Below are 57,671 nucleotides of genomic sequence, written 5' to 3'. Positions count from 1 at the left end.
TTCGCCAGAGGGTCAATTAATACCAGGAACCCTTTTAGGAAAAGGCATACCTAAGATTGATTTAGGCAACAACGCCAAGGTTGTCTGTCCGCTCTTTCTGCTGACTTGCACCTTTCAGTTTTAAGGAGTGATGTCGTGGTTAATAACTTAAAAAAATCAATATTTTGCTTGGAATTTGGCCAGCGTAAATCTATAGCCTATATAGCAAGTCTTTATTTTTATTCCGTTTTTTTAAATACTCTTAATAGTCAAGCCTAAAAATAAATTAAAACTATTTAAGCATTACGCAATAATGAATAGTTGACTAAAATACTCAACAAATATAACATGCGCAATATAAGCATGTTTAATGAATGCTAGTCCTAAATAGATTAAGTAGAGGTAGTTCTGATGAGTTCATCATTGACTAAGTTCACTAAAACTGATGATAAAACCAAAAATGTTACCCAATTTGTGCCGGACACGGATGATAGTACTGCAACGGATACCAAAAACACTGAGCAACCTGAACAGGTAAAAACGGTAGAAAAACCTAAATCCCCTGGTTTTTGTTGTGGTTCTTGTTCATAAACCACTTGCTTTAGAATTTTAATATCAACTTACATGTATAGCAGGGCACTAATTAAAAAATAGCTTATGGTGCTTTTTATTAGAAATAATACATGCTTATTAATAAGCAATGGAAATAAGCTAGCAATGCTTATCTCTCTTCAAACTCATCTAGGCTATTTTTTGTTGTTTATGGTTGATATAAAAATGACTAATAGTCAAGTTTTTCTCAGTCGATATGATTCTTCGAATACTTATGATTGGTTTTCGAATACATAGGCCAGAATTCATTCGACTTAATATGCCATGAATATTTTAGATCACGCCTAAATGATATTATTTGTCAGCTAATTTTAAAAGTATATTCAAACTTTTAAAAAAGATACTACGAAAACATAGAGGAAAATATGCGTTCATTATTTATTCGCATGAGGTTTATCCATTGGTTAGGTGCTATTGTACTTTTCATGAATGCAACCTTTTTCACAGATCTAATATTTTCACAGATCATTCAGTACATTATTACAATATTTTTGATTATTCATGATATTGATGAAAAAGTTTGGGGAGTTGACTCCTTAAAAAAAGTTACCGAATACATGAAACACTTTGAAAGAAAAGATCTTTCAGTTCCATGTACCATCAATAGCTTATATAACAGTGAAATGGAAAAAGTTCTTAGTGTTATCAATACATTTAGAGAAAATGTAAAAATTGCACTAATCGATATTCAGCAACAGGCCATAGCTTCTGATGAAATATCCGATCTTCTAAAAGTTAAAGCGCAAAAAATTTCATCGCGTATCAATGAGCAAGATAATCGGGTGAGTATTCTCACTTCACAAATAGAGGCCTTAGATCAAACCTCTCTAGCATTACAAGCTAAAGCAGAAAAAACACGTGAACAAGTAGAAAATACGCAAATAGGGCTTGTTCGATCAAACGAATATATGGGGGCTATGGTTAAAGATTTAAGCTCGTTTATTGCAAGTAATGATGAACTCCAAGAAAAATTTTATCAACTTTCTCAACAAACAAAAGCCATTGAGGGAGTGGTATCCGTTATTAATAACCTAGCCGATCAAACCAATCTATTGGCTTTAAATGCTGCCATTGAAGCCGCTAGGGCTGGAGAGCATGGACGAGGCTTTGCCGTTGTTGCCGATGAGGTCAGAAATCTAGCCAAATCAACCCAAAGTAGTTTAGATGAAATTAATCAAATTATATCAGGAATATCTAAAGCGGTTCTTGATGCTGGTCATCATATGAAATCACAAACATCTGCAATTGTTCTACTATCGGATTACACAACAACGAGCCAGTCAGAATTAGGCGTTGCATGTAAAAACATCAGTGAAATTTTAACTTTGATTGGGCAAGATAGAACAAATAATAATTTGGATATCCTCTATGTAAATAGATTAGTTGGTGATGTAAGTAAGGAAATTGAGGTGCTAAAACACCTCTCAAGCTCCAACTCAAATGATTGCATCGAATTAGAGCAGCAGGGCCATAGCTTAACTCAAGTTACTGAAAAAATTGTTCGCCAATTAGGGATGTTTAAAACTAAATAGTAGCATAACTTAAAGTGCCCAATTGGGTTGACCAGAACAACTTTCCTTGCATTAAAGGAAAATTCTAGAAGACTAAAAATAACTACTTCATTCCAAAAGCTACTCCTCTCAGCAGTATACGGCGCTGGTGAAATGGAACAACTGTAATGCATTTTTTAGTATATGAGTTCTGTTGGCCTCCCTGATATTTATAAAGTACGCATAAGCGTTAGCCTAAAGCCAGTGTAAAATGGCACTGTGTTGAATAGGCGTTGTTGCCTAAATGAATGAACCTTCCGTCTCAGATGCGATCAGATCCTGTGAATACCACGCAGGAACCGCTATCAGATGGGCAAATCTAAATCTCGCATTACCAATTGGCCGGAATATAACAAGGCGTTGACCAACCGAGGCTCACTGACTTTTTGGATAGACGAGCACGCGCTCAACCTCTGGATATTGACGGCCGTTTCACCAATGGTCAGGTCAAACTGAGTACCCTGCAGGGATGCGGCAACTGGCAGGCTCAGACTGGAACGCGCATTGAAACTCCATACGCCAAGACTTCCGGCTACGCCAGAGAGGGTTAACCCCTTCAGGAAAGTTCGTCGAGACGTTTTCAACAGCATGCGCATTCACTTATTTAAAGTATGGTTACTGACAGAATTCGAGAACCGATTTAAATTAAATTACTGGTTCATCCACTTACAATGAAATGAAGCTAGCACACCTTAAGAAACAAATTCATTACAATCGTGTAATGTACATAGCTGTATTACATTTACGTCATCTTCCCCACAGGTTGATTATTTTTATATATGATCATAAGGACATCTTTTATGTACCTCAGAAGGTAATTACACATGAATATATTAATCAACCTGAGATCGGTTTAACAAGCCATAACTGCAATAGCATTAAACTCTGCGTGAGTGATGTTCAGTTGTGGCTTATTGTCTTTCAATTGATAGGCGATAAGTCCCGCAATCATATTGAGCATAAAACCATGCACGCTGCGGTGTCTAGAGTGCTCTATTTGAGAGATATTTTTTAACTGGTCGTTGATGGTTTCTATGATGAAACGTCTCGACAGCATCGCTCTATCCCACAACGACATTGCCTTCGCTTTCATATTTTTACGCACGTTTGTCACCAGTGTGACGCCTTTTTCCAGTAATTCACTCGATAGCGCTTTACTGATATACCCTTTATCTGCATAGAGTTTATTCATATCACTGTGCACCATCTCTTTCACCGGTTTTGTGTCATGTTCATTCGCTGGTGTCACTTTGGCCGCCACGATTCCACCTTGATGATTCACAATCAAATGCAGCTTAAAGCCATAGAACCACCCCATGGTGCCTTTTCCTCTGCACGCCAGTCCCGCTAAGGTTTTATGGCGATGAATACGTAGGTTATGACACACTTTGATGCTGGTTGAATCAACAAATTCAATGCCAGTGGGAGCACTCTTGAGGCTGGCAAAGTAGCTGCAAAGCGGCACTAAAGCCGTGGGCATCACCTCAAGAAAGCGGGTATAGCTGAGTAAATTAGGAAAAGCAGATTTGTAGAAATGAGCCAGATAGCCGATGTAGAAGTTCTTGAAATCACGGTGGTGGGACATCTGAAAAAGTATGATGATGGTCATCACTTCGCTCATCGTCATACGGCCAGCGCGTTGACGCTTGCGTGTGCCATCGGTTAACAGCGTTTTTTCCCATTCAGGAATGAAAACAGCGCAAAAATCATCGACATCACAAAACACTTCCACTAATTTATGCATAGGCCCTCCGGTGTGATGAGGTTTCTCTTGGTCGAAAGATCCGATCACTTGGAGGGCTATTAGTTCAAATTTTTTTATCCCGAGTTCAGGTTAATCACGACCACTGCGTTTACAGCTTTATTTTGTGGGGCAGCTTTTGCTCAGTCCAGTGATATTGCCCATGAAGCACATCGATTTGTTAATAATGCCTCAGCCGTCAGTCATGTGAATTCCTCGACGCATGAAAATTTGCCGGACAGGATTAATAAAAACAGCACGCCCTCATTCTCTGAAATGAATGAACATGAAAGGGCCATTGTTGCTCATTCATTTATGAACAACAGCCCGTCCTATGCACATCAGAAAATGATTGAGGAACATAAAAAAAATGCTGTCCGAGAGTGGTGAAAATTCAAAGACCTTCTCTTCTTCTTTTAACGAACTGAATGCCGGAGAGAAAGCCGCCCTCGTGCATGAGCAGGTCAATAATGCCGGTGCGGAAGCTCATCAGACGCAGGCAAGAAAGCTTCGCGGCCTGTATTCGTCCAGGTAACTGCAGGCGGGTTAGTGCTTAGCGTCAGGTGCGCAGCAGGGCTTTACTGACGGGTTACGTAGCAGGACATGAGCCCCATATTGCTCTGCCGTAACCTGTTTCAGTCCCGTTAATCATCACCGTCGGGCTGGTCATACAGTTCCCAGAGCTTCAGGAGCAAACGGGAAACAAGATATGTTACAAAAATGACGACCATCAACGGTGCTCCCGATTAACTGACAGATGACACGCCTCCTGAAAACCCCTAGCATACGCCGCAGTGTTCATGCTAACGGCGAATTCCAGTAAATGTATTCTACCGATGTCGTAAAAGAAAATGCCTGCCTTTCAGCCACCCGCTCGGGGCTGGAATCGAACGAGATCGCTACTCTTCAGCGCTCCTTGCCTTCCCGGTTTAATCTGCGGCATTTGAAAAAAAATGAATCATTAAAACTCGTACTGCAAAAGAAAGCGGGAAAATCACATGTCGTGGCCTATAAATTTACGTCCGGTTCATTTAATTACACGGCGTATCGTATATCAGATAAAAAGTTCTATGACCTTTCCGATACTTCCGGGAAAGGCAGTCTCGATTATCCGTTACCGGCCACAGCAAGACTCAGTTCGCCTTTCAATCCTGCAAGACTTAACCCGGTATCCGGAAAAGTGAGTCCCCATAATGGCATTGATTATTCCATGCCCATGAACACGAAAATAGTCAGCGTCATCGACGGAAAAATCACCCGGGCCGAATACAACAGTACCATGGGATATTTTGTTGAAGTAACAGGAAAAGCCGGTGTTAAAACTTGCTATCTCCACCTCAATAAAATACTCGTTACTAAAGGGGCCAGGGTTACACGGGGAGGTGCTATTGCGTTATCCGGTAAAAGCGGACGTTCATCCGGTCCTCATCTGCATTACGAGCTGGTCATCAATAACAACCCTGTTAACTCTCTGGCGTTCCGGGCAGCGGCACCCGCTGATAACAAACTCGAACAGCATGCCTTTGCGCATGCCAGAGACTACGAACGATACCTGGACTGATAACGGGACCGCGACGCGGCCCCGTCTGCCGGATTAATTTTTTTTATCGTTTTCACTTCCGTGATGTTGATGATCTCCATGCCCTCCGTGGCCGTGGAAAAGATGCATTAGCGGGCAGACCAGCAATAACAGATATGGCCAGTAACCTGCCACATGTGACCAGTGTTCGCGCAGGAGGGCAAATGCCGCGATCGCGGCGACAGCAATAAGCGCATAGGTGGTACTTTTCATACTGGACTCCTTCTGTTCGTAACTGACCCTTCACTCAGTGTTATTTCCCGAGCCTGACACTTTTCAGACGCAACGCATTCACAATGACGCTGACGGAGGAAAGAGCCATGGCCGCCGCCGCAATAACTGGCGACAGCAGTATTCCATACACAGGATAAAGCAGACCTGCAGCCACAGGCACGCCAAGTGCGTTGTAGATAAATGCAAAAAACAGATTCTGTCGGATATTTTTCATGGTGATCTCTGACAGATGACGGGCCCTGTTCAGTATCATCAAGTCGCCTTTGAGAAGGGTGACTCCGGCACTTTCAATTGCCACATCTGTACCCGTTCCCATAGCTATGCCCACGTCAGCCGCTGCCAGCGCCGGGGCATCATTTACACCGTCCCCCGCCATCGCAACCACATGACCAGACGCTTTCAGTCGGGTTATCACTGCTTTTTTGCCGTCAGGCAGAACCCCGGCTTCAACCTCATCTATTCCCAGTTTCCGTGCGACTGCTTCAGCAGTAAGCTGGTTATCCCCGGTGAGCATAACAATGCGGATCCCCGCCTGACGCAAAGCTTTAAGCGCATCCGGCGTGGTTGCTTTCACGGGATCCGAGATAGCTATCAGGCCTGCAAGGTACCCATCTGTGGCCACATAGATAACGGTAGCGCCTTCCATCCGCAACGTATCCGCAACGGCCTTTTGATTATCAATAACGATACTGTTTTCCTGCATAGCCAGTTCATTACCAATAACAACCCGTTGACCTTCAACATCGCCTGAAACACCTTTCCCCGACGGAGCATTGAAATCACTGACTGCGGGTATCATGATCCCCCTGTGCTGGGCTGCCCGGACTACAGCCATACCCAGCGGATGCTGCGAGCCTTTTTCCACTGCGGCCGCTACACGTAAAAGAGATGCTTCCCCACCCGGATTGAGACTGATAATCCCTGTCACCGTAGGCGAACCTTCCGTGAGCGTGCCTGTTTTGTCGACAACCAGCGTGTCCACTTTTTCAAGACGCTCAAGGGCTTCGGCATTCCTGATTAACACCCCGGCCTGGGCTCCTTTGCCTACCCCCACCATTATCGACATCGGTGTGGCCAGCCCCAGTGCGCAGGGGCAGGCAATAATCAGGACCGACACAGCCGCAATCAGACCGTGCGCCATCCTGGGCTCGGGCCCCCAGACAGACCAGATCACGAAAGCAACAACCGCGATAAGTATCACCAGAGGAACAAACCAGCCTGAAACGCTGTCAGCCATTCTCTGGATGGGGGCACGCGAACGCTGTGCATCAGCGACCATCTGAACAATTCGTGAGAGCATCGTTTCATCACCGACTTTCTCTGCACGGATGATAAGACTACCTGTCTGATTAATCGTCCCCCCAATGACAGGGTCACCCTTCGTTTTGGTAACCGGCATAGACTCCCCGGTCACCATCGATTCATCAACGGTTGTTTTGCCTTCGATCACGATACCGTCGACCGGAATACTCTCTCCAGGTCTGATGCGGAGCTTATCGCCAGGCAGGACATCTTCCGCATTAATATCCGTTTCATGACCGTCATGATCCAGCCGTCTGGCGGTTTTGGGGGCAAGGTTCAGAAGCGCAGTAATGGCGCCTGAGGTTTGTTCCCGTGCCCGCAGCTCAAGAACCTGTCCCAGCAGAACAAGCACCGTAATAACTGCTGCGGCTTCAAAATAAACGGCCACCAGGCCATCCATGTTTCTGAACGATGCAGGAAACCAGGAGGGGAAGACGGTTGCAATGACGCTGTAAACCCAGGCTACGCCGGTCCCCATTGCAACAAGGGTAAACATATTCAGGGAGCGGTTACGTAACGACATTCCGGCCCGGGCGAAGAATGGCCAGCCACACCACAACACGACAGGGGAGGCCAGAAGCAGCTGCAGCCATGTGTTGTACTGTGGCGGTACTGTATTCCTCAAGTCGGGAAACAGATGAGATCCCATTTCGAGTACCAGAACCGGAAACGCCAGCAACAACCCCAGCCAGAAGCGTCTTGTCATGTCGTGAAGTTCATCACTCGGCCCCGTGGATGCCGTAGCTACGAGCGGCTCCAGTGCCATTCCACAGACAGGACAGCTTCCGGGACCATTGCGGCGTATCTCCGGGTGCATCGGACATGTCCACACACCTTCAGAATTCTCTTTTTCCGCCTGGTGGTGAGGCTGTTTTATCTGATCAGGGCTGACTTCGTGATGATCGTGGTGATGGTGATGGGAATGTTCACAGGCATCTTCGGTAAGATAACGATCGGGATGGGCTTTAAATTTACTCTCACAGCTGGCGGAGCAGAAATAAAGTTGATGGTCCTGGTATCGAATGCTGCTGTGCGCCCTGTCGGGCAGGATGGCCATCCCGCACACGGGATCTCTCACCTTATGCAATACGTGGCCCTCGTCCGGGGATAATGTCTGCTCAGAAGCAGTCTGGTTGTTGTGTTGCACTGCATTGTCATTTTTCACAGTAACTCTCCTTATGCATACCGAAGCATCTTCTGTCTTCAGGGTATGTCATGGATGCGATTACCACGAATATCGCCGGCACAGGAGTGCCTGCTACCAGCGTCCCGTTATCAGCCGTTCCGCTGACTATTCGATTCGCTGGAAGACTTTTTTACTTCCATCCGGTGAGAATGCGATAACATCGTAAGCCTCTTTTCGGGCTCCCATCTCCATTCCAGGACTTCCTGCTGGCATACCGGGGGTGGCGAGACCGTATATACCCGAACCAGACTGCATTGCCTTATGTATCGTTGTCGCAGGCACATGGCCTTCAATGATCAAATTACCGGCAACCGCGGTATGACAACTTCGTAGTCCTGCAGGAATAGCATGCTTTTCTTTCAGGGCTGACAGCGCCTGATCATTCATGACGTGAGTTCGTACTTCAAACCCGTCTTTTTCCATCGCTTTGCCCCACAGGGAACAACAGCCACAGTTTTCAGATTTGTACATATCAATCACTTTTTCACTCGCCATCGCGGGTAGTGAAAGGCCGAGAGCCAGCGCCATTAGAACCACTTTTTTCATACTCACCTCTGTATATTATCGATATAAACCCTGACGTCAGGGTGAATCAGTAAAGAAGGACACCCACAGGGGGTGCCCTTTCAGGTTCAGGACACGCTTTTTTTATGTCTGCGCAGCCAGATTAATTTGTAGGCGGCAGGAATAATGAACAGGGACAGCAGCGGAGCCGTGATCATCCCACCAATCATGGGTGCCGCGATACGGCTCATGACTTCTGAACCTGCACCGGTTCCCCAGAGTATTGGCAGCAGACCCGCAACGATCACCGCCACGGTCATGGCTTTCGGCCGGACACGCAGTACGGCACCATGATAGAGGGCTTCATCAAGGCCTTCCGGTGTGAACGTCTCTTTACGGGACAATTTCGGGTGCGCTTCAATGGCATGACGCAGATACATCAGCATGACCACGCCAAACTCTGCTGCCACCCCGGCCAGGGCGATAAACCCGGTTCCGGTCGCCACTGACATATGGAAGCCCTGCCAGTACAGGAACCATATCCCGCCAACCAGGGCAAACGGCAGGCTCATCAGGATCAACAGGGCTTCATCAACCCTGCGGAATGCCAGATATAACAGGATGAAGATGATCATCACCGTCATCGGTACCATCAGTTTTAATTTCTTATTGGCGTGCTCGAGTAATTCAAACTGTCCTGAGAATGCCACACTGGTCCCCGGTCTCAGTTTCACTTTCTCACTGATGGCCGTCTTAATATCGTTCACCACCGACACCATGTCCCTGCCGCGGGCATCAACATAAATCCAGCTGGCTGGCCGGGCATTTTCGGTTTTCAGCATGGTTGGTCCGGAAACGACCTTAATATCGGCAACATCGCCCAGCGTAATTTGCTGCTTCATTGGGGTCAGGATTGGCATCTCTCTCAACGCCTGCGGACTGTTACGGTAATCCTGCGGATAGCGAATGTTAATAGGGTACCGGGCCACGCCTTCAACCGTCTCACCCACCATAGCCCCACCGATTGCTGAAGAGACGAACAGCTGGACGTCGCCCACAGTCATCCCGTACCGGGAAGCTTTTTCCCGGTTAATGTCCACATCAATATAACGTCCACCTTCCAGTCGTTCAGCCAGTGCGGAAACCACACCAGGTACGGTTTTAGCGACTGCTTCGATACTCTGTGCTGTTACATCGATATCCGACAGAACAGTACCCGATACCTTAATACCTATCGGACTTTTAATGCCGGTTGAGAGCATATCAATACGGTTACGGATAGGCGGTACCCAGAGGTTGGCCAGACCCGGTAAACGGACGGTCCTGTCGAGTTCTTCAATAATCTTGTCAATCGTCATGCCTGGACGCCACTGATCCTCAGGTTTCAGTTGGATGGTGGTTTCCATCATTTCGAGCGGAGCAGAATCCGTGGCGGTCTCAGCCTTACCGGTCTTGCCAAAAACTGAGGCCACTTCAGGCACCGTTTTGATTAGTTTGTCCGTGGTCTGTAAGAGCGCAGCAGCTTCTCCAGGAGACACGCCAGGTAACGTTGACGGCATATACAACAGGTCACCTTCGTTAATCTTCGGTAAAAACTCGCCGCCCACCTGACTCAGTGGCCAGATAACAGTGAAAATGGATAAAGCCGCAACCAGCAGGGTTGTTTTTGGCCAGTGTAGTACCCTGAGCAGTAACGGGTGATACGCTTTAATCAGCAACCGGTTCAGTGGGTTACTGGTCTCAGCAGGAATTTTCCCGCGGATCCAGAACCCCATCAGAATAGGGATAACAATGATTGCCAGTATGGCTGCACCCGCCATGGAATACGTTTTTGTAAAGGCCAGCGGACCAAACAGACGCCCTTCCTGCCCTTCCAGGGTAAAAATAGGAATGAACGATAATGTGATAATCAGCAGGCTGATAAACAGCGCTGGACCCACTTCAACGGAGGCGTCAGTGATAACCTTCCAGCGGGTGGCATTATCAATCTGTTCCCCGGGATGCTGATGGTCCCACTCCTCAAGCCGTTTATGCGCGTTTTCGATCATGACGATGGCGGCATCCACCATCGCTCCGACGGCTATTGCAATCCCTCCCAGCGACATAATGTTGGCATTCAGCCCCTGGAAGTGCATGACGATAAAGGCGATACACAGGCCAAGTGGCAGAGAAATAATCGCCACCAGGGCAGAACGGACATGCCAGAGGAACAGTGCGCAAACGACAGCAACAACGATAAACTCTTCAAGAAGCTTGTAACTGAGGTTGTCAATCGCACGATCGATTAACTGGCTGCGATCGTATGTCGTTACGATCTCCACTCCTTCAGGCAGGCTTGCCTTCAGCGTGTCCAGTTTATCCCTCACCGCCGTAATGACTTCGCGTGCATTTTTGCCCGAACGCAGGATCACCACTCCGCCAGCGACTTCGCCCTGACCGTTAAGCTCAGCGATACCACGCCGCATTTCCGGTCCCAATTGTATGCGGGCAACATCACGCAGGTAAACAGGTACTCCATTTTCCCCCGTTTTCAGGACGATATTTTTGAAATCATCAATAGTCTGAAGATAACCGCTGGCCCGGACCATATACTCTGACTGAGCAATTTCAACAGATGAGCCACCGGCTTCCTGGTTAGATGAGCTAAGAGCTTGTTTTACTTCTGGCAGACCGATGCCGTACTGCGTCAGTTTTACCGGGTCAAGCTGGATCTGATACTGCTTAACCACGCCGCCTACGGATGCAACTTCAGCGACATTAGGAATGGTTTTCAGCTCAAACTTCAGGAACCAGTCCTGCAGAGAACGCAGTTCTGAAAGGTCGAGTTTTCCGCTGCGATCGACAAGGGCATATTCAAAAATCCAGCCCACACCCGTGGCATCCGGACCGATTTCAGAACTCACCCCGGCGGGCAGTTTTCCCTGAACCTGATTCAGATATTCCAGCACGCGGGAACGGGCCCAGTACAGATCGGTGCCGTCTTCAAAAATGACATATACATACGAATCACCGAACTGTGAAAAACCACGCACAGTTTTTGCGCCAGGTACGGAGAGCATGGTGGTGGTAAGTGGATAGGTGACCTGGTTTTCTACAATCTGCGGGGCCTGGCCGGGATAGCTGGTTTTAATAATGACCTGCACATCTGACAGGTCAGGCAAGGCATCGACTGGCGTGTTAATAATCGTCCATGTACCCCAGATGCTGAGAAACAGGGCCCCCATCATGACCAGGAAACGGTTGGCGACAGAGCGCCGGATAATCCATTCAATCATCGTCGTCTCCTCAGTGCCCTGAATGCCTATTTACAGGCTGGTCAGACATTGCTGGCATACTGCTTTCTGTTTTTTCAGGATGGCGCATACGTTCCAGCGCGCCCGTAATATTGGCTTCGGAGTCAATGAGGAACAGACCACTGACCACCACGGTATCGCCTTCATTCAGGCCGGAGCCGATGCCGGACTGTTGTTGTGATTCATGCAGAACGTGGATCTGTTTCGGCACAAACTTGCCTTCATCATCAACAGTAATCACGCGCTGTTCTTTGCCGGTATCGATAACGGCCTGGCTTGGTATCAGCAGCATCTCCTGGCTCTTGGTATTGAGTTTCAGATAGGCATTCATGCCCGGCTTGAGAAACTCATCCTTATTAGAAACCTGGAGACGGACCTGAAGCGTACGGGTTGTCTGATCCACGCTGGGAAGAATGTTCCATTTTTCGACATGGAATGTTTTATCCGGATAAGCCGGTACCGAAATTTCAAACTGCGACGTATCTTTCAGCAGATAGGCGATAGATTCCGGCACTGCAGCGCTGATCCAGACCGGGTCCATCCCCTGAATCTGAGCCACCACCTTATCTTTCGAAATATTCATGCCGGTGCGCAGGTCAAATGCAGTAATGACACCATCAATAGGTGCTTTAATGGTAAAACGGGTCTGGATTGTGCGGGTTGAACGCAGTCTTTGAATATCCTCTTCCGGCATACCAGCCAGACGAAGTCGCTCCAGAACCCCTTTTATCTGGGTTGGCGTACCGCCTGTACCGGATAGCAGCAGGAACTCACTTTGTGCCTCAACCCATTCAGGAATGGTGATATCGATAAGCGGAGTGCCTTTCTTCACATGATCGCCAGTAGTCAGGGGATACACTTTTTCGACGAAACCGTCAGAGCGCGCCTGCACAATGACAAACTGATATTCGTTGTAACTGACATTAGCCGGAATTGTCTGAGAATAATTCAGCATTCCTCGCGTGACTTTTTGCGTTTTTAATCCCAGATTCTGAACCTGGGTTGGATCGATACGGATCCCGCCATTACTTTTATCGCCACTTTCATCAGCATATTTTGGCACAAGGTCCATATCCATAAAGGGAGATTTTCCGGGTTTATCAAATTTGGTATCCGGTTTCATCGGGTCATACCAGAAAAGTACCTTTTTCTCCGGTGCCTTTTGTTCTGTTTGTACTGTTTTTTGTGATGAGTTTACATACTGCCAGGCAGTAACCGATATCAGCCCTCCTGCTAGGAGGCTGCTGATAATTATTGCAGCATATTTTATCTTTAAAGAAGCCATACAATTTCTCGCTGAAAAATCAAAACACCTGGCATATGCGCCCGATCATTCATTCACAGTAATCCCTTAATGAATGTTCAGGCGCACTGGATGTATTCGCTCCGGACAGTCAATCAGGATTGCGTAACGTTAATGCTTTTGAGTAAGGAGATATTGCCCTGCTGAATAAACGAGAAATCGACATGGTTGCCGATTTTCAGGGCATTGATAGCGTCGTCTGCATTAACAAAAGTGAAGCGCATGGTCATTGCAGGCCAGCCCACCGCAGGGATTGCTTCGTGCGAAATGGTGATCTTTTTACTATTCATATCAATGTCTTTAACGACACCGGTGCCCTTGATAACCTGCTGTACCGAAGCATCACTGGCAGCATTCATATCGCCATGCTGATGTGTTTCAGCATGAAGACCGGCAGAAAACATGACAGAGAAGGCACCAAATAAAACAGCTTTAAGTGAATTACGCATTTTTAATTTCCTGATTAATTAAATAAATTTATTCTACCCAACCGCCACCCAGCGCAGTAAACAGATTAATTTCGTTAACCTGTCGGGAATAGGTAAGATCGAGAATGGTTTGCTGCGTAGCGAAGAGGGAACGTTCTGCATCCAGCACTTCGATGTAACTGACAGCACCACTTGCATACAATCCTCTGGCTCGCTGGAGAGTTATCTGAAGTGAATCAAGATAACGCTGCTGTGACTCAAGTTGCTGGCTAAGGCTGTCGCGCAGCGCAAACGTGTCGGAAACATCCTTAAAGGCGGACTGAATTTTTTGTTCGTAATTAACCACCGACTGTTGCTGGCGAATTTCTGCCAGTTTGAGATTGGCTTTGTTCCTGCCGGCATTAAAAACAGGAATGTCAATTTTAGGGATAAAATTCCACATTCCGCTTCCTGGCGTGAAGAGACTGGACAGCTCCGTACTGCTTGCGGAAAGGCCACTGGTCAGGGTAATGGACGGGAAAAAGGCCGCCCGCGCTGCGCCAATATTCGCATCAGCAGCTTTCAGCTGGTATTCCGCCTCCATAATATCCGGTCGCTGCAGCAAAATTTGTGACGACAGGTTTGATGGCAGTTTAACTGGCGCGGTCTCACCGCCTTTCATCCCTTTTTCTGGCGGCAGTGCACGGTACGTTCCCAGCACCAGTTGCAGGGCATTGTTTGCCTGAGCCAGATCGCCTTCTCGTTTGGCTATCTCAGCGCGGGTACTTTCGATTTGTCCCCTGGCCTGTTCAAGCGCCAGCACATTCGTACTCCCGGTCACGAGCTGTTGCTCAACGAAAGCATAGGACTGTTCGTAATTTTTCAGCGTTTCCCGCGCGATACGGAGTTGTTCATACGCCAGTTGCTGGCTGAAATAGCTTTGTGAAACGCTGGAGACCAGCAGGATATGTACAGCCCGACGGGCTTCTTCGCTGGCAAAGTAGTTCTGGCGATCAGCGTCACTCAAGTTCTTGAGCTTGCCGAAAAAATCGAGCTCATAGCGGAGTTCCAGACCCGCGTCGTACTCCTGTGTGGTCGGCTTGTCGCCTTTCAGACCACCGCTGTAGGTGATCCCGGATGAGGCATTCAGCTGGGGATAACGATCTGCATCCGTGACGTTGAACTGGGCCCGGGCCTCTTCAACCTTCAGGGCAGCCATTCTCAAATTACGGTTATTAGCAAGGGCTTCCCCGATCAGCCGGGTAACCTGGGGATCGACAAAAAAGTTACGCCAGCCCGTATCCTGATAACCATTCACTGCTGGCGTCAGGCTGTTTCGGGACAGTGAAAACTGCTGGGGTACCGGTGCTGCCGGGCGCTGATATTCAGGTGCCAGAGAGACACAACCGGTCAGGATGAATATCGTGCTAATGCTGAGTAATTTTAATTTGAACATAACGCTTCTCATCCTGGCAGACCTGGTAAATGGTTCAAATGAAGTCCAGAGTATTGATAGGGGTACTTTACCGAACGCTCTCTGTTTGTCGGGTGACAGGATAATGACAATGTTGTCATTTTTGCTGTAATCCGTTGATAATGATCGTGGGCGCAATAGAATGACCTTAGCAGCCAGCCGGGGAGCAAGATGAAAATATTGATCGTCGAAGACGAAATTAAAACAGGTGAATATCTCAGCAAAGGGCTTAGAGAGGCAGGGTTCGTAGTGGATCACGCTGATAATGGTCTTACCGGATATCATCTCGCCATGACAGCCGAGTATGATTTAGTCATTCTGGACATCATGCTGCCTGATATGAACGGCTGGGATATCATCCGGATGCTGCGCACTGCCGGAAAGGGTATGCCGGTCTTACTGCTGACGGCCCTCGGCACGATCGAACACAGGGTCAAAGGACTGGAACTGGGTGCGGACGATTATCTGGTTAAACCCTTTGCGTTTGCCGAACTGCTAGCCCGGGTGAAAACCCTTCTGAGGCGGGGAAACACGATGATCACGGAAAGCCAGTTTAGGGTGGCTGGTCTCTCGATTGATCTCGTATCCAGAAAAGTCAGTCGCGCCGGAAACCGCATTGTGCTCACCAGTAAAGAGTTCAGCCTGCTGGAATTTTTCATTCGCCATCAGGGAGAGGTTCTTCCCCGTTCCCTGATTGCCTCTCAGGTCTGGGACATGAATTTTGACAGCGACACTAACGCGATTGATGTCGCCGTAAAGCGACTCCGCGCTAAAATAGACAACGATTACGAGACAAAGCTGATCCAGACAGTCCGGGGCGTGGGCTATATGCTGGAGGTCCCGGATGCATAGCAAACCTTCCAGGCACCCTTTTTCACTCTCCCTGCGGCTGACCTTTTTTATCAGCCTGTCCACGATACTGGCTTTTATCGCCTTCACCTGGTTTATGCTGCATTCTGTTGAAAATCATTTTGCCGAGCAGGATGTCAGCGATCTTCAACAAATCAGCACCACACTGAACCGTATACTCCAGTCCCCGGAAGATCCAGATGAAAAAAAAGTAAGCAAAATACAGGAATCGATTGCCAGCTACCGCAACGTTGCCCTTTTGCTCCTCAATCCCAGGGGTGAGGTGCTCTTTAGTTCAGCGCAGGGGGCAGCACTACGCCCGGCCGTGAATTCAGCAGATTTTAGCGAGCACAGCCACGCACGGGATGTCTTTCTCTGGACGGTGGAGGATCCTGCGAGACCGATGGATACCGAGTCTGAAATGAAGATGGAAACATACCGGATTATCGCCTCCTCTGGCCAGGCGATATTTCAGGGCAAACAGCAGAACTATGTCATGCTGACTGGCCTCTCCATTAATTTCCATCTCCATTACCTCGATGCGCTGAAAAAAAATCTGATTGCGATTGCCGTCGTGATAAGCCTGCTGATTGTTCTGATCATTCGCATCGCTGTCCGTCAGGGGCACCTGCCCCTTCGTAATGTCAGCAATGCCATTAAAAGCATCACCTCCGAGAATCTTGATGCGCGGCTGGAACCGACACGCGTTCCCATTGAGCTGGAACAGCTGGTTATCTCGTTCAATCATATGATTGGAAAGATTGAGGATGTCTTTACCCGCCAGGCCAATTTCTCTGCCGATATCGCGCACGAGATCAGAACGCCCATCACCAATCTGGTGACGCAGACTGAAATCGCACTGAGTCAGGATCGAACCCAGAAGGAACTTGAGGATGTCCTCTACTCCAGTCTTGAAGAGTATAACCGGATGACCAAAATGGTCAGCGACATGCTGTTCCTGGCGCAGGCGGACAATAATCAGCTTATACCTGACAGGGTCCGGTTTGACCTCAGAGCAGAAGTCATGAAAGTCTTCGAGTTTTTCGAAGCCTGGGCCGAAGAACGCAATATCACGCTCAAATTTAACGGGATGCCCTGCCTGGTTGAGGGAGATCCACAAATGTTCAGAAGAGCGATCAATAATCTGTTATCCAATGCCCTGCGTTATACCCCGGAGGGACAGGCAATCACCGTCTCAATAAGAGAGCAAGAGAGCTTTTTTGACCTGGTGATTGAAAATCCGGGGAAACCAATCCCTGAAGAGCATTTATCAAGGCTTTTTGACCGTTTTTATCGGGTGGATCCGTCCAGACAACGAAAAGGAGAAGGCAGCGGCATCGGCCTTGCAATTGTGAAGTCAATCGTGGAAGCACATCACGGAAGAGTGCAGGTGGAATCGGACGTACGCTCAACTCGTTTTATCTTATCCGTGCCCAGACTGGAGCAAAGGATTCCGGAGCCCCAACACTGAGAATAAAGATTTAAATGACAAAGATGTCATTAGCCTGTCATGCAGCAAACAGAAGCCATTCGATACTTATCAGGAAGGCTGGATTGCTTCATCAATACCCGGCGTCAGAGTACGCCAGGAAATGAATATCCAGCCAATTCCCGGAGAAATAAACACTGCCGAACTTGTTTCAGTTATGGAAATGAAAATATAGGTTGTGCTTCCCCCGGACAGGGACACCTTCGGTCAGAATTCCCTTTTCTTTAAACCAATTATGGTGCCCGACAGCATAATCGTGGATCTCAGACCAACCTTCGGCGCCAGCAATCACACCACACAGAGTGACGAACAATACATCATGCAACGGGTAAGTCACTTTGGCAGATTGTCGGCTGTCAGCAATCGAGTTGAAATGTGATGTGAAGGCTTCAAGGTACATGCTCTTATGCTCTCTATAAGAAAAAGAGAGCATAAGAGCATAATCGATGCCGTCCGTCTAATTTAGCTCAAAACGGTTAAAATATATTCACGATCTCGCCCTGCTTATGTTTGTAACCCCCCCAGGGCCGGATTATAAATTGTTAAATTGGTTAACAAACCTATCCAGTCGAACGAATTTCATTCGATTATGGATGATTTATATCAATCAATAATCCCGCATTAAGTCGACTTAAGAACAAAATAGCTAAATGTTAACAGAATTTACAAAGCATAATCTCACCCTGTGTAACCCCCTGGTTCTAAAATACATTCAAGATGAATTTTTTTGTAAACGTAGATATTGATAAATTATCAAATAACAAGTTTTTCAACTTTAATCATCTAGACGTATTTTCATATAAAATTGTAAACCCAAGCACACCCATTAACACGACCTGAATTTACAATTACAATATAATTATTAGGGAATTAACATTTGTCAAAAACATTTACAACCTTTAAAAGCTGTAAGTGAATTTCGTTCTTAAATCTGTAGCGTCTTTTTGATTGTTTTCATAATCCAATATTGAAAAATCAATTGATATACCGATATTTTCGAGTTTACCATCAAATTGATATGCAAGATTAACCGTCCATTCATTTAAATCTTTTCCCACTATGGGATTGTCAAAAGATGTATAAAATATTTTACCTTTAAGATTAGAGATAGCAGAACCTAACCCCAATTGATACGAATTTGTTCCAGATTCAAATGCCCCAACACCCGCAGTTTTAGTAGTGGCAGTAAACTGATAATAAGCTCCTTGACCAATGCCTCTAAAAACTCTATTATCTCCTTCATTTCCTCCAGCTAATGTATAACCAGCAAAAAAATCTACTCCTCCCTGACTGAAACCTACTTTAAAGCCCAAAAGATCATTATCGACTAGTTCATTTTTATCCCACTTAGTTTTGTAATATTGCATTGCAATATTACTGTTAAAGTTAGTTGGCAATGTATATTCGACATCCGCATAAAGTGCTTGGACTTCATTTATTACATTTGCGTACTGTGAGTTAACTTTGAATTTTTTAGCGATTCGCTTGTTAACTTGTACGAAAAAAACGCCATCATTACCTATTTTATAAAAATCGCCAGGAGAGCCAGAACCATTAAAATCAAAATCAACAAATTCATTATCAACATAAAACGATTTATCTGTTCGAGTCTGATATTTAGTCACATATCCAATCGAAATATCAGTACCATCAAAATGACTTGAAGACACCTGATACATTTCAAAAGATTCATTTATCAATCTTGAACCTGAGTTAGCGATAAGGGGTGATTAAAAGTGTTGTCTACCTCCAGAAAACACAGTATCACCAAACTGATACTTCAAAAAAGCTTCCGATAATACAAGACCTTGTGCGTTCATATCTCCCGCAGTTGTATCATCATCATTGATATTACTAACGTATGACCCCTGTACCTCTCCTCCCAATTTAAACCCATTAAACTCTGATGTATTAAAAGTAACATTACCACCATTCACCCAAATCGAGCTATTCTCTGTATTTGAATCGTCAAAATCTTGTTCGAAATAGTACGATCTCGCTGTACCTCCAACATTACCATTGTGTATCCATTCAGAAAAACTCTCAATATCATCATTAGAGAGTGCATTATTACTCATTGCTAATAACACCAAAAATATTTATTATATTTAAACATACAAACCTTATTAACGTTAAGTTACAAATAAGAAACTATATTAAGTAAAACTAAAATCAAAGATAAACAAATAAATTACAAACCCAATCGATAATACAAACTAGAGCATTTTTAACAGTGATCTATTTAACAAAAAAATATCAAACCGACATAAATATTAATTTAAAATAAACATAGGTTTAAAACCCAAGTTTAAAAACTTAGGTAGAAAAATTATATGAAGACGCAAGTTTAAAACCTGAGCTAAAAACCTAGGAGAATACAGCGTTAAAGCATATATTTAAAAAACAAAAAAACAAAAAAACAAACGACCAAAAACATCAGGCCAATATCAATAATGTGAATTAGATCAATATATATATAACCACAATCGTTACAATAAAAAAAGCGAGGCACGTTTAAATAAAAATATTTTATAAACTATATAGGAAAACTCAGACCATGATTAAAAAACACATTCTATTAGCACTTATAGTTGCATATTCAAGTCAATCATATGCCACAATAATAAATGCAGAAACGTTTAAAAATTTAGACTATAAGAGTGCTGTTACAACAGCACATACACTATACAAAAATAATGAAGGGATAATGATAAAAGTATTACCCGATAGAATAGTTGCAACTTTCTCAGATGGTAAAAGTAGTTCTGTAGCAATACCAAAAGATCAATTCTTTCTTTCAATAGCTCCGTACATTAATAGTTCTCATCCATGTACGAATCATGTTTTAACAGGTTGTACCGGAGAGATAATAAATCAAACAATGAAAGTTGTCATGATTGATACTGACACAGGTGAAACATTAATAGACAAAAAAATGACGACACAACGTGATGGATTTATAGACTTTTGGGTTCCAAAAGATAAAAACTTAGCATTTAATATTTACTATGAAGCAAAAGACGGAAGCAAAAGAGTGGCGAGAGAAGTATTGTCTACTTTCAATAACGATAGAACTTGCATTACAACTATGAAACTTATTGAAAGTTAATATTTAAATATGGCTTGTAAAAGGACTGGAATTACTCCGGTCTTTTTTATATAAAAAAATGGAAATCCTTTTCCATAAAATATCATGCATTAACATGACGTGAGTCTTTGTGGTTTTCTTGGGAGCACCTACAAAGTAACTCAAGATAATCCTTTATCTGGTTGATGAAATTCTTATTAGTTACGACCAGTGCACGTGGGTTATTTTCCAACTACCATCCACTTGTTTAATTAACACAAGCGTTTCCATGGTCATCGAGTCAATACTTTTACCCTTATATTCACCTTGGGCGTGACTTATTGACGTTGAAATAGCAATGTCACCCGTAATCGTTATTTGGTGTTCTTTTGGCGTTATGGTTAACCCTTTTAAGTAAGCCATATCCGCAAGCATATGATGATTGGCATAATCTGTAAGTGAACGCTCTACTTTTCCACCTTCATAAATTTGAACATTGGCTGCTAATAACTGCCTAACAATAACCTCATTGCCCGCTTGTAATGCAGCATGAAAATGTTTGACAACATTGCCCGCGGCGGAATCAACACCGATAAACGCTTTTTGTTCTATCGGGTGTGTTTCATCACCATGGGCGAAGCTCAATGAGCTTTGTCCTGCGGACATCAGTAATACCCCGGTGGTTATGAGCATTGTTAAAGGGCGATTATTCATTTTTATCTCTCTGTCAATTTATAGTGATTATCCAAGACTCATAGGACCTAGTACGCTCGAAAGTACCGCTGTAGTCGCTAATATCAGTACTGCTATTACTGCTTCTAATCCAATCGATTTTTGTAGTTTTTGTTTTGCGAGTGATGGGTTCGCAATCGTTAATTTCGGTACTAAAACCAATTTATGCCATGCTGCTATAAGTAAAATGATAGCCACCAAACAGAGCTTGATGGTGACCGCAATACCATAATCGGAACTGATTAATTCAGTGGGACTATCAAACAACATCCACACCATTCCCATGCCTGAAAGCAACACTAGAATGACAATCACTATGCCTAAACGACCAAATGTATCCATGACATTTTTTATGACGATGTGGTCATCGGTGCAGCATAATTTCCATAATGGATAAAAAGCGCCTATCCAACTGCCAATGATCAACACGTGTATCAATATTAAGCCTTGAGCAAGCAATCCCAGTTCAGTGCTATGGCCAATAAAAGTAAACGTGACAGCAATTAACAGACAACTGAGAATCGATAGTACCGCAGAAAACGTTTTGATATAACGGTTCTTATGTAACAGTAAACCACTAGCCACTAGCATTAACCCAAAACCGATTAAGCGCCAAAGCACCGTTTGCCCTACCTGGGTTGGCCACAGAAAAGCATGCATCTGCGCATCGAACATTCCCATCAAGCCGTTTTCAGCAAAAGCCCCTATTTGCGCAAAATAATTGATACTAACGGCAATCAATCCCAATACGGCACCTAGGCCGGTATATTTTGCAACGCTAATGCTCAGATTAAGTTGACCCTTAATGAGGTATTGCATCAATGTGCCGCCAATAACAGCGGCAACACTCAGATAGATAACCCATTTAGATATCAACACCGATATTTCAAATACGGTTAATATCATGTTTACTCATCCACTTATTGATGTGCAGTGTGCTCGCTAGTCTCATGCTCCATTGTCATAGGCGGTGCACTGCGAGTGTTCATGCCAGAGTCGTGAAGCATAAAGCTCATGTTGCCTTTCATCTTATGACCGTCATCACCCATGATCATCCAGTTAACTGTGTAATTAGCTGCGTTTAATGCTGGTAGGGCGAATGAAAATTCAGCTTGACTGGCCGCACTTGAAGGTAATGTTAACGGTACGCTTTGCTGCTTCTCATCTTGCATTGTTAATTTGACCAAACGTACCGGAGCCGTAAAGGTCAGTTCAAGCGTTGTTGGGGCTTGACTTAGCATGGCACCGTTAGGGGGCATAGAACTGCTCAGTCCGACATGAGCAAATGCTGAAGCACTCAGGAATAGACTTGTTACGACTAAAACGTTGTTAAATAATTTCATGATATTTCCTTTTATATTGTTTTTAACGATCGAAAAACGGTTTACATAAATGATTTAATATTGGCTTAGCTAACATCTTGGCGCCAAGCTTATAACTCAGTGTACGAACGAGGTCTTAGAACCACGCGCTAAAACCAATAACAAACTGGGTTTCTTGTGTATCTTCCCCTTCACTTCGGGCGTAATCGGCGGTATTACCGAGCTTCTGACGCCAATCAACACCGATATAGGGTGCGAACTCTCGAACAATCTCGTATCTCAATCGCAGCCCTGCACTGACGTCAGATAAGCCTGAGCCTATTCCAAGTTCAGCATCGTCCTTACCAAATAAATTAACTTCTACTTCAGGTGTGAGTATCAATTTTTGAGTGATTAACAGTTCATATTCCGCACTCAACCGCATAGCCGTACGGCCTTGTTCACCGATGAATAAGGCCGCGTCAATATCAAAAAAATATGGCGCTAACCCTTGAACCCCAATCACAGCCCAATTACGGTTCGGCGTCGGTTTGATATCGGTTTTAATACCGAATTGTACATCCCAGTATGGTGCGATGGGCTTACTGTAAAGAGCCTGAATTTCAAGGTCTTGCTTATCACTATTTGAATATTCACCTTCGGTTTTAAGCCACAACTTATTCAAATCGTAACCTAACCAGGCTTGTGCACTAAACTGGGTAGGATCTTGCGGATCCACGCCTTTTTCAAATTGATCCAGCATGACTTTTGTTAATAGAGGATCATCATTACCGCCGGCAAACACAGCTGAGCTAGCCAATGAGGCGCTCAGACTCAACAGTCCCAATGCCACTAAATTCGTTTTATTCATCTGTATACCCCTTTGTATACCCCTTATTTCACCACGACTTTTCTGAACATGCCTGGCATGTGGAATAACAAGTGGCAATGATATGCCCATTGCCCTTTTGCATCGGCGGTGACTAAGTAACTGATCTTAGAACCCGGCTGAACTAATACCGTGTGCTTACGGGGAATAAAATCAGGGTCGCCTGTCTCTAACTCACTCCACATACCATGCAAATGCATAGGGTGAGTCATCATCGTGTCGTTCACTAAGGTGATCCGCAGTCTTTCTCCGTATTCAAACTCTAATGGCGCGGCGTCCATAAATTTCACCCCATTCACAGACCACATATATCGGTTCATATTGCCGGTTAAATGCAGTTGAATTTCGCGGCTAGGTTGGCGCGTGTCGTAGGTAGGATGTAAGCCTTTAATATCGCCATAAGTTAATACTTTGCGATTAAATTGTTGTTGATGGTCACGCAATCCAATCCCGGGATCGTGTAAACCACTTTTTGGCGCATCTGCACGCATATCCACTTGTGGGCCGAACTCGGTGTCAATGTGTTTAATTTCATTGTTACTGCCAAAGCCTGCAAGCCCTAGTCCTGAGACTGTCGCTTTCGCAGCGTCCATGGCCATTTTGCTGTGATCCATGCCTGACATATCACCGCCACCCATAGCCATCTTGCTGTGATCCATGCCTGACATATCACCGCTGCCCATAGCCATCTTGCTATGATCCATGCCTGACATATCACCGCCGTCCATAGCCATCTTGCTGTGATCCATGCCTGACATATCACCGCCACCCATAGCCATCTTGCTGTGATCCATGCCTGACATATCACCAGCGCCCATGTCCATTTTGCTATGATCCATACCGCTCATATCCATATCACTCATATCCATGCCCATATCACTGTGGCCAAGGACTGGCCTTGGATCCATTGGGGGAATAGGAGCATGTAAACTGGCATCTGAGGTAAGGTTACCTACCGTAAAGCCGGTGCGGTCAATACTTTGAGCGAAAATACAATAGGCATTATCAACCTCTGGCTCAATAACCACATCATAGGTTTCAGCAACACCGATTCGAAATTCATCCACAGATACCGGTTGAATGTTCTGACCATCACTGGCGACAACACTCATTTTGAGACCCGGTATACGTACATCAAATATGGTCATAGCAGAACTATTTATAAAGCGTAAGCGCACCTTCTCACCTTGTTCAAACAACCCTTGCCAGCCCTGTTGCGGAGGATTGCCATTCATTAAATAGGTGTAAGTTGAACCCGTAACATCAGATATGTCTCTGTCACTCATGCGCGCGTTATTCCACATCGAACGAGCGTTCCACGTATTGGCTAAGCCATTTTTATTCACGTCAGAGAAAAAATCCATTACCGTACGCTCACGGTAATTATAGTAATCGGCTTGTTTCTTTAATTTGGCATAAATGTTTTCAGGGGCTTCGTCAGACCAATCAGACAGCATGATCACATAGTCACGGTCATATATAACCGGATCGGGGGTCGCTGGATCAATCACAATAGCGCCGAATAAACCGGTTTGTTCTTGATAGCCTGAATGACTGTGATACCAATATGTGCCACTTTGCTGGACGGTAAATTGATACTCAAATGTTTCACCGGGTTTAATGCCATCAAAGCTAAAGCCAGGCACACCGTCCATTTCGGTGGGTAAAATAATACCGTGCCAGTGAATAGAGCTATCATGGTCGAGATTATTTTTTACTCTTAAGGTGACTGTTTCACCTTCTTTCCAACGTAATAACGGCGCGGGCAGTAATTGGTTTACCACAGTAGCTCGAGCAGATTTCCCGGTAAAATTAACCATTTTATAGTCAATTGTTAAGTCAAACACTTTGCCAGAGAGCTGGCTCAACGATTGGCTTAACGCATTGGCAACGGCATTTTTAGGGAAAGGGATCGACATCAATGCCAACATGGCGGATGCACCAAACACAAACCGGCGTCGGCTGTTGTTGAGTTCACTGTTTGTCATTTGAATCATGGGTTTTATCATGTATTGCGATTTCATTGTACAGACTCCTCAAGCGAGTTCACTTGGGCGTAAACTTCACTACTGCCATCTTTTTTCAACAGTAAGACTTGATATGGCATAAATTTATCTTGGTACTCCATGCCAGGGCTGCCCACTGGCATAGCGGGTACGGTTAAGCCGATAGCATCTTTAGGAGGGGTGGCTAAAAAACGACTAATGAATTTTGCAGGGACATGCCCTTCAAACACATAACCTTGAGATGACACAGCGGTATGGCAAGATTGCATTGAAGCAGGAATGCCCTTTGACTGTTTAAACTCATAAAGGTTGTTAATATTGTGGGCACTAACACTAAATCCACGCTCACTAATATGCGTTAGCCATTTCTCACAACAGCCGCAATTAGCATCTTTATAAACGGTGAGTAATGGCTCCGTAGTGCCGGGCTCTGCTGCACGGGCAATTAATATCCCTCCCATAGTTTGCAGAATAAAAATAGTACCTATGACACGAAAAAAACTAATAGAATTGCGATATAGAGCAGACATAATATTGCCTCCAAATCAAATTTCGTCACATTAAACAACGCGGTTTAATGTCAGTTTATTAACCAAAAGGTTAAAAAATTGAAACTACATGATTGGCTAGGACAGCTAGCAAAAAAAAGGCGTAACTGTGCCTATGTTAGGCAAATATTGGAGGACGGTATAAAGAAGAACGATACTGAGGCATTAGTGCTGAGGTAAACATTGTTGCAGCATTAACTAAATTGACTTCTGATTTAAGCGTTGGCATCGCCATCGTTAAAGCGACTGATAAACATGATCCGACAGGACAATGGCACGCTTGGGCGCAGCAACTATCATCCGCACCATCACTCATATCCATATCCATGTTCATGTTCATTTGCATACTAGCGTCATGACATGCTTTGCCATTTTCAGCAGGCATATTTGAAGTCGTCATTGAATTCATTGGCATAGTACCAGGCATAATCACAGACGCAAAAGTTTGACCGACAAACGTCAGTAAAACAAACATCATGATTAAGTGGATTCTACGCAAAATATATCTCCAACGATTTTCAAATAATAGTAGTGAAAAATACTGCATTTAGCAATGAAAATTTATTTGAAAAACATAATTCCCGATCCCGATTTCAGATAATAAGTGCGACATTCATGGAAAGGTGTAGAAGAGGAAGCCAACTGCTAAAAGTGGGACGCTCTTCTCGCCAAAGAAACAAGCAGTACTACCATGAATTATCAGCAGTTGACCGAAGGCAGAAGATACCAGATTTCTGCTCTTTTGGAACGGGGGATTTCAGTTTCTGAGATTGCTAAAACCGTTCAGTGCCATCGCTCCACGGTATATCGGGAGCTTAAACGTGGCAGCAAGGGCAGTCATTATTGCCCAAACGAAGCTCAGTCAGGTGTTATCACTCAAAAAACGCACATTAGCGCGTAAATACAGAATACCTCAGGAGCGTGTTGATTTTATCCGCCTCCTTTTAGAAGCGGATTGGAGTCCAGAGCAGATTTCCAGTGTATTAACTAAAGTCGGTGCCGCTGTCAGCTATGAGTGGATCTACCGATTTGTTGCGCAGGATAAACGCTCGGGTGGCAAGTTATATCGCCACTTGAGGCAAGGTCACAAGCGGTATCGTCGCGGTAAAAAAGAGAAAGCACCAGCGATCAAAAATGCGGTTTCTATCGATGATAGGCCAAGCATAGTTGACAGTAAGGAGCGATTTGGTGATTGGGAAATCGACACCGTATTAGGCAAGCACGGCACGGGGGCGATGGTGACTATTTTAGAGCGTAAAACACGATTTTACTTGGTGAAGAAAGTGCCATCCAAGTCAGCGGATGATGTCACTAGAGCAACCATAGAACTACTCATGCCTTACAAGGAGCATGTCCATACCATCACGGCAGATAACGGGAGAGAGTTTGCAGGCCATGAAACCATCGCAAAGGAGTTGGAGGCTGATGTTTACTTTGCCCACCCTTATAGTTCTTGGGAGCGTGGAGCCAATGAGAATGCTAACGGTCTTTTAAGGCAATATGTGAAGAAAGGAACCGACCTAACAACGGTAACAGACAGTGATATTGAATTCGCTTTATCGCGGATAAATTATCGACCGAAAAAGTGTTTAGATTTCAAGCAACCAGCGATTGTCTTTAAAGAAATGGTATTGGCTGCTTGATATTGGCGAGTGTCGCACTTCGCAGTTGAATTAGGGACAAACCTATCCAGTCGAACGAATTTCATTCGATTATGGATGATTTATATCAATCAATAATCTCGCATTAAGTCGACTTAAGAACAAAATAGCTAAATGTTAACAGAATTTACAAAGCATAATCTCACCCTGTGATACTCTGTGAGTTAGGGAGATATTTATGCCCGAACATGGATAAATGCAGCGTGTAACAACATCGGTGCAAAGGCAGCTTGCTAGCCACCTTTGGTTGACGAGCTAAGCGTGTAGCGAGATGTTATCACGTGAACCAGACTAGGCAAGTCTGATTCACTGAGCTAAAAAAATAATGATACAGGCACACCAAAGCGCTGACTGAGTGCTTCTATGTGGTGTCTATTAAGCTTCTTTCCTTCTGCGGGGCGTTGTTGCCTAAATGAATGAACCTTCCGTCTCAGATGCGATCAGATCCTGTGAATACCACGCAGAAACCGCTATCAGATGGGCAAATCTAAATCTCGCATTACCAATTGGCCGGAATATAACAAGGCGTTGACCAACCGAGGCTCACTGACTTTTTGGATAGACGAGCAGGCGCTCAACCTCTGGTGTCACACTGAACACCATGGTGGTCGAGGTCGGGGATTTCAATACAGTGACACGGCGATATAAACCGCCTTAATGCTCAAAGGTTTGTTTAATCTCCCCTTGCGAGCACTAGAAGGTTTTCTCAACTCAGTGTTTAGTTTGATGAGTCTGCAATTAACTTCACCTGGTTACAGCTGCATCAGCAAGCGGGCAAAGACAGTCAAAGTTAACTACCGCCCCCCTTGCCGAGGCGCGATTGCTCACTTAGTTGTCGATGCCACAGGACTGAAAGTATATGGCGAAGGTGAATGGAAAATGCGTAAACATGGTAAGGAAAAACGCCGAACTTGGCGTAAGTTGCACCTTGCGATAGATGCGGCCACACATGAAGTCATCGCAGCCGAAGTCAGTTTAGAGAGTGTGGCAGATAGTGAGGTTCTCCCAACGTTATTAAACCCACTAAGGCGCAAGGTAAAACAAGTGTCAGCTGACGGTGCTTATGACACCAAAAAATGTCATAAGCTGCTGAAACGCAGAGGGTGTAAACCTACGATACCGCCGCGAAAAAATGCAGGTTATTGGGAAGAAGGTCATCCCAGAAACGAGGCCGTCAGCGCTCTGAAAAGTGATGAACTCAAACAATGGAAACAAGAGAATGACTATCACCAACGCTCCCTGTCAGAAACAGCTATGTATCGTTACAAGCAACTGATTAGCCCGAAATTGAGCCTGCGGGACTACAACGGCCAAGTCGGCGAGGCACTGGCTGGTGTGAAAGTGATGAACAAAGTCATAGGACTGGGTATGCCTATTCGCCAGAGGGTCAATTAATACCAGGAACCCTTTTAGGAAAAGGCATACCTAAGATTGATTTAGGCAACAACGCCCTTATCAGATGTTGCTCTTCACTTCTAATATTTCAAATAAAAACTGTGCCTTCCCTTTTTGACCGCTCGCCGCGGGATACACCGAAAATTTAACGACTCCCGAAGTAGCCACCGGGTTTAACGTTACCGTTTGACCTGGCTTTACCACTTGACCAAGTACCTGAACACTTATTTCTGCGTCAGTGCGTAACGTAAATAAAGCATCTTGCGGTCCCGAAGCGAGCTGGCTTTCAACTGTTCTCAGATCATTAATGACGACTTCACTGACAGGTTTGTCTGCAGAGCTAGCTAAATCCCTAGATACTGCAAGAGTGGTTAATGAGCCTACATTTACTATGTTAGGCGGCTGATAAGTAAAGCTCTTGCTACTAACGCCTTGGTTGCCAAAAACGTCGGTAGCTTTCACCGTTAAAGTATAAATCTCACCGGATGTAAGTGATGGGAAAAGCCTTGGATATTGCAATGAATACACGTTATTGCCTTTACTTACAGTGGCCAAATAAACCGTGTCGTTAGCTGAACCGCCGGAGATAATAACACTATCGATGGTGTAGCTTGATTCATCTGCAATGGACACTACCAAGTCATCTAGCCCGACAATTTCATTGAATACTGCACTACCGGAATTGGTAATGCTTATTGTTGGTGTGGCGTTTTCTACTTTGAATGTTTGAAGCGGGGACACAGTGGTAGGCCCGTGATTCTCGACCATCTCTAATTCTAGTGAATGGTTTCCAGTCGGCAGAGAATTTAAGTTAAAGACGTATTCCCAATTAACACCGTTGCGAATTGAACTAATAGGGTTTAAATATTTTGTACCATATTTAATTCTAGCGGCCTTCATGACTAACCTTTCAAACCAACTGCCTGCACCCGGTAGATAAACAAATGCAGTAAGAGTGTTAGTTGTCGTATCAACTTTAAAACTGGTCATTTGCGGGTATTGAGCATCGTTATAGGTTGATTCGCCGTAGCTGTAATTCGCGTAAAGTGTTCCCATCGGCAGGCCCACTGACACAACACCGATAGCATCGTGCAAATAGCCATATCCACCTTTGGTCATCTCATATGTTAAACCCGTTAAGCTACAAATTGACTCACCTGCTGGAATGTCGCAAGAATATCCACGAAAACTTGCGCGTTGCACGTAATCCCGCGGCTGCACCCGAAGCTCAAAATCAGTCATTGTAGCTGGCAAAATCGAATTATGATGCATGATCCCTGTCGTAATAGACATTCGAACGTCATTTAACAAAAATGTTGCTGACGTCAACACTGGGGATTTTGAAGCAGTTTCAGACAATGACAAATTGTATTGGATAGTGCCTGCCATCCATCGACCAAAGTCAACCCACTTAATTTGGTTTGCGTTGTTATATCCAAATGGCGCTGTCATATCAAAATAACCGTATTCACCATTAATTATAACATTTGTCGCTCCCACTGAGTTCGCGAGAGCAAGCCCCCCTTTCACTCCAGCGTCTCGAACGTTATCTACTGGTACTCTATATAACAATCGAACGGGGTTGGTTTTGACTGTCATGCCTGGAGTATAAGCTACAAAACCTACAAATGAACTAGATACACTTTCAGCCAAGTTTGCATCCGGGTCGAAGACTGCAAAAGGAGAAGATGGAGCCCCACCATAGTTGTCGTAATAGAATGTTTTGACAGTTGAACGAGTGATGTTACCTGCTGCATCATATAGCTGAGCCTGCATTGAATATGGATCAGAAGCGTTATTTGACGGTAATATATTTGATAAGTCTGTTTGTGCATTTATCACAGCTTTGAATGCTGCTTGGTCTATGACCATGGGTCTTGTTAATACGATGGAATCGGAATTTAGTTTTTGTACAATGACAGAACCTGAAACCGCACCTTTTACATCCGTTATCCAAATTTTCGAATCTTCGCCGGTGTTTTGTGTATTTAGCCACCAAATCTCATTCGACCCTGTTTCGGCACCATAATTGCTTGTTCCATTTCCATACCAGTCTCCAATGATAGGTCCCTCAGTATCAACTTCAACAACCTTTGTATACTGATCAATTGTTGTACCAGAACTGTTAATCGTTTCGATTTTAAGGCTATACAAACCATCCATCAATTTGGGGATAGTTATTGATTTTCCGTAAAATTCTCGTCCAGAAAAGCTTAACCTGTCAGAAACTCGAATAAAATCTGTGGTGTTGTTGAACACCGTCACTCCACTGGTGTTGATGACTGATAGCTTAAGTTTGTTATCAAGCCCTCCAGAGAGGTAAACCATCGCATCAGTTTGAGGGTTAATGAGCGAGCCCTCAGTGGTTTTCACTGTAGCGTTGGTGTCTGTATACGAAAAGCCTTCTACTGCCGCGTTAGCCATGCCAGAGCAGATGACGCTACACAGCCCTAAAAGTAGTGATTTATTAATTTGCATGGCCTGCCCTTTAATTGGTAGAAGTGATTTGCGGAATGTCGATCATGAAGCTTGCCTGCCCTTTCACACCAGGAGAAGCAGAGTAAACAGGAATAACAACTTCACCTGTGATGCTGGGGATGATCGTGATTTGTTTAGTTTCCCCAGGTTGCAACACGCTACCAAGGATATTGACGTTGATTTTGGCGTCACTGCGTAACGTGATAAATGCCGTTTGAGCACCGGACGCGAGTTGTCCTTCAGCCGTTCTGAGCACACCAGTTTTAATTGATGTAATTGGGTCGTTTTGCGTGTTCTGCAGTTGTTTATTAACAGCCAAAGTCGTCATTTGCCCAACTTGCAATAAGTTGGCAGGCAAATACAAGAAGGTTGAAGTTAACGTCGATGCGTTCCCTGCTGTATCTTGAGCGGTAATATTGATAGTGTAAGTTTCATTCGCTTCCAAACTAGGGAATAAACGAGGGTAATTCAGGTCGTAAATACCATCACCTAAATTATTTGTAGAAACATAAACTGAATCCTTAGCAGCCCCTCCAGATAGCACAACCGAATTGATATTGGCTTCACTATCATCAGTAATGCTGATACGTAAACTCTCTAAACCATTAATGGTGCTTCCGTTTGTGATTTGCGCTCCAGAAGGCGATTGCAATCGCAAAACTGGAGGCGTAGTGTCGTTTAGATAATTGGATAGAATCGACTGTGTTACCCGATTACCATAGGTGTCATCTGCGTAAAACGAAATATTTTGACGACCACTTGGTAATCGATTGAGTTTAAAAGTAACTCGATGACGGCCGGTGCCGGTGATCACCCAAGAATCGGGAGATATTGCGAAGCCTAAACTAGATTGCAATCGGAAAACCTCTGTCTTCCACATTCCAGAACGCCAATCGCTAGTAGTGTTCGTGTCGTACACGTTTACAGTTATTGAATCATCAGTAACATTGACCGATTCGATTGTGGGAGCAATAAAATCCCAATATGTATACCAATAATTAAATTGAGCACTAAAACGTCCATCACTGACACCGTTCACACTTGAGTAGACCACATAGCTGTAGGGTGTATAGCCAAAACCAGACTCAAATACTCTGTTGATTGTAACATCGCAATAGGTTTCACCAATTGGGATAACACAGGAGCCTAAACCTGAAACAACGGCTAATTGTTCATAACCCATTTTTTCACTGTTTAGACGAAGCCTTACCACTTTTGTGTATTTGCCAACACTGATTCTTTCGCCCCCACTGCCACCTTCCTCACTAAACCATTGTACAGTGTCAGGTTGCTTAGTAGGCGAACGATCAACACCTGGGCCTAGGGTGAACTTGAAATCAGAAAGGTAATTGACTGAGTGAATGCCACTTTTCGTCAGCGCAACCCAATATGGGTTTACTGTAGGATATGAGACAGTAAATTCGTTATAGACAAAATCACCCTCTCGATAACCATAACTACTCCAACCATAATCCCCGTTTGCTTCCAACGTTTCAGAATAGGGCCGTCTATAGCGGACTTTTATCGGATTGTTGTAGATGGTCATCCAAGATGTGTACGGCTTCCACGTAGCACTTGAAGCATCATAAATGTCGCTACGAACTGGTAAGGGATATGAGGCTTTTTCGATAAACGAGCGAGCAGTAAAATCTGAATAATTACCTGCTGCATCAAAGACCCTAAAACCAGCCTGATACCAACCTCTATCACTGGGTAAAACCTCAGATGGTAGGGACGAAAGGCTCGCAGTGGAAGTATCTAAATCCAATTGAGCATTAATCGAATTTATTAATGAAAGGCTCACATCATCTTTCACAATGTAGAGAACATTTTTGAGCCCAGCACCTGTATCTTGAATACCTGTGAGTTTTAATTGGCCGAAATCCATAGGGCTATATGAAGCTAAAGTTCCACCGAAGGATCTATAGTTAAAAGCTAAATCAGAACTATTGGCTGTTGGTGCTTGAGTATCTATTGTCACCGGAATAGACCAAGAGCCAATCACATTCCCATCAACGGTTAACAAGTCAGCCTGTAAGGTATAATTTCCCTGTGAATTAGGCGCAACTATAGAGATCTGTTTTCCGTAAAAGTCTTTTCCTTGAAATGTAATTCTGTCGGAAACACCAATCACACCCGTATTGACTTCGTTAAGCTTGACCCCACTAGAAAGCCAATATAGTTTTAGCTTTCGGTCAAGACCGGCAGACACATAAACATTCATTGAATGTTCAAGAACCGGGTTGATGGCCATAGCCGAAGCAGGTGTCAAAGTCGTCTGTTCTTGCATAACAGACGTAAAGGTCATACCTTCAATTTCCGCAAATGCAAAATGTGGCAAGGCTAATAACGCAGCCGCTAAAAGTTTGTAGCGATGCTGACTGAAATTCATAAGTAGCTCCTTCATCGAGAGCGATTACTTTAACACAGATAATTAAGTTTGCATGTTATTTAATCTAAGTTAAGATCTAACATAAACCATAGTTCTAGGTAGGAAATTCATGAAACTTATCAGACTGATTAAAGCCGTATCCATTTGTGCGATTGCTTCAGCTACGCTAAATGTCTACGCCAAAGATGATGGCAAGAAACGGCCAACCCTAAACGAATTGATGGCTGAAAATGCTTACATCGAACTTGCTGAACGTAATGAGCTCAGCAAGCCAGTTGTCTCTTCATGGGAACAAAAAACGATGAAATCAGAAGGTGGGAAAACCACGGAGGTTGTTGAGTCTTGGAAAGTCGAAACACGTATATACAGTAAGCCTAAGAGTGACAAACCTTAATCAGTTTTGCTAACTGCCCATGAACCTGCTCAGCTAATCCCCGCGAATTGGTAAGCACGATACTTTTGTCACTGAGAACCACGCGATAAGCGTTCATTGTACTTTCAATTTTAAGTTCATCATTGGCTAAGTTGAATTCTCGACTCCAAATGCGCCCCCCCCACAGTGTCAACTCGAGCAGGCAATCAGACTCGTAAAGATAAGACATATAGACCTTCTTCTTTAATCCAAGCGCCACCAACGCCCCCCCCCCAAGTACAACTATCCCAGCCCAAGGAGTTAATGAGTTATGGAGGTTGACGATCACAGACAACGTGCTGAAACCCACAATTGAGATCAACGAATAAAAAACTGAGCGAGGGTAAGGTGTGAATGAAGTACCAAACCATACTCGGATTTTAGGGTTGTTGTGACAAATTCTTATCGCATTCACAAAATTACATCTCCATATTTGAATTAGGATGGATTATAGTAGCGTCAATAACACAAATCTATAATGCTAAGGCATATGTAAATTGTTTATTTCATATTCAGAATTAGTGGACGAATGCGGTAAACGACTAGAGTCAGAAATGCCAGTAGTGCTAGTTCAAATTATTCATGCCCGAGGTCACAGCGCGGCCTACCATTTAAAACTGGGAGTTATCCCAGAATCAAATGACAAGATCATTGTTAAGTACCAACTTCCAAGCATGACCGATAATCCATCGGTTGCGCAGACGTGGATAGAGACTCTTCTGTCGCATTATCCTCAACTGGCTATCCACACCTACGGCGCTTTCAAAACTCATTCCTTGCCGATTGAAAACGCCTAGCACTACTGCTGGACAGGATAGTACGGCAGCTGTGTAAAGGTTTGAACGGTATTTAACAGGCAATGTGAGTCAATGTTAGGGTAATTTCGTGCAAATACATCCAATGCGTAGACCCCGAGTAAGTAAGCATCATCAAAGCTCACAGGAACAGCTTTTGGCTTCTTGCCACCCTCATTGATTGAGAAGAAAAACCCATTCTGTTGTCGCTTGACCGAGATGCTTTTGTTTTTCTGTGGGCCATGTGACTTAAACTCAATGAATGGAATGAATCCGAATAGCACGGCTAACAAATGCCGATATTCAGTCGCGGTGATTTGAATTATTGTCTTATCCTGCCAATCAAACTTTTTAGTGCCATCCCCCATTCCGTTTGCGCCTTCAATGTTCAAGGTGTGAAAACCTTTCTTAGTGACAGATGCGACGATGGTCAGCGCAGCGGCCTTACCGTGGATTTTTACCGATTTTTCAAATTCTGGAGCAGCTGCAGGCTGAACATTTTGAGCGCTTTGTGCGGATTGCTCTTCAAATCCGCGGCGATTGTCATGCTGGGGTTGGTACTGCTGATATTCATCATAATTTGCGGCCTCGTGGTGAGGCCCAATATTCATAGGGTTACCTTGGCGCGGTTGAAAATAATGCGTCTGCTGTTGCATTGGAGCAGATTGAGATTGGGCTTGTGGGGTTGCGTTGTAAGCGGGTTGGCTGTAATAGCTGTTATTCATTTTTAAATCTCCACTAATCATCATGACTATGATTAGACCAGACATTTCAAATGACGCAAAAATTGGCCTTTCGACTCAATAATACAACTCGACTTTACGCCACAACTTCAAATTGTCAGTATGACCGCTCATAAGTGGTGGCGAATACGAAGCCCCATAGCTAACGACGCTAATCAGTTCACTAGGCACCCCTTTGGTGACCAATTCGTTTTTTACTCGCTCCGCACGTTTGCGTCCAAGAGCAAGATTGTAATCAGCTGAGCCACTAATATCAGCATAACCAACAACCAGCACTCTACCGTGGGTTTTTAAAAGATAATCACGGTGCTTAGCCAAAACATATTGAGCCTCGGCAATATCGGAATAGCCGACAGCATCATACTCAAAATAAAGCGTTCTATCGGTGGGTTGGTGAATAATGATTTGGGCATCAGCATTGAATTGTTGCAGATCACGCTTTTCATCATTTGCAGCTGGCGCTTGCGTTGGCAGATAGCTATCACTGTAAGCAGATGAAACTGCTGCACGGTAAACATCACGATAGTAATTCATCATGGAGCTACGGCCATCATTAACAGCCGCATCTCTCGCCTTTTCCAATTCGAAAGCAAGATCGAGATCGCCTATTTTTCTCCCAGCATCAGCTGAAAGGTTCCGAACATCGTATCTTTGTTGATGCCTTACATTGATATTTTGATCATAAATTGTTTTACTACAGCAATCAGAAATTTCAGGTTTTTCAGTTGATACTGATACAGCACACGCTGAAAGCATCATGGCGAACAGTGATACTGTTGCTAGTTTGTTGATTTTCATCATATGGCCTACACAGTTTTCTAAACGCAAAGTTTTTAATATATAATAACATTTTTTTAGAAGAGTTCTAAGTTTTCAAATGAATCAGAAGAAAGGGAATTTCGGAATTTTACGAGGTAGACGGTGACTAACGCCGCATTCGACATTAACTCTTTTGATGTTTTGTACAACAAACTGACTCTTGAATTAATTGAACTAGCCAGTCATCTTCCTGATGCAGCTAGCAATCAGTCATTTTTTTATAAAATAACTCCTTCACCCCAAACATTTGATAAATTCAAAGTAGAACTATTTTCTGACATCAAAGCGCGAGGGTGGATAGCATCTTCCTTAACTCAAATGACGCTTTCTGAAGATTCAATCGGCAGAACCAGTATAACACCAGGTGTTATCATTTTCCCTCATTCAGAATATAACCATATAAATCAACTGATTGAAAAAATAAATAATACGAAAGATAACATTCAAGCGTTACTATCAACGCATGACCTACACAAGTTAAGAGCAACGTTAGCCCGGCAAAATACATTGTGCTCACTCGTTATGCTCACAAGAAAAATCCACGTTTTAAAATGCGAAGAAAAATCTACCATTTCAGTCTCTTGGTACATGAGAAGTGGAATGCGCGTTTTGAAAGAAAAGGATTTTTCAACAAGAATACAAAAAGCAGTGCAAAACAACATTCTGGAATTTTCAAAAGGAAATGAATATCTAGAAATTTTTCAAAAAAACCAAAAATCACATAGTTTTCGAATAAAAAGAAACATAATACCAACAACGATTTACAACATTTGGAAAGCTGGTAGTAGTAAAGAAAAACTGCAATACAACGGCCAAACACCTCTTTTCGTTTTCTCCGATTACGACATAAAGGTCAAACACTTAGAAAGTAATTACGGTACTAAGACACGTTCAAAACGCAATGATGCAACGCCTGACACGGATCTTCTCATTCCAGAATTACACATTTACATGTCAAAGATTAACAAGGAATAATTAACCTATAGAATATTTGAATTGTGTTTGTGAGAGATTTCGCACATACTCATAGATGAAAATCGTACTGAGTAGACAACTACCCTCTCAGGAATTTTACGAGCCTAGCCAGCGCGAAGCCGTCAAAAAATCGAGAAAACATCATGAATAGCAACAACGTACTTAAATTTCCGGTTACTGCACCACTAACGCACGTACCCAAGGATAACATCAAAAAACCAGAGCAAGTTGCTTCGGAGAAGATGATAACCTCACGGAAAGGGGTGCAGTTTTTATCTTATGAAGATTGGGTGGAGTATATAAAAGATCTCGGAGTTACCAGTCGTGCAGAATGGCTTAGATACGTCGAGGCTAATGAAATCCCTCCATATCTACCAGTGTCGCCATCATTATTCTATGGCCGTAGAGGATTATGGCAAGGTTGGGGGGTGTTGAACCCTAACGCACCTGTAATACCGCAATCGGAAGAAGATGACATTCATAGTCGCGGCGGCGTATTTGCTAGTTATGAGACATCTTCCGAATATGCCAAAGCATCTGGCATTAAAACAATGGCCGAATGGGTGGAGTATCACCAGAAGAATGAAAAACCTAAAAACATTCCTTCTGATCCTCGTTCTTTCTATACAAGAAAAGGTATGTGGCAATCTTGGAACCATTTCCTAGGAAATGAAGAACCTTATGATTACCACCAAAAAGGTACTCTTGAGAAAGTGAAAAGATGGTTTAAAGAAAATAACATCACCACTTCAACTCAATTTTTAGAAATGGCTGCAAATAAACAACTGCCTGACTTTGTGCCAGCAGCACCGACCATGTTATTCGGTGTCAAGTTCAAAGACCTTCTTGCTAAAAGACAAAAGTACGTCACTTTTAACCAAGCTAGTAAAGAAGTTAAGAAGTGGAATTGCAGCAGTATGTTGGAATTTAGAGCTAAACATCGCGAATTGAAAGCCAGTGGCAACAAACTAGCGACTCAAATTCCGTCTGCACCAGATCGCGTTTATAAAGACCTTTGGAAAGGCTGGACAAACTTCCTTCAAGGTTAATTTCCTAAAAAAAGCTGGGACATTCCCAGCTTTTTTATATCTTAATTTCAAAAATCTTCGAAAAGCCATTTTTAAAACGATTGTATATCAATAACTTGAAATCGTGTGTTCAAGATAAATTCCCAGCTTATCAAGCGCCTCAAAACTCATAAAGATCCTTGACATCTCTCCCGCATTTTTATGATTCATCGCTTTAGAATACTGGTCAAAAGCCTTTTGAAACTCCTGATTTTGCTCCAACCTCAAAACATTTTTATAAGCACGATCAATCACATCACCTCTCACTGTTATTGTTTTGCTGGCAACAATTCTAAATATCGGCTCCGACTGGCCTTCTATCACTCCTTGTTCAAAGGCTAAATCACTCCCGGTAACTTCATACGGGGACAAATTCAAAACCATCACAACTTCCCAAGGCTTTTCAATCTTGCGGCCTGACTGCATCAAAGCATCGTAAAGCGCATATTGAATCGATTTGATACTTCCTGTGTGCGCAAGCGAATCGGCGTCGTCGAATCCATGAACAATTAACCTGGACACACCATTACCACGATAATCAAACTCACCCGCAATGACATCTGTATTAGTTAACAACATAGTAATTATTAGCAGTGCGGCACTAATTTTTTGCATATAAAATCCATCCCTACTTCGACGGCATTGCCTGAATTGTTGCGCTCATACCTATGGGTACTTGCGTATTTTTCAAATTGTTGACAGATACGACCTTTTTACCAACTAAGATTAATGCTCCATCCATCCTTTTAATCATCTGTTGGTCAGGATATTTAATCTGTTGTTGAGGCTTATGTGACAGTACGGCATCAAAGACCTTATCTGGCCTTGAGCTAACATCATCTACCGTACCTAAAAAGGAACCCTTTACCCCACGGCGCCCGTAAGCGTCAGCGAGCATGACTTTGTATCGTATGACCCAATAATCCAAAAAGGTTTCAGTAGACACAAACTGATAGTCGGAGGGCATAGTGTTCTCATGATTGCCGGTGATCACAAACAAACTATTAGGAGTGCCATAAATTCTATCTTCTTTTTCTTTCAAATAGCGTCCATCAATCGGTGTCCAGTGGCGCCTATTCTGCGACGATAGATGAACATCCGTTTCCAACTGTTTTAACAGCATGGACTCGTCATAAGGACGAATGCTAACGGTTATATCTGCTTTAATCTCAATACCTGCAGGCAACACGTTATAGCCGAATTCAACACTATTTACAGAATACATATAAGAACTTGCAGTAACGACCTCATGCAATACCGATTCGTCATTAGATGATGACCTGATCAATACGCCCTGTTGTGCTGTAGGGTTTAATTTAGAGTAAATTGCTTTTCTCGCCGCTCGGTCAATTAGATCCGCCTTGAAATTGTTGAGTGACATTTTGCGGCCCACTGGTTTACCACTTAAATAACTCACACCCCATAAATCGGTTGCTGACTCTGTAACTGTTATCTCTTCAGCATTGGCAATACTGACTGAACTAAAACAAGCTGCCACTAATAGGCTAAATATCTTCAAAATTTTTCCCCTACCACTACATTTCCATCCATGCTACATCACTATTCAAAAACAACAAATTTCCCAAAAAAAACGGCGGTAAAAACCGCCGAATTTAAAACCTCAATCAATCAACGCTCCATCGTTGGCACGTTGCTATTGGAAGTGTCCATAGATGGTCCACCGCTACTACTGGAACCTGCGACAGAGTGACCGCTGGCCGCAACACCACCCACCAAATCAACACTGTTATAACTCACGTTTGAGGGTTGGACGTTGTTCCCAAATCCGCCCATTACAGAGAAATTGAATCCAGCTTGATTACCATCGAAGGCGAAAGGATTGTTCTCAACAACTGTACTTCCCGATTGCGTAGAATTTTCGGCAGGAGTTTCGACATAACGAACCTCTGGTTCACTTCTTTCAGGACTTGCTGTACTTACCGCATCACCCTGAGCCGAACTTGCTGGAGCTGCGCCTTGTTGGCTCACCGTGTCACCTTGAGCCGTGGCCGCTGGGGCTGCGCCTTGTTGGCTCACCGCATCACCCTGAGCCGTAGTTGCAGGCGCTGCGCCTTGTTGGCTCACCGTGTCACCTTGAGCCGTGGCCGCTGGGGCTGCGCCTTGCTGGCTCACCGCATCACCCTGAGCCGTAGTTGCAGGCGCTGCGCCTTGTTGGCTCACCGTGTCACCTTGAGCCGTGGCCGCTGGCGCTGCGCCTTGTTGGCTCACCGCATCACCCTGAGCCGTAGTTGCAGGCGCTGCGCCATGTTGGCTCACCGTGTCACCTTGAGCCGTGGCCGCTGGGGCTGCGCCATGTTGGCTCACCGTGTCACCTTGAGCCGTAGTTGCAGGCGCTGCGCCTTGTTGGCTCACCGTGTCACCTTGAGCCGTGGCCGCTGGGGCTGCGCCTTGCTGGCTCACCGCATCACCCTGAGCCGTAGTTGCAGGCGCTGCGCCTTGTTGGCTCACCGTGTCACCTTGAGCCGTGGCCGCTGGCGCTGCGCCTTGTTGGCTCACCGCATCACCCTGAGCCGTAGTTGCAGGCGCTGCGCCATGTTGGCTCACCGTGTCACCTTGAGCCGTGGCCGCTGGGGCTGCGCCATGTTGGCTCACCGTGTCACCTTGAGCCGTAGTTGCAGGCGCTGCGCCTTGTTGGCTCACCGTGTCACCTTGAGCCGTGGCCGCTGGGGCTGCGCCTTGCTGGCTCACCGCATCACCCTGAGCCGTAGTTGCAGGCGCTGCGCCTTGTTGGCTCACCGCATCACCCTGAGCCGAAGCCACTGGGCTTGATGGGAATTGTGTCTCACCTATGGGAAATTTTTCACTTGATGGCGATGAATTGCTTGCGGTTAATTCCATACCTCGCTCGACATTCGCCCTTACCGAATCTGGAAGAGAACCTAAAATTGCTGCTTTATCTTCTGGCGACATCTTATTGGCAATGGACTCAAGTTGCATGTTCGCACCTTGACCGTTAAATCGGGTGTTCTCCATCCTAGATTGAGTTGAACCTTCTCCCTCACCAATGCGGTGGAATCCATCCATTAGATGAATCCGTTCGCTTGAGCTTAGCCCACTCATTACCGGACTATTTTTGGTTGCATCGTCATAGTCAGTTGCATGGTCATAACTTGTACCTGTTCTTGTATGTGCGTCCGAGTTGCGTGATGTTGATAATTTCTGATCAAAGTCCTGTAAGCCTTGAAGCGTCTGAACTAATCTTTCTCTCACAGGCTCCGATAACCCTTCTTGTGCCATTGCTTGAGTCACAATATCTTGAGCACGATCAGTTACGAGTTTCATATCTAGCACTTCGTCTTTAGATGGATTGCCATCTCTTTGCAATCGACTAAATTCAGCGCTTGGTAATGGATTTTTAGTATCACCGTCTGCCGCAATTACTGATGCCAGAGCAACAGCTTTTTGAGTCTTCATATCCTTGTCGGAGCCCAACGTCGAAATAACTTGAGCCGCAGCATTACCCGCATGGGATTGCCGATCTACAATATCTTGACTAGCATACGCTTCGTTCACACGACCAAAGGCTTGTTGTGCATTTTGATATACTGACTTCTCGCTTGGGCTCAATTGACCACTGTCAATGGCCTTACCCAGTAATCCATCGGCCGCGTTAGCCATCGCAGCGATAACTGGCGCCACTTGAGATGCGTGATCGCCGGTGTAATAACTTGATTGTCTATTCGCAAAATCATTTAGCACCCTAGACAATTCAGCTGGAGACTCTGCAGCTGATTTCATCACCTTCATAACGTCATCAACAACCTTTGGCGATACCGCACCAAAAGTTCCCGACTTAAGCTCTTGCCCCAAAGTATCGATGATATTGTTCACACCAGCGGTTCCGCCGACCTTTTGGCTTTCTTCCAACTTCTTCCAAAGGTCATCAATATTCCTGTCTAACTTATCAAGTTTATGCTGCTGTTCAGGTGTCCATTTTGCAGGCGACTCTAGATGTTGATTATCGTAATCCTCTTTAGAAGGCTTAAAGTCCTTAGCTCTTTGTGCTGCCTCATCTTCTACCTTTTGACCTTCTTTGTTAATGCGCTGACCTGTTGCTCCAATACCTGCCTCTTGATCAGACTTGAACTTTTGTTGCTCGCTCGTTAGGGCTGGCTTGTCGTAATCCGATATTTGTGACTGACCAATTTGTGTGAATCGGTCACCTACAGCCATCGCTGTCGTGTTGGCAGATTCCGTTCCATTTACAGCGGCAAATCCGATAGCCGAACCTACGGTAAGATGTCGAACCGCGTCAGCCATCATAGGGTCTGATTGAGTACGTGACATTATATCCGATAACATACCGACAGATCGGTCAGCTATTGAGCCTACATCATTGAGAGGAATTGGTTTTCCATTCGCAGACATAAGAGTCTGCGAATTATTAACAATCCCCTGTAGAGCATTATTATCTCGAGCCACGTCATATAATGATTGATTAGCGGCATAGTCCTGTTTCATCGCATTCAACTTGGCTTCTTCTGCTGTCCCAGCCCCAGCACCAGCGGCTTTAGCATCTAAAGCACTCATTGTGCTTATAAAGTCGAGCGTATCCAAGCCATTCGTAGCAGCATCCCAATCGTTTCCATATTTGCCTCGCATCGCGCCATCAGCGGCATTCTGAGCAATTTGGCGTAACGTATCCGTTTTAGTAAATAATCCCGAATTATTGGTAGAAATCAGCTCGCCAAACTTAATGTTCGCACTACTACCAGCCGAACCTGACGAAGTAACACCATCACGTAATTCACGAGATCTAGCCTCTGCCTGTTGCAATTGTTCGCCTGTGGTTCGCTGCTGTGATACAGCTTCATCTCTAGACTTTGCATCTTGATAAACTGCAGAAGACGTATCTACTTGAGTTGAGTTGTAGGTCTTGCGGTTTGCCTCCGTATTTTGTTCTTGGTATGCCTTGGCGACGCTCTCTTTCTCTGCAGACGTTAAAGTGCTTGTGTTGGTTTCCCCCTCTGATTGAAGCTGAGACCTAATTGTGGATTGTGTTTGCGACCATGTAGCATCGGCTTTGGCATTAACACCAAGCGTACTAAGCAATGTCGATACCGGATTAATACCTTTAGCGCTTTCTGTTTTTGAACTTCCGCTATGGCCAAGCGCCAGTCCTACCCCAAAACTCGTCGCAAACTCATTGGCTTCCGTTTCATTCATAGACGCCAAGGTGTTCAATATTTTCGCTCTTACTTCGCTAGATCCATGTTCGCTTCCCTTTCCTATTAGAGAAGTTGCTGCGAAACCAAGAGTTTCTTCATACCCTAACCCTGCTTGAGCGCCATTTTGGAAGACATTTCCGGTTCCTACCGAAGTGATTAACCTTTCATTAGCAGCACCAACCGCTTGCCTTGCCGCTGTATCCGATTGTGTAATACTGCTAACGTCAGATATTGCTTTACTAAGGGCAGTTGCCCCTGCAGATAGAGCGTTATAGGTTGCCCCCCCCGTACTAAGCCCAGCCATATTTCCGGCACCCTGACGGCTTTCCATCCACTCACCATTCGATGTCATTGTCTGACTATAACCACCTGACGAAACGGTTTTACCATCGCTATTGACCGTCTGTGGTGATACGCCCTTGGCATCCATGTTGGCGCCCATTTGGGCTTTTTGTGTTGCCCCCATCATAGTATGCACACCGCCGAAGACAATCATCATAGCCAGCGCTGGCACCATCGTTTGAATGATTGCCGCTTGAGATACAAAAGTCTCAAGTGTGGTGTAGGCGCTATCCATTCCCCCCAGAGAATCGATACTCCAATTTCGCATGCTAGGCGCAATCATGCAGTTCTGAACCGAGCTCGAATCATTCCCTGGCAGAGAACACATCAGCTTATTGAAATAGTGGTTGGTATACATGTTGACGCCGACTTGGATAATCGGCCAAAAGTTCACAGCGAGTAGAAATGAATAGAGCTTTCCGGCCATCATGATCCCTTTGGAGCCGAAGGTCAGGAAAACCGGAAGCAGCGGAGCAATGAGGAAAATAAAACACTCAAACCAAGTGATAAGTGCAGGGGCAGTTTCCAAGAAAAATGAAGACTGAGCTGCTTGGCTTAAGTGACGCTGTTGAATCGCATCAAATTCTTGCTGAAACGCCAATCGTTCAGAGGGCTCTAACTCTACATAGCTAGCCCCAACTTTGGCCATCATTGCTTTTACAAAGTTGGCTCGATACAAATTTATGAGGTTAGCAGTATCCCCTGTTAAGGACTCGAAGACTTTCTCAACTTGAGACTCTTCTGCCATGTTATACATTATGGCGGCTCTCCCCTTCATTTCTTCGGCCCAAGGACTGCTGTCAGAGAGATCATTGCCTAACTTGGCATAAGCATCGGTACAGGTAATTTTGGTGTATGACTTGGTGTTAACATCATAGTAAGGCGTATACCAGCTTCCCGAGGTGACTTTTAATTTAGTGAAGTCAAACGCCCCAGTGACACTCTCGTCGTGATTTACCTCCTGTACCGCCTGTCCCGTCGGATTTTTACCGTTCCGAATGTCTTCGAAATAACAGTTTTTAAAGTACGCACCCAAATTTTCACCGACAGAACGATAACTCGCATCTGCCTCAGAAGTGCCGACAAATCGGGCTTTAAGTAACGCTTTTAGAGGGTCTATGTTGGTGCCTGGCTCGGTGTCATAATCAGGTGTTATACTGGCATATGCTTCTGACATCCCTTGAGCAAAACCACCACCAATCATGGTAGCTAATGCAGCTGGCGCCACAATCCCAAAGGGCAAAGTAAATGACTGAGACACTTCGCCCGTTCTGACTGACTCAACGTAAAAATCCACCTTCGGGGTGAACAAAAACATGTAAGTGAACAAGGCGATGAAAAACTCCTTTACATGGAATTTATCAGGGGCAAAAATTTGCTTGAAAGCAGACACTAGCAGGGTAATACCCAATCCAATCGCAATAAGATTGCTATTTGCAATGCCGCCATCACTGAATGCCAATTCCGCCGATTGCGCCATCTTTATCAATAAATCGAGGTCACCGAGAGAGTAGATAGTTAACATGAATTACTTACCTCTCATACTTGCACTAAAGTTGATCTGACTTAATAGTTCCTGCTCCATTTCACGTCTTCTGTTGGCCATTTCTTCCCTTTCGAGGCTCAGCGCGTCGATTTTCTCTAACAACTTTGATGAAAACGCGCCGCGCTGACCTTTATCAGTCGAAGCCATCTTACTCGCGGCAATTCGTAGTCCGTCAAGCAACTGCTGGGTTGCATCTATGGCCATCGCTTCGGAGATAAACTTACAATTACCTGTATTGATGACATTGACTGTTGAGGCTCGTTTAATAATGTCTTCAAATTCACTTCTCATATTGGCCATGATCTGTGCTTGAGAATCACTATAATTTCCTTTCTGAGCATAGATGGCCATGATGCTCGAACCGACTAAGTTAGAATCGACTAAGCCACAAATTGCATCACCATAAAATCGATAGAACGAATCCAAATAGCGTGGATCGCTAATTGGTACAGTCGCGACCTTAGCCGATAGACACTTGCTATCGGCAAATTGGGCCTGCTCACAGACCACCATTTGTTTAGCTACAGCCATTGATGTAGTCGCTTGAGGCTGATACAAGTCTTTCAATGAAACTTGTGGGCTAAATGACTGACTGACCGCATCACTTCCTGCTGAAGCCGATGCAGTTAATGTGCTGTCGAATTTATAAATTTCAGTCCCTAAAATAGTCATTAACATTTGAGCGACGACATGGCGGTCTGAGGATAGGGTTGGGACGGTAGTTTCAGACTGCATGAAGGTTTCATACACCGAGTTGAACTGCATCTCGTCGCCAGCCTGAGTCAACTGTGCAGCTTTCGAGTGGGAGTCTATTGAACTGCGCTCAACCGTCGATGAAGCGAATGAATCAAACCAAGCACCCGCCGAATCATTGTAGGCTTTCCACATTTTACGGTCACTTTGTACCTGAAGTGATGGCCACTGTTGCTCGGCCAGATCAGCCCATTCCTCGCAATCTTTGCTGATAAAATCATTTAACGCATTGAGGCGTTTCGCTAGGTCTGCGAGAATTGCATTACAGTCCGGGCATAACATTCCCATTGCTAATTGGAATGCGTACATCGGGGCGGCGGCGGCGATAGATCTTGCCATCTGAACAAGCTCTTCACGTTTTATAATGGACAGTGAGCCGCCGAAGAAGTCGATCCCCTTGCAGGATGATTGAAGGTAAGGAGCCCTAACCGCCACAATCTTTTCGTTAGTGGTTTTAATCCGTACCGACGCACTCCCCAGAGAAAATCCGTCACGTTTAGCGCCTGAATATGAAGTTGCACCGGAGCTGGCAGACAACATCTGATCCCATAAATTGTTTAACCCGCTTGCAGCTGTCGCTGATAACGGGCAACAAAGTAAAGCAACTATAACTTTCTTTTTCATTCTTGTTCACCCTCGCTATCAGGTTTTCCGAGCATAAAATTCCGCATCTTGTTAATGAGGTAGTCTGGGTCTTCATACACTTTTTGCGTGTCAACCTTGGCTTCTGCATCGGTCATATACAGAGCTCGTACCTGCTTCACATTATTAAGTTCTGCTTGGCTAATAATTTTCTCGCGGCTAGCGAGTTCGATGATCCTTTCACTGAGAGAATCCATGCCGATTAGCCCAGAACCCAACAGGAAGTAATCACCCGTGTTGTTGGTTAGATACAGTGTTGGTGTCGCCAAGACGTCGAAGCGCTGCGCCATGTCGGAAGTCGCCACTCGATAATCGCCTAATGCTAAAAAGTCATCATTTGGAACGGTGCCGCCATCGAGAGAAACGGGCATGATCGACCATCCATATTCCTTTGCCAGACGGATTAGGTAGGGAGTTTGCTTTGCGCAATACGGACACTGAGAGCCGTAGAAATAAATGAGGGTGGCTTTCTTGCCGATGGCTTCAATTAACTTCCATTGGTTTTCAGACTGAGCGCCTTTGAAAGTTTGCAGCGTCACGTCGTTTTCAGGACGGCGTAACCCTTCATCGAGGTAAGGGTCAAACATTTGTTCGGAAATATAAGTAGCGGCAAACTGGTTGGCGCGATCTATTGCGGCACGCTGGATGTAAAGGTAGCGTTTAACGTCTTCTGGTTTTCCAGTGTTAAGCGCCAACTCCTTTGCCTTGGGCAAGTTTTCTTGGAACCACTTAACGCTCATGGCCTCTACTGAATTTTTACTCGTTTCAGTCTCAGTTGGTGCAGAAGATGGCGTTGGCACTATAGGTTCTTCCTCTTCCTTTTCTTCGGGCTCAGGAATGTACTCGTGCCAATACCAGCCCTTTTCGCGTTGTTTATAGAAGTTACCACCATCATTGCTATTTGCAGGATCTTCTGCCACAACTGGCAGAGCCAGAGCCGCAAAAATCAAAGCCATCAATTTATTTACTTTCATTACGCCAACACACTTTTTATATTCTATAGGCTAAATATATCACGCCTCACTGGATGAAAAAAAGCCGCCTTAATTGCAGGCGGCTGATTTATTGTTTTTCACGTTTCTCGGGCGACAAAAAAATCATCACTAATATCAAAGTCATCTTCCATTGGACTTCGAGGTTCTGCATCTGCTTCCACTTTCTCCCTTTCACTTTCGACTTCTACCTTCGGCGCCAACACAGTGCCTAGATTAAATCCCTGCTGTCTCACCATTAATCCAAATTCCATCAGGGTCATCATCTCGCGGGTCAGTGCCTTTGGCCCAAACTGATCTAAATGAGCGAAAATTAGCGGGTGAGTATCATCGGCAATCCGAATGTGTCTCTCGATTGTTTTGGGCATCCCTCACCTCAGACTGCTTTTAACTTTTGATAATCGCCTCGCGCTATGGCTCCACGAATGAATTGCTCGCCTGCGGTTTGCAAGCCACGGGCAACAGCTGTCAGAGAGTCATCAACGACTTCGATTTTGTGGAAAGGGAATGCGCGCTGAATCGAAGGCAGGTATACCGCTGCGGCACCACCGGAGACAATAATCAGGTCAATGTCCTGACCATCACCTACTTTGTTGACGACACTTGTTAATGCTTCGTCAGTAACAGACCGAATCGCGCTAGTCACATCAAATAGATCGCACTTAGGGAATTTCATCGCTTTACCGTACAGCTTAAGCTCACCACTGATAAAGGCTTGGTCGATCAACTCAGGGTTAATCTGTTTGATGTTGAAACCTTCGAGTTGCGAGCGCAGCGCGACTTCGACTGCACCAATCACTTTGGACATCCCAGTTTCAGAATCACCAGAACGATTTGGACTGACCTTCAATCCTTTCGACGTAATGAAGTCGGTGGTCATATAACCTGGGTCAATGGATAACATGGTTTTATCTTTGCACTGGGCAAAGCGTTCATTTCCGCCTTGGCGCAAAAATGACATCAACGCACCAAGCGGTTGTTCAAAAACCAAGACCTGACGAATGGTGACCTTGCGACTCGGTGTGATTTGGTGAGTGCCGGTATAAATCTTGGCGAGTTCATCTTTCCTGAACATGACACTCACTGGCAGACCAAGCACTAACACATCTATATCGATGTGATTTGATTTGCCTAAAAATGACAGGGCGCCAAACAATAACGCTTTATAGCGGTCACTCGTGATAAACGATTCTGTGTTGAGAACGCGAACATTTCGCGAACCGACCGAGGTCCCTACGTCTGAACCAACCTCATAGGTGATTCCATCGACTTCCACGTTTGTTACATCGCGTTCCTCGCCTGCTAAACCCAGATTAATATCCGATTTAATCGGAATAGGCAGGGACGGGAACGTCTTCACTGAGTAATTGCCTAGCGATTCCTTGTGTACACAAGTCGTTGTGCCATAGCCAACATCGACTGTGATGATGACGGGATTATTCATAAATACCAACTCCACACCAAATGACCCCCAATCTGGGGTTTTAAGAGGGTTTTAAGAGGCTTCCAAAACCTTTCCAGCTTGCTCTTGAAGATTATTCTTACCATTCCAATACCAATCTGGGATCCATATAATACACAATATATTTAGCTCGTGTATTATTTATTTTGTGTGTATATTATGCACTTTGTTATCCATAACATGTCGCTAGTGAATTAATCAAAACATGAAATGGCTAACGAACTGAAGTGCAACTAAGTCTGGCTTAGTAGCGAAATTCCTACTCTGGATTCTTCGAAATTAAGCAGTTTTAACGGCTTCCAAAATCAGTAAATCAACGCTCTGAAAGCGCAAGTTGGCTCACGAACTGGGAAAAAACCTGAAGTGGCCAACTGAATCGCAGACGTGAGAAAGGATTTCTCAGGGGGCTTGCCCATGAATCGGTGTGTATATCACGCGAAAAGCATGAGTTGGCCAACGAACTGAAAATCTTCAAAGGATGGCCAACACCGGAGGCACCTGGGATTTATCCCAAACTCAACTGGCAGAATGACGATTAGTGAGCGACACGAGTTCGCCAACGAACTGGGTTTCTGCATGAGTTGTCCCCGTAGGCCGAAAACGGATTACTGAAGACGAACAAACAGTAGGTAAATGAATGAATGACTACTCAGGTACTTCGGGTAGCTCTGAGAACGGGAAGCCCGTACCCGCATTAGGGTTCCAGTTGGTGAATACCATCAGAAGCCTAGAGGGGTTGATTGAAGCCGCTCAGTTTCAGGCAAAGGTCATTGTCGATGATTACTGGCTGAAATGGAGATCTTCAAACCGTCAGTTGCGCAGTGATGACGGTGGGAAGTTTAGTGGCGGTGAGATGGCCCCCCGGGTCGTTGTAAAAAACGAAAAGGTGTATTTGGTCTGGACGAGGTATCGACCAGGGCGAGTTGGAAACATCAGCAAGTCTTGGGGCGATGACGTTAAACCGACCCAGCGCGGATACACCTTAGACCAGTTAACCCGCAAATCCCCAGAGTGGGAGGCGCGAATGATTGAAGACACAGAGAATCGATTGGCTCCGTTGAGAGAAACCCTTGAGTGTCTACATGAAGCAAAAGTCAAACTACGTCGCATAGAGCGAAAACAATCCTAGGAGGATTATATGAGTCAGACCAACGAGAACCCACAAGTTGCATCAAAGCGTACTCAGAAACCATCTGCAGTTCGTCAAGTTCAGCAGCGTAAATTCATTCTGAAGGAAATGGATTTCAAGAGCAGCGCCATCCAGCAGCTGTTTAGCAATGATGCTCGTCAGCAGAATATCAAATACAGCATTGCCCGTATCGCTGGTCTATTTGTGTTGACGTCTAACAACAAAGAAATCCGTGACCGTTTAGATGCGTGGTTTGTAGCTGAGCAAGAAGAAGCTGTTCGTCGCAGCACCCTTCTCAACACAATCCACAACAATGAGTTGTCTACCTCGCTTGGCAACAATGCCGATTTTGACGTGGTGACACCAGAATCGTTCAGAGTGACGTTCCAAATCGAGCACCCAATCTACTGGCGTGTAATCGACGTAATTTCCCAGATTGATGAATCTATCGCAGCTATTGAAAACCTCTGGTTAGCTGGCGTGATTTCTGAGTCAGTCAGCAACAATAGTCGCGGCATTGCGATGAACACCATGACTCGTTTCTTTGGTCGCATGAGAACTGTAGCTACAGATTCAGCTGACCGTAAGGGCGGAATTTATTCGTTAGACGCTTACAACAAAATCATGCAAACCATCACCCGCAACAATCCAGATGACCAGTCAGCCAATGACGACTCAGGGGCTGAAGAAATTGAGCAGGATTCCGGAAACCTGGTAGTGAACGCATAATGAAGAAAATAGCCAAGCTAGTTAGTTTGGCTGTTCGATCCTTCTTACTGGATGGCAAAACCCCAGATAAGAATGCGGTACGGATGGCTTTTGGTGGGATTGAAACTAAAGCGGTCAGCGAAGAGTTGGCAGAGACTTTCTACCCTCCCGTAGCTGACGGTGTAGCAGTCGTGAATCAAGCGAGAATCATTAAATCCAATAATGACCTAATCGATATGTCGATTCGTGAACTGGGTTTGACTGATATTCACCGTGACACGTTCAATCCTGCCAACCTATCTGAATACAATCAAGTCTATAACGCACAGACATTGGTTAGGGATGTGGTAGCGAATTTCCTTTCTTACGCTCACTTACTCCCAGCCTCAGAAAACCATCATCACGCAGCTGTTGGTGGTTTAGCACGTCACAGTCTTGAGGTGGCTCTGTTCTCCCTGCGTCACATGGCGTCGGTTGATATTAGAGAGACCAAATTTACCGACGAATTGCACGGAAAGAAAATCCGTTGGCAATATGCGGCGTGGGTAATCGGGTTAGTGCATGACATCGGTAAAGCGCTGCATGATATGACCGTGCAGGCCGATGATTCAGTCTGGAACCCACAACTCGAAAATATCTATGATTGGTCAGGGCGCAACCAAGTATCCCGTTATCAAGTGACGTGGAACTATGCAGACCGTCACGGCAAGCACATTGGGCTTGCATCATCCATGCTCAACACGGTACTGACCAAGGCAGCTAAGCAGTATTTGTTTGGCACTCAAGATGACCTTCAGGTCGCCATCTATGAAACCTTATCAGGCAGTATCGAAGTTAATAACTCACTGCGAGACAGTCTAAAAAAAGGCGAAGCGCGTTCCGTCCACAAAGACATGATGTGGCAATGGGACAGATTAACCGGTGCTCGCAAGATGCCACTGGAAGCAGCGTTTATTAAGCGCTTACAAATGATGCGTCGCGGCTGGAAGGTAAACGAAGAGAAAGCCGATATTTGGTGCCTGGGCGCCGAAGATGTGTACGTGTCTTACCCAGCAAGTTTCAACAAGGTGATGTCATCGCTCAAGGAAGATGGCTTTAACGTCCCAATGCAAGTCGGAAAAATGCTTGAGATGCTGGTAGAGCGTCAGCTATTTGAACCGCTGTTTGAGGATTACACCAGTGGCCACTTGCACCCTGTTACGAATCCAGAATGGACGGCAGGGCCAATCAAAGTCGTTAAGCCAAAATGGGCAGGCATCGTTTATGGCGAGGATATTCCGCAACGCGGCATTCATGGAAAAATCTCATTAACCCGTGACGATTCGCTGTTAATCCATTACGCCGATACGGGGCTAATCACCCTGACAGATACCCGTGAGCCAGACCCGCAAACTCCGGCTAACAACACGGCTGCACCAACCCAACCCGCTCCTGCGCCAACCCCTACTCCTGCGGTAGCACCGGTACAGCAGAATGGGTCGCAAACAAATCAAAGTAAGGCTCAGACAAAGAAACCGAAGAAGCAATCAGCTCGAGCGAGCACCAACACTCCGGCACCAGCACCAGCACCAGCAACAACGCCAAGTGAGCCAGCGCCAGAGAAATCGCAAGTCGAAACTCAGGTAGAGCCAGAACAATCCAATACCAGAGCTCCGGCGCCAGACACCAAGGGTATCGTGTTTAAGAACATGAATGACACTCCGATAGTCAGTGAGCCAGCGGAGGCGGCAGTAGAGATAACTGAGCCAATAGCTCAAGAAATGCCTGTAGAAGTGTCGAAGGAAAAGACCTGTATTGAGCTTTTAATCGAATACCTGTTAACGGCTAACAACACACTACACCGAGCAAAGCTGGATGGTGACGTGCTGACATTGAATGCCAGCCTATTCGAAGAAATTGACCAGCAAATGAGAGGGCTTGGTTTTGCCGAGGGCGCCGTGCTGAAGGATTTGATGGATAACAAGTTACTTATTCCAGACCCTAAAGCGCCGCGTAAAGTTATTCATGTCGTTAACAAACAAAAGTTCTACCAGCTGAAGCTAGCCGACGTTCTTGCCAAGCCAGTGGGTGACATGCTGACTGAGCTTCAAGCTAAGGCCGATGAACGCAAAGCTAGAAAGCAAAAGAATAAAGCCCTAACCACCGAAGTCATTACAGAGCCGAATAGCCTGCCCACGCAGGAGTCGTCTATCAAAGATGTGATAGATGGCCCGAAGACAGAAGTCCCGGAGCAAGAATTATCTCCGTTAATGCCTAACGAAGTACCACCAGAATCAAGCTGTCATAGCCTAATGGCAGAAGTCCCGGAGCAAGATTTATCTTCATTAATGACTGACGAACTTCCACCGTTGTCCGAGTACGCGCGGGAGATGTCTTTGGCCACGCCGGAGAATGAGCTGCCATGGTTTACGCCGGAAGAGCAATCGATGTTAACGACTGACATGGAACCTACCGTCCCCGTCGCTGAAGCGGCCATTGAAACTGCCGTTGAGCCCGCCACCACGTCTGCGAGCTTTACCCCTCCTGCCGAGCAGGTATCGACACTTTCACAGCTAAAAGTCGCCACGGGTAACAAGTCTCCGAAGGAAAAGAGCAAGTACCCGCCTGAGTTGCAAGTGTTCATTGGTTGGGCGATGGCTCGCGCAGGCAAGTCCGGTATAGACCTCCGCCCTGGGGTGATCCGAATCCAAAGTTTCGCGTTAACCACTTACGAGCAAGAAGTAGGGTTAGCAAAAAAAGAGGCGACTAGCCTCAAGCGCACAGCAGGCGACAACGCCTCAATTGCGACAGACAGTAACCAAGTTGCATGGATGGTATTTGAGACAGTGGGAATAGAGCATGAGTAAAAGCATCGAGACTAACGGCTTATTCATGGAGAACATGTATAGGCCGATTTATGAAATCCAATCCAGTTATGCTTGGGCTGGAGCCTCCTTGTTCACGGCAGGCTCGTGGGTATACCACGGGGTAAGTGGACACGATGTATCGATGGTCGCAGTTTCGGTTATAGCGGCCACAGCAGGTATGTCGGTTAAGCGCTTAAAAGAAGCCTTACCGCAAATACGTCGCCAGATTAAGTTGGTATATAACTATCAATACCTCATTGAATCTAGCGCTTTGTGGGAGCTGAGCAAAACCCAGAGGGATAAGGCCTTCTTTGGTCGCGGCTTTGAGTGGACGATCACCGAAGCAAACCGAGCTTATCAGCTGGTGGGTAAACGCCCAGAACACGCTAAGGGTTTCTTGCCTTGGGCAGTGCGAAGAGCACTGAAGAAAGTCGAAGCAGATACCGAGAAATTAGAAGGTCGGCCGTGGATTCAGGGGTGTGGTGACGAGCAGGATTTGTGGCTGGATGCGTCGCTATTCTGGTCTCACAGTTTCTACACCGGATTACCAGGTGCGGGTAAAACAACGATGTTAACGCTTAACAGTGTTGGCGCCCTTTACCGTGGTAACTCTGTATTAGTGTTAGACCCTAAGAACGATCCAAACTGGAAGAACAGATTACGCGCAGAAGCGAAGCGTTTAGGCGTCCCGTTTTATTACTTCAACATTGCTGAGCCAAGTCAGTCGGTGCGTATCGACCCACTGGTGAACTTTACAGTGACGACCGAGATTGCATCGCGCTTAGCTAACGTCCTAGAAAAAGGTTCAGGAAGCTCTGAGGGTTTTCGCTCCTATGCCTGGGACTCATTCTACGTCACGGCTGAAGCATTACGTTTTATCGGTAAGCGACCATCAATCAAGATGGTCGCTGATTACATGCTAAACCGCAAAAGCGAATTAGCCCTAGCAGCCTTAAGCAAGATTATGACTATGCATTACGGGCCAGATTGGTACGCGAACATGGCGACCCAAATTGCCGAGGAAGGCCGCGGCAGTTTGCTACAGGGTTTAATCATGCGCTACCAACAGGTGTTAATCCCTGACGACAAAGGTGAAGACGCGGTATCGAGTTTTATTGGTTTCTTAACGCACGACCAATCTCACCAAAGTAAGATGTTAGCGACCACCAAGCCGATGTTAACCCAGTTAACCGCTGCGCCGCTGGACAAGATGTTAAGCCCTGACCCGAATGATACGGAAGACGAGCGTCCTATTATCGACATCAAGAAATTCATTGATACGGGCGGCGTGTTGTACATCGCCACCGATTCATCGGGTAATCCTGCAATTTCAGCAGCTACATCGAAACTCATTATGGAGGATACCTGCGCGGCAGCTGCTTCACGTTACAACTACGAAGGCGGAAAAGGGGTGCGTGTGTCGGTGTTTGGTGACGAAATCCACTCTGCACTCTCCGACGGCCTAATTAACTTAGCAGCGATGGGTCGTGGTGCAGGCTTTGAATTGCACCTATCTACGCAGGGTGTTCCCGATTTGATTGATAAAGCCGGTGAAGCAGTAGCGAGCCGGGTCCTGTCTTTAACCGCTAACTGGTTCTGTCTGCGAGCTCGAGATGATATCACCAGGGAGCGATTTGCGGCGCTACTCCCGGAGTATCCAATTAAGTCAAAGCAATGGCAGTTAAGCTCTAACACCGATTCGACCAGTAAGCTCCATAACTTCTCGGGCTCGGTGGGTGAGCGGATTATGGAAGCTGACAAGCCAGCGTACCCTCTTTCATTGATGTCGGAATTACCTAAGTTGCAGTACGTCGCACGTCTGGCCAACGGTAAGACCTATCAATGTCGTATTCCGATTTTACTGTAGTGAGTGTTGATTATGGACGATGTAGTTGAGAGTAAGACCCTGCACGGCAGGTTGATTTTAGCGGCTGGGGCATTAATCAGTATTTATGTACTGATTTTCATGCAGCCCCAAGAGCATAACGAGATGTTACGAAAGGAAATCTCAAATATCGAAAAGGCCATTAGCACTGAGGCGACAAAGGTTGTGGTGTTCAGGGCGAAGAGTTGGTACGAAGCGACGATGGTGGAATCTGGTTTAGCCGCGTTCATCGACCAGTATCACCAAGACACTGGCTTAAAGGGGGACCAGTTGTGGCGTACACCGCTTACACGGATTGCTCAAAACATCAAAACCATTTGGTATCAGTGTTTACTGAGAGTATCCCTGCTGATTTTCTGGTTCTGGATGGCCATTGGTTTGATAGCCGCGTCAGCGGTTGACGGATTGATGCAGCGGAAAATTAAGCAGCATGAGTTTACGGCGCCTTCGACGGGTTACTTCAGGGTAGCGCTCTGGTCAGGGATATTGGTCGCAATTCTGTTAGAGCTTTACTGCATTACCCCTGCGTTAATCTCCAATGAGATATTCCCGCTATTTCCACTATTCGCCGCAGTCATTATCGGTTGGTTGTTGAAAACCACCTTGGCTAACAGCGCGAAGAACATGTAACCCCCTCTTCCGTGTGTCATCTTTAATATAGATAGCACGCGACATACAAATAACGTGTTGACAGTAACAAGCAAACAGTTAAAATTTGACCGTCACATTTAACGGAGATCCACAATGAACCAAAGCGCTAAAACCGAAAAGAAAGGACTGATCCAGCAGTTTAAAGAAGCCCCTGTTGCCGTAAGAGCGTTTTTCGCACTTATCGTTGTCGCGGTAGCTTGCTCATTGCTGTTTGCTGGAGAAGCAAGTGCGGTATCAGCATCTGGCGCGACCCTACACACATTCTTCGACCAAATGTGGGACGAGGTAAAGGGTTTAATGACGGGTGCGCCTGCTAAGGCAATCATGGGTTTGTCGATTTTAGGCACTATCGCATTCTCAATGATTAAACCAAACCTAATTGGTTTCTTAGCATCTGTAGTCATAATTCTGGTACTGGCTAACGCGCCTACAACTATCGACGGCAGTTTAACTGTAACCGTAGAAGCGCTGAAAGCTGGCCTAGTTCACTAATAGCGACAATTTTTGCGGTATCAAGGAAGGGTGCAATCTTATATGCACCCTTTTTTTTCAAGGGGTGAGACATGAGTGAAGCGAGATTTCCTAAGCGTTGTAACGGCGCTATCAAAGTTGGAACTATCCACTGGGACTCAATCAAGCTGGCGGTGATTGTGATGGTTTTTGGTCTTGCATCAGGTCACATCAACTTAGGCATTATCGCGGCAATTACCAGCATGGCCGTAGTAGAAACACTGTTTAAAAAGTT

Annotated in this window: 44 protein-coding genes and 7 pseudogenes (1 of these 51 running past the window's edge); 22 read left to right on the top strand and 29 right to left on the bottom strand. The window is 45.2% G+C overall.

Translation table 11 applies throughout. The features are described from left to right. From N5E87_RS22785 to N5E87_RS22770, 4 genes and pseudogenes are all read left to right on the top strand, one after another. Positions 1–20 (top strand): annotated as a pseudogene (locus N5E87_RS22785) (IS5/IS1182 family transposase); its annotated part reaches 82 nt to the left of the window's first position; the annotation flags it as partial. A gap of 370 nt (positions 21–390) precedes the next feature. After that, on the top strand, positions 391–570 hold the full coding sequence (locus N5E87_RS22780) for a CCGSCS motif protein (RefSeq protein ID WP_014610917.1): 180 nt from the start codon (positions 391–393) through the stop codon (positions 568–570). Positions 571–956: 386 nt separating this feature from the next. Continuing rightward, entirely contained in the window at positions 957–2,123 is a 1,167-nt protein-coding gene (locus N5E87_RS22775; RefSeq protein WP_086904935.1) for a methyl-accepting chemotaxis protein, read from the top strand. A 327-nt stretch (positions 2,124–2,450) separates the two neighbouring features. Then, a pseudogene (locus tag N5E87_RS22770) lies at positions 2,451–2,558 on the top strand (IS5/IS1182 family transposase); the annotation flags it as partial. Positions 2,559–2,994: 436 nt separating this feature from the next. Here N5E87_RS22770 and N5E87_RS22765 read toward each other — a convergent pair. Then, positions 2,995–3,885 (bottom strand): IS982 family transposase, encoded by an 891-nt coding sequence (locus N5E87_RS22765; protein ID WP_176370363.1) that lies wholly within the window; start codon positions 3,883–3,885, stop codon positions 2,995–2,997. Between the two features lie 93 nt (positions 3,886–3,978). Between N5E87_RS22765 and N5E87_RS22760 the strand changes: the two are divergent. Both N5E87_RS22760 and N5E87_RS22755 read left to right on the top strand, forming a co-directional pair. Beyond that, positions 3,979–4,417, top strand: a pseudogene (locus N5E87_RS22760) (copper resistance protein). Positions 4,418–4,705: 288 nt separating this feature from the next. Then, complete coding sequence (locus N5E87_RS22755; protein WP_086904627.1) at positions 4,706–5,443, top strand: peptidoglycan DD-metalloendopeptidase family protein; 738 nt, start codon at positions 4,706–4,708, stop codon at positions 5,441–5,443. A 33-nt stretch (positions 5,444–5,476) separates the two neighbouring features. Here N5E87_RS22755 and N5E87_RS22750 read toward each other — a convergent pair whose 3' ends face one another. From N5E87_RS22750 to silC, 7 genes are all read right to left on the bottom strand, one after another. Further along, positions 5,477–5,674 carry a DUF2933 domain-containing protein gene (locus tag N5E87_RS22750; RefSeq protein WP_000843494.1) on the bottom strand — a complete coding sequence of 66 codons (198 nt, stop codon included), beginning with the start codon at positions 5,672–5,674 and terminating at the stop codon, positions 5,477–5,479. Positions 5,675–5,714: 40 nt separating this feature from the next. Next, positions 5,715–8,162 carry an Ag(+)-translocating P-type ATPase SilP gene (gene silP / locus N5E87_RS22745; protein WP_086904628.1) on the bottom strand — a complete coding sequence of 816 codons (2,448 nt, stop codon included), beginning with the start codon at positions 8,160–8,162 and terminating at the stop codon, positions 5,715–5,717. A 126-nt stretch (positions 8,163–8,288) separates the two neighbouring features. Beyond that, complete coding sequence (locus N5E87_RS22740; RefSeq protein WP_000758228.1) at positions 8,289–8,729, bottom strand: DUF411 domain-containing protein; 441 nt, start codon at positions 8,727–8,729, stop codon at positions 8,289–8,291. A gap of 86 nt (positions 8,730–8,815) precedes the next feature. Then, entirely contained in the window at positions 8,816–11,962 is a 3,147-nt protein-coding gene (silA, locus tag N5E87_RS22735) for a Cu(+)/Ag(+) efflux RND transporter permease subunit SilA (protein WP_086904629.1), read from the bottom strand. A gap of 10 nt (positions 11,963–11,972) precedes the next feature. Next, a complete protein-coding gene (gene silB, locus N5E87_RS22730) occupies positions 11,973–13,265 on the bottom strand; it encodes a Cu(+)/Ag(+) efflux RND transporter periplasmic adaptor subunit SilB (RefSeq protein WP_011711635.1) in 1,293 nt (430 codons plus the stop codon). A 113-nt stretch (positions 13,266–13,378) separates the two neighbouring features. Further along, on the bottom strand, positions 13,379–13,732 hold the full coding sequence (gene cusF / locus N5E87_RS22725; RefSeq protein WP_011711634.1) for a cation efflux system protein CusF: 354 nt from the start codon (positions 13,730–13,732) through the stop codon (positions 13,379–13,381). A 28-nt stretch (positions 13,733–13,760) separates the two neighbouring features. After that, a complete protein-coding gene (gene silC / locus N5E87_RS22720; RefSeq protein WP_037425949.1) occupies positions 13,761–15,146 on the bottom strand; it encodes a Cu(+)/Ag(+) efflux RND transporter outer membrane channel SilC in 1,386 nt (461 codons plus the stop codon). A 189-nt stretch (positions 15,147–15,335) separates the two neighbouring features. Here silC and silR point away from each other — a divergent pair, with 189 nt between their 5' ends. Together silR and silS are read left to right on the top strand one after the other, a co-directional pair. After that, entirely contained in the window at positions 15,336–16,016 is a 681-nt protein-coding gene (gene silR / locus N5E87_RS22715; protein WP_011711632.1) for a copper/silver response regulator transcription factor SilR, read from the top strand. Further along, positions 16,009–17,484: a copper/silver sensor histidine kinase SilS gene (silS, locus tag N5E87_RS22710; RefSeq protein ID WP_086904630.1), complete on the top strand. Its 1,476-nt coding sequence runs from the start codon at positions 16,009–16,011 to the stop codon at positions 17,482–17,484. Before silR ends, silS begins: the two co-directional genes overlap by 8 nt. 208 nt (positions 17,485–17,692) lie before the next feature. Here silS and N5E87_RS22705 read toward each other — a convergent pair. The 3 genes and pseudogenes from N5E87_RS22705 to N5E87_RS22695 form a co-directional block, all read right to left on the bottom strand. Continuing rightward, positions 17,693–17,902 (bottom strand): annotated as a pseudogene (locus N5E87_RS22705) (transposase family protein); the annotation flags it as partial. 499 nt (positions 17,903–18,401) lie between these two features. Next, positions 18,402–19,202 carry a hypothetical protein gene (locus N5E87_RS22700; protein ID WP_256657326.1) on the bottom strand — a complete coding sequence of 267 codons (801 nt, stop codon included), beginning with the start codon at positions 19,200–19,202 and terminating at the stop codon, positions 18,402–18,404. Positions 19,203–19,232: 30 nt separating this feature from the next. Further along, positions 19,233–19,580, bottom strand: a complete 348-nt coding sequence (locus N5E87_RS22695) for a hypothetical protein (protein WP_256657327.1) — start codon at positions 19,578–19,580, stop codon at positions 19,233–19,235. Between the two features lie 479 nt (positions 19,581–20,059). Here N5E87_RS22695 and N5E87_RS22690 point away from each other — a divergent pair, with 479 nt between their 5' ends. After that, on the top strand, positions 20,060–20,611 hold the full coding sequence (locus N5E87_RS22690; RefSeq protein WP_086904834.1) for a CueP family metal-binding protein: 552 nt from the start codon (positions 20,060–20,062) through the stop codon (positions 20,609–20,611). A 180-nt stretch (positions 20,612–20,791) separates the two neighbouring features. Here the strand turns inward: N5E87_RS22690 and N5E87_RS22685 are convergent, their stop codons facing one another. The 7 genes from N5E87_RS22685 to N5E87_RS22655 form a co-directional block, all read right to left on the bottom strand. Further along, positions 20,792–21,235, bottom strand: coding sequence for a nuclear transport factor 2 family protein (locus N5E87_RS22685; RefSeq protein WP_011711627.1), 444 nt, complete (start codon positions 21,233–21,235; stop codon positions 20,792–20,794). A 75-nt stretch (positions 21,236–21,310) separates the two neighbouring features. After that, positions 21,311–22,207, bottom strand: coding sequence for a CopD family protein (locus N5E87_RS22680; protein WP_086904833.1), 897 nt, complete (start codon positions 22,205–22,207; stop codon positions 21,311–21,313). A 14-nt stretch (positions 22,208–22,221) separates the two neighbouring features. Beyond that, entirely contained in the window at positions 22,222–22,644 is a 423-nt protein-coding gene (locus N5E87_RS22675; RefSeq protein ID WP_011711625.1) for a copper resistance CopC family protein, read from the bottom strand. A gap of 115 nt (positions 22,645–22,759) precedes the next feature. After that, complete coding sequence (locus tag N5E87_RS22670; protein WP_011711624.1) at positions 22,760–23,473, bottom strand: copper resistance protein B; 714 nt, start codon at positions 23,471–23,473, stop codon at positions 22,760–22,762. A gap of 23 nt (positions 23,474–23,496) precedes the next feature. Next, positions 23,497–25,515 carry a copper resistance system multicopper oxidase gene (locus N5E87_RS22665; RefSeq protein WP_083848294.1) on the bottom strand — a complete coding sequence of 673 codons (2,019 nt, stop codon included), beginning with the start codon at positions 25,513–25,515 and terminating at the stop codon, positions 23,497–23,499. Beyond that, positions 25,512–26,027, bottom strand: a complete 516-nt coding sequence (locus N5E87_RS22660; protein ID WP_011711622.1) for a DUF411 domain-containing protein — start codon at positions 26,025–26,027, stop codon at positions 25,512–25,514. The genes N5E87_RS22665 and N5E87_RS22660 overlap by 4 nt, the downstream gene beginning before the upstream one ends. Before the next feature lie 136 nt (positions 26,028–26,163). Beyond that, positions 26,164–26,544 carry a hypothetical protein gene (locus tag N5E87_RS22655; protein WP_256657328.1) on the bottom strand — a complete coding sequence of 127 codons (381 nt, stop codon included), beginning with the start codon at positions 26,542–26,544 and terminating at the stop codon, positions 26,164–26,166. A 192-nt stretch (positions 26,545–26,736) separates the two neighbouring features. Between N5E87_RS22655 and N5E87_RS22650 the strand changes: the two are divergent. Then, positions 26,737–27,688: pseudogene (locus N5E87_RS22650) on the top strand (IS30 family transposase). A 495-nt stretch (positions 27,689–28,183) separates the two neighbouring features. Then, positions 28,184–29,101: pseudogene (locus N5E87_RS22645) on the top strand (IS5-like element ISSpu16 family transposase). Positions 29,102–29,161: 60 nt separating this feature from the next. On the opposite strand, the gene N5E87_RS22640 reads toward N5E87_RS22645, so the two are convergent. Together N5E87_RS22640 and N5E87_RS22635 are read right to left on the bottom strand one after the other, a co-directional pair. After that, positions 29,162–31,579, bottom strand: a complete 2,418-nt coding sequence (locus N5E87_RS22640; protein WP_011711617.1) for an Ig-like domain-containing protein — start codon at positions 31,577–31,579, stop codon at positions 29,162–29,164. A gap of 10 nt (positions 31,580–31,589) precedes the next feature. After that, positions 31,590–33,971 (bottom strand): Ig-like domain-containing protein, encoded by a 2,382-nt coding sequence (locus N5E87_RS22635; protein WP_011711616.1) that lies wholly within the window; start codon positions 33,969–33,971, stop codon positions 31,590–31,592. Positions 33,972–34,080: 109 nt separating this feature from the next. On the opposite strand from N5E87_RS22635, the gene N5E87_RS22630 reads away from it, so the two are divergent. Together N5E87_RS22630 and N5E87_RS22625 are read left to right on the top strand one after the other, a co-directional pair. Continuing rightward, the gene (locus N5E87_RS22630; protein WP_037431062.1) at positions 34,081–34,365 is read left to right on the top strand and encodes a hypothetical protein; all 285 of its coding nucleotides are present in this window, start codon (positions 34,081–34,083) and stop codon (positions 34,363–34,365) included. Between the two features lie 515 nt (positions 34,366–34,880). After that, the gene (locus N5E87_RS22625; RefSeq protein WP_086904783.1) at positions 34,881–35,180 is read left to right on the top strand and encodes a hypothetical protein; all 300 of its coding nucleotides are present in this window, start codon (positions 34,881–34,883) and stop codon (positions 35,178–35,180) included. A gap of 2 nt (positions 35,181–35,182) precedes the next feature. On the opposite strand, the gene N5E87_RS22620 is transcribed toward N5E87_RS22625, so the two are convergent. Together N5E87_RS22620 and N5E87_RS22615 are read right to left on the bottom strand one after the other, a co-directional pair. Beyond that, positions 35,183–35,902, bottom strand: coding sequence for a hypothetical protein (locus tag N5E87_RS22620; protein ID WP_011711614.1), 720 nt, complete (start codon positions 35,900–35,902; stop codon positions 35,183–35,185). 75 nt (positions 35,903–35,977) lie between these two features. Continuing rightward, positions 35,978–36,721 (bottom strand): OmpA family protein, encoded by a 744-nt coding sequence (locus tag N5E87_RS22615; protein ID WP_011711613.1) that lies wholly within the window; start codon positions 36,719–36,721, stop codon positions 35,978–35,980. A 120-nt stretch (positions 36,722–36,841) separates the two neighbouring features. On the opposite strand from N5E87_RS22615, the gene N5E87_RS22610 reads away from it, so the two are divergent. Together N5E87_RS22610 and N5E87_RS22605 are read left to right on the top strand one after the other, a co-directional pair. Continuing rightward, a complete protein-coding gene (locus N5E87_RS22610) occupies positions 36,842–37,714 on the top strand; it encodes a DNA replication terminus site-binding protein (protein ID WP_011711612.1) in 873 nt (290 codons plus the stop codon). A 143-nt stretch (positions 37,715–37,857) separates the two neighbouring features. Further along, positions 37,858–38,763 (top strand): hypothetical protein, encoded by a 906-nt coding sequence (locus N5E87_RS22605; RefSeq protein WP_011711611.1) that lies wholly within the window; start codon positions 37,858–37,860, stop codon positions 38,761–38,763. 87 nt (positions 38,764–38,850) lie between these two features. On the opposite strand, the gene N5E87_RS22600 is transcribed toward N5E87_RS22605, so the two are convergent. The 7 genes from N5E87_RS22600 to N5E87_RS22570 form a co-directional block, all read right to left on the bottom strand. Then, a complete protein-coding gene (locus N5E87_RS22600; RefSeq protein ID WP_011711610.1) occupies positions 38,851–39,396 on the bottom strand; it encodes a hypothetical protein in 546 nt (181 codons plus the stop codon). Between the two features lie 13 nt (positions 39,397–39,409). Then, positions 39,410–40,300, bottom strand: coding sequence for a hypothetical protein (locus N5E87_RS22595; protein ID WP_037431066.1), 891 nt, complete (start codon positions 40,298–40,300; stop codon positions 39,410–39,412). A 110-nt stretch (positions 40,301–40,410) separates the two neighbouring features. Beyond that, on the bottom strand, positions 40,411–45,837 hold the full coding sequence (locus N5E87_RS22590; protein WP_279776081.1) for a conjugal transfer protein TraG N-terminal domain-containing protein: 5,427 nt from the start codon (positions 45,835–45,837) through the stop codon (positions 40,411–40,413). Between the two features lie 3 nt (positions 45,838–45,840). Next, positions 45,841–47,235, bottom strand: coding sequence for a conjugal transfer protein TraH (locus tag N5E87_RS22585; protein WP_011711607.1), 1,395 nt, complete (start codon positions 47,233–47,235; stop codon positions 45,841–45,843). Further along, a complete protein-coding gene (gene traF / locus N5E87_RS22580; protein ID WP_011711606.1) occupies positions 47,232–48,227 on the bottom strand; it encodes a conjugal transfer protein TraF in 996 nt (331 codons plus the stop codon). Before traF ends, N5E87_RS22585 begins: the two co-directional genes overlap by 4 nt. Before the next feature lie 98 nt (positions 48,228–48,325). Beyond that, a complete protein-coding gene (locus N5E87_RS22575) occupies positions 48,326–48,613 on the bottom strand; it encodes a hypothetical protein (RefSeq protein WP_011711605.1) in 288 nt (95 codons plus the stop codon). A gap of 8 nt (positions 48,614–48,621) precedes the next feature. Next, the gene (locus N5E87_RS22570; RefSeq protein WP_011711604.1) at positions 48,622–49,689 is read right to left on the bottom strand and encodes a hypothetical protein; all 1,068 of its coding nucleotides are present in this window, start codon (positions 49,687–49,689) and stop codon (positions 48,622–48,624) included. A 655-nt stretch (positions 49,690–50,344) separates the two neighbouring features. On the opposite strand from N5E87_RS22570, the gene mobI reads away from it, so the two are divergent. The 7 genes and pseudogenes from mobI to N5E87_RS22535 all read left to right on the top strand — a co-directional run. Continuing rightward, positions 50,345–50,836, top strand: a complete 492-nt coding sequence (mobI, locus tag N5E87_RS22565) for a conjugative transfer protein MobI(A/C) (protein WP_083848305.1) — start codon at positions 50,345–50,347, stop codon at positions 50,834–50,836. A 9-nt stretch (positions 50,837–50,845) separates the two neighbouring features. Further along, on the top strand, positions 50,846–51,565 hold the full coding sequence (locus tag N5E87_RS22560) for a hypothetical protein (RefSeq protein ID WP_011711602.1): 720 nt from the start codon (positions 50,846–50,848) through the stop codon (positions 51,563–51,565). After that, positions 51,565–54,390, top strand: coding sequence for a MobH family relaxase (mobH, locus tag N5E87_RS22555; RefSeq protein WP_011711601.1), 2,826 nt, complete (start codon positions 51,565–51,567; stop codon positions 54,388–54,390). Before N5E87_RS22560 ends, mobH begins: the two co-directional genes overlap by 1 nt. Beyond that, on the top strand, positions 54,383–56,257 hold the full coding sequence (traD, locus tag N5E87_RS22550; protein ID WP_011711600.1) for a conjugative transfer system coupling protein TraD: 1,875 nt from the start codon (positions 54,383–54,385) through the stop codon (positions 56,255–56,257). The genes mobH and traD overlap by 8 nt, the downstream gene beginning before the upstream one ends. A gap of 12 nt (positions 56,258–56,269) precedes the next feature. After that, on the top strand, positions 56,270–56,905 hold the full coding sequence (locus N5E87_RS22545) for a DUF4400 domain-containing protein (RefSeq protein WP_011711599.1): 636 nt from the start codon (positions 56,270–56,272) through the stop codon (positions 56,903–56,905). 114 nt (positions 56,906–57,019) lie between these two features. Next, on the top strand, positions 57,020–57,418 hold the full coding sequence (locus N5E87_RS22540; RefSeq protein ID WP_083848304.1) for a hypothetical protein: 399 nt from the start codon (positions 57,020–57,022) through the stop codon (positions 57,416–57,418). Positions 57,419–57,489: 71 nt separating this feature from the next. Continuing rightward, positions 57,490–57,671: pseudogene (locus N5E87_RS22535) on the top strand (hypothetical protein); the annotation flags it as partial.

The sequence above is a fragment of the Shewanella sp. GD03713 genome (assembly GCF_029843705.1).
GTDB lineage: Bacteria > Pseudomonadota > Gammaproteobacteria > Enterobacterales > Shewanellaceae > Shewanella.
Note: the sequence above shows the minus strand (reverse complement) of the source record. Positions and strands in the feature narration are given on the sequence as shown.

Coding starts and splice junctions, on each gene's coding strand:
- N5E87_RS22765 (WP_176370363.1), bottom strand. CDS start 3,885: ATGCATAAATTAGTGGAAGTGTTTTGTGATGTCGATGATTTTTGCGCT.
- cusF (WP_011711634.1), bottom strand. CDS start 13,732: ATGCGTAATTCACTTAAAGCTGTTTTATTTGGTGCCTTCTCTGTCATG.
- N5E87_RS22585 (WP_011711607.1), bottom strand. CDS start 47,235: ATGAAAAAGAAAGTTATAGTTGCTTTACTTTGTTGCCCGTTATCAGCG.
- N5E87_RS22755 (WP_086904627.1), top strand. CDS start 4,706: ATGTATTCTACCGATGTCGTAAAAGAAAATGCCTGCCTTTCAGCCACC.
- N5E87_RS22780 (WP_014610917.1), top strand. CDS start 391: ATGAGTTCATCATTGACTAAGTTCACTAAAACTGATGATAAAACCAAA.
- N5E87_RS22660 (WP_011711622.1), bottom strand. CDS start 26,027: ATGTCTGCTCTATATCGCAATTCTATTAGTTTTTTTCGTGTCATAGGT.
- N5E87_RS22685 (WP_011711627.1), bottom strand. CDS start 21,235: ATGTCCGCAGGACAAAGCTCATTGAGCTTCGCCCATGGTGATGAAACA.
- N5E87_RS22750 (WP_000843494.1), bottom strand. CDS start 5,674: ATGAAAAGTACCACCTATGCGCTTATTGCTGTCGCCGCGATCGCGGCA.
- N5E87_RS22640 (WP_011711617.1), bottom strand. CDS start 31,579: ATGCAAATTAATAAATCACTACTTTTAGGGCTGTGTAGCGTCATCTGC.
- N5E87_RS22775 (WP_086904935.1), top strand. CDS start 957: ATGCGTTCATTATTTATTCGCATGAGGTTTATCCATTGGTTAGGTGCT.
- N5E87_RS22605 (WP_011711611.1), top strand. CDS start 37,858: ATGAATAGCAACAACGTACTTAAATTTCCGGTTACTGCACCACTAACG.
- mobI (WP_083848305.1), top strand. CDS start 50,345: ATGAATGACTACTCAGGTACTTCGGGTAGCTCTGAGAACGGGAAGCCC.
- N5E87_RS22620 (WP_011711614.1), bottom strand. CDS start 35,902: ATGAATAACAGCTATTACAGCCAACCCGCTTACAACGCAACCCCACAA.
- silC (WP_037425949.1), bottom strand. CDS start 15,146: ATGTTCAAATTAAAATTACTCAGCATTAGCACGATATTCATCCTGACC.
- N5E87_RS22545 (WP_011711599.1), top strand. CDS start 56,270: ATGGACGATGTAGTTGAGAGTAAGACCCTGCACGGCAGGTTGATTTTA.
- silA (WP_086904629.1), bottom strand. CDS start 11,962: ATGATTGAATGGATTATCCGGCGCTCTGTCGCCAACCGTTTCCTGGTC.
- N5E87_RS22600 (WP_011711610.1), bottom strand. CDS start 39,396: ATGCAAAAAATTAGTGCCGCACTGCTAATAATTACTATGTTGTTAACT.
- N5E87_RS22680 (WP_086904833.1), bottom strand. CDS start 22,207: ATGATATTAACCGTATTTGAAATATCGGTGTTGATATCTAAATGGGTT.
- N5E87_RS22630 (WP_037431062.1), top strand. CDS start 34,081: ATGAAACTTATCAGACTGATTAAAGCCGTATCCATTTGTGCGATTGCT.
- N5E87_RS22675 (WP_011711625.1), bottom strand. CDS start 22,644: ATGAAATTATTTAACAACGTTTTAGTCGTAACAAGTCTATTCCTGAGT.
- N5E87_RS22570 (WP_011711604.1), bottom strand. CDS start 49,689: ATGAATAATCCCGTCATCATCACAGTCGATGTTGGCTATGGCACAACG.
- N5E87_RS22635 (WP_011711616.1), bottom strand. CDS start 33,971: ATGAATTTCAGTCAGCATCGCTACAAACTTTTAGCGGCTGCGTTATTA.
- N5E87_RS22575 (WP_011711605.1), bottom strand. CDS start 48,613: ATGCCCAAAACAATCGAGAGACACATTCGGATTGCCGATGATACTCAC.
- N5E87_RS22670 (WP_011711624.1), bottom strand. CDS start 23,473: ATGAATAAAACGAATTTAGTGGCATTGGGACTGTTGAGTCTGAGCGCC.
- N5E87_RS22540 (WP_083848304.1), top strand. CDS start 57,020: ATGAACCAAAGCGCTAAAACCGAAAAGAAAGGACTGATCCAGCAGTTT.
- silR (WP_011711632.1), top strand. CDS start 15,336: ATGAAAATATTGATCGTCGAAGACGAAATTAAAACAGGTGAATATCTC.
- N5E87_RS22695 (WP_256657327.1), bottom strand. CDS start 19,580: ATGAGTAATAATGCACTCTCTAATGATGATATTGAGAGTTTTTCTGAA.
- mobH (WP_011711601.1), top strand. CDS start 51,565: ATGAAGAAAATAGCCAAGCTAGTTAGTTTGGCTGTTCGATCCTTCTTA.
- N5E87_RS22740 (WP_000758228.1), bottom strand. CDS start 8,729: ATGAAAAAAGTGGTTCTAATGGCGCTGGCTCTCGGCCTTTCACTACCC.
- silB (WP_011711635.1), bottom strand. CDS start 13,265: ATGGCTTCTTTAAAGATAAAATATGCTGCAATAATTATCAGCAGCCTC.
- N5E87_RS22560 (WP_011711602.1), top strand. CDS start 50,846: ATGAGTCAGACCAACGAGAACCCACAAGTTGCATCAAAGCGTACTCAG.
- N5E87_RS22590 (WP_279776081.1), bottom strand. CDS start 45,837: ATGTTAACTATCTACTCTCTCGGTGACCTCGATTTATTGATAAAGATG.
- N5E87_RS22665 (WP_083848294.1), bottom strand. CDS start 25,515: ATGAAATCGCAATACATGATAAAACCCATGATTCAAATGACAAACAGT.
- N5E87_RS22615 (WP_011711613.1), bottom strand. CDS start 36,721: ATGATGAAAATCAACAAACTAGCAACAGTATCACTGTTCGCCATGATG.
- traF (WP_011711606.1), bottom strand. CDS start 48,227: ATGAAAGTAAATAAATTGATGGCTTTGATTTTTGCGGCTCTGGCTCTG.
- silS (WP_086904630.1), top strand. CDS start 16,009: ATGCATAGCAAACCTTCCAGGCACCCTTTTTCACTCTCCCTGCGGCTG.
- traD (WP_011711600.1), top strand. CDS start 54,383: ATGAGTAAAAGCATCGAGACTAACGGCTTATTCATGGAGAACATGTAT.
- N5E87_RS22690 (WP_086904834.1), top strand. CDS start 20,060: ATGATTAAAAAACACATTCTATTAGCACTTATAGTTGCATATTCAAGT.